Annotated in this window: 48 protein-coding genes and 1 pseudogene (2 of these 49 running past the window's edge); 22 read left to right on the top strand and 27 right to left on the bottom strand. The window is 50.8% G+C overall.

Going from position 1 to position 57,671, the window contains the following annotated elements:
• The 4 genes in view from tssL to tssB are tightly spaced (at most 31 nt apart) and all read right to left on the bottom strand, a layout consistent with a single transcriptional unit that may run on beyond the window.
• A protein-coding gene (gene tssL / locus RAHAQ2_RS24030) for a type VI secretion system protein TssL, short form (protein WP_014341984.1) crosses the window boundary here: on the bottom strand, positions 1–416 show its 5' portion. It extends 259 nt beyond the left edge of the window; 416 of the gene's 675 nt are visible here — the first part of the coding sequence; its start codon is at positions 414–416; its stop codon lies off the left edge, out of view.
• The gene (tssK, locus tag RAHAQ2_RS24025; protein WP_014341983.1) at positions 413–1,762 is read right to left on the bottom strand and encodes a type VI secretion system baseplate subunit TssK; all 1,350 of its coding nucleotides are present in this window, start codon (positions 1,760–1,762) and stop codon (positions 413–415) included. The genes tssL and tssK overlap by 4 nt, the downstream gene beginning before the upstream one ends.
• A 15-nt stretch (positions 1,763–1,777) precedes the next feature.
• Positions 1,778–3,325: a type VI secretion system contractile sheath large subunit gene (tssC, locus tag RAHAQ2_RS24020; RefSeq protein WP_037040958.1), complete on the bottom strand. Its 1,548-nt coding sequence runs from the start codon at positions 3,323–3,325 to the stop codon at positions 1,778–1,780.
• Positions 3,326–3,356: 31 nt separating this feature from the next.
• Complete coding sequence (tssB, locus tag RAHAQ2_RS24015; RefSeq protein WP_014341981.1) at positions 3,357–3,851, bottom strand: type VI secretion system contractile sheath small subunit; 495 nt, start codon at positions 3,849–3,851, stop codon at positions 3,357–3,359.
• An 849-nt stretch (positions 3,852–4,700) separates the two neighbouring features.
• Between tssB and RAHAQ2_RS24010 the strand changes: the two genes are divergently transcribed.
• The 3 genes from RAHAQ2_RS24010 (at position 4,701) to ovoA (ending at position 8,887) form a co-directional block, all read left to right on the top strand.
• Entirely contained in the window at positions 4,701–6,248 is a 1,548-nt protein-coding gene (locus RAHAQ2_RS24010; protein WP_014341980.1) for a methyl-accepting chemotaxis protein, read from the top strand.
• A 213-nt stretch (positions 6,249–6,461) separates the two neighbouring features.
• Positions 6,462–6,599, top strand: a complete 138-nt coding sequence (locus tag RAHAQ2_RS25380; RefSeq protein ID WP_014341979.1) for a hypothetical protein — start codon at positions 6,462–6,464, stop codon at positions 6,597–6,599.
• Between the two features lie 146 nt (positions 6,600–6,745).
• A complete protein-coding gene (gene ovoA, locus RAHAQ2_RS24005) occupies positions 6,746–8,887 on the top strand; it encodes a 5-histidylcysteine sulfoxide synthase (RefSeq protein WP_014341978.1) in 2,142 nt (713 codons plus the stop codon).
• A 294-nt stretch (positions 8,888–9,181) separates the two neighbouring features.
• Here ovoA and RAHAQ2_RS25375 read toward each other — a convergent pair whose 3' ends face one another.
• Positions 9,182–9,349, bottom strand: coding sequence for a YhfL family protein (locus RAHAQ2_RS25375; protein WP_013577820.1), 168 nt, complete (start codon positions 9,347–9,349; stop codon positions 9,182–9,184).
• Between the two features lie 334 nt (positions 9,350–9,683).
• Here RAHAQ2_RS25375 and RAHAQ2_RS23995 point away from each other — a divergent pair, with 334 nt between their 5' ends.
• The 3 genes from RAHAQ2_RS23995 (at position 9,684) to RAHAQ2_RS23985 (ending at position 13,034) form a co-directional block, all read left to right on the top strand.
• Positions 9,684–11,282: a tannase/feruloyl esterase family alpha/beta hydrolase gene (locus RAHAQ2_RS23995; RefSeq protein WP_037040955.1), complete on the top strand. Its 1,599-nt coding sequence runs from the start codon at positions 9,684–9,686 to the stop codon at positions 11,280–11,282.
• 169 nt (positions 11,283–11,451) lie between these two features.
• Positions 11,452–12,078, top strand: coding sequence for a TetR family transcriptional regulator (locus RAHAQ2_RS23990; RefSeq protein WP_014341975.1), 627 nt, complete (start codon positions 11,452–11,454; stop codon positions 12,076–12,078).
• A gap of 89 nt (positions 12,079–12,167) precedes the next feature.
• On the top strand, positions 12,168–13,034 hold the full coding sequence (locus RAHAQ2_RS23985; protein ID WP_014341974.1) for a helix-turn-helix domain-containing protein: 867 nt from the start codon (positions 12,168–12,170) through the stop codon (positions 13,032–13,034).
• 65 nt (positions 13,035–13,099) lie between these two features.
• Here RAHAQ2_RS23985 and RAHAQ2_RS23980 read toward each other — a convergent pair whose 3' ends face one another.
• On the bottom strand, positions 13,100–13,879 hold the full coding sequence (locus tag RAHAQ2_RS23980) for a (S)-acetoin forming diacetyl reductase (RefSeq protein WP_014341973.1): 780 nt from the start codon (positions 13,877–13,879) through the stop codon (positions 13,100–13,102).
• A gap of 230 nt (positions 13,880–14,109) precedes the next feature.
• Between RAHAQ2_RS23980 and RAHAQ2_RS23975 the strand changes: the two genes are divergently transcribed.
• From RAHAQ2_RS23975 to RAHAQ2_RS23960, 4 genes are all read left to right on the top strand, one after another.
• Positions 14,110–14,520, top strand: a complete 411-nt coding sequence (locus RAHAQ2_RS23975) for a hypothetical protein (RefSeq protein ID WP_037040952.1) — start codon at positions 14,110–14,112, stop codon at positions 14,518–14,520.
• 160 nt (positions 14,521–14,680) lie between these two features.
• Positions 14,681–14,869 carry a hypothetical protein gene (locus RAHAQ2_RS23970; protein WP_014341972.1) on the top strand — a complete coding sequence of 63 codons (189 nt, stop codon included), beginning with the start codon at positions 14,681–14,683 and terminating at the stop codon, positions 14,867–14,869.
• 611 nt (positions 14,870–15,480) lie between these two features.
• Positions 15,481–16,638 (top strand): porin OmpC, encoded by a 1,158-nt coding sequence (gene ompC / locus RAHAQ2_RS23965; RefSeq protein ID WP_014341971.1) that lies wholly within the window; start codon positions 15,481–15,483, stop codon positions 16,636–16,638.
• Positions 16,639–16,850: 212 nt separating this feature from the next.
• Complete coding sequence (locus tag RAHAQ2_RS23960; protein WP_014341970.1) at positions 16,851–17,336, top strand: RrF2 family transcriptional regulator; 486 nt, start codon at positions 16,851–16,853, stop codon at positions 17,334–17,336.
• A gap of 89 nt (positions 17,337–17,425) precedes the next feature.
• On the opposite strand, the gene RAHAQ2_RS23955 is transcribed toward RAHAQ2_RS23960, so the two are convergent.
• The gene (locus RAHAQ2_RS23955; RefSeq protein WP_014341969.1) at positions 17,426–20,578 is read right to left on the bottom strand and encodes an efflux RND transporter permease subunit; all 3,153 of its coding nucleotides are present in this window, start codon (positions 20,576–20,578) and stop codon (positions 17,426–17,428) included.
• A 16-nt stretch (positions 20,579–20,594) separates the two neighbouring features.
• Positions 20,595–21,731 carry an efflux RND transporter periplasmic adaptor subunit gene (locus tag RAHAQ2_RS23950; protein WP_231572451.1) on the bottom strand — a complete coding sequence of 379 codons (1,137 nt, stop codon included), beginning with the start codon at positions 21,729–21,731 and terminating at the stop codon, positions 20,595–20,597.
• Positions 21,732–22,175: 444 nt separating this feature from the next.
• Here RAHAQ2_RS23950 and RAHAQ2_RS23945 point away from each other — a divergent pair, with 444 nt between their 5' ends.
• The 3 genes from RAHAQ2_RS23945 (at position 22,176) to RAHAQ2_RS23935 (ending at position 24,394) form a co-directional block, all read left to right on the top strand.
• Positions 22,176–22,532 (top strand): helix-turn-helix domain-containing protein, encoded by a 357-nt coding sequence (locus RAHAQ2_RS23945; protein ID WP_013577757.1) that lies wholly within the window; start codon positions 22,176–22,178, stop codon positions 22,530–22,532.
• Between the two features lie 393 nt (positions 22,533–22,925).
• Positions 22,926–23,687, top strand: coding sequence for a 2-dehydro-3-deoxy-D-gluconate 5-dehydrogenase KduD (kduD, locus tag RAHAQ2_RS23940; protein ID WP_013577755.1), 762 nt, complete (start codon positions 22,926–22,928; stop codon positions 23,685–23,687).
• A 68-nt stretch (positions 23,688–23,755) separates the two neighbouring features.
• Positions 23,756–24,394, top strand: a complete 639-nt coding sequence (locus RAHAQ2_RS23935; protein ID WP_013577754.1) for an RpiB/LacA/LacB family sugar-phosphate isomerase — start codon at positions 23,756–23,758, stop codon at positions 24,392–24,394.
• Positions 24,395–24,463: 69 nt separating this feature from the next.
• Here the strand turns inward: RAHAQ2_RS23935 and RAHAQ2_RS23930 are convergent, their stop codons facing one another.
• Positions 24,464–24,784 (bottom strand): cupin domain-containing protein, encoded by a 321-nt coding sequence (locus RAHAQ2_RS23930; RefSeq protein ID WP_014341967.1) that lies wholly within the window; start codon positions 24,782–24,784, stop codon positions 24,464–24,466.
• Positions 24,785–24,787: 3 nt separating this feature from the next.
• A complete protein-coding gene (locus RAHAQ2_RS23925) occupies positions 24,788–25,969 on the bottom strand; it encodes an oligogalacturonate lyase family protein (protein ID WP_014341966.1) in 1,182 nt (393 codons plus the stop codon).
• Positions 25,970–26,261: 292 nt separating this feature from the next.
• Here RAHAQ2_RS23925 and proP point away from each other — a divergent pair, with 292 nt between their 5' ends.
• Both proP and amyA read left to right on the top strand, forming a co-directional pair.
• The gene (gene proP, locus RAHAQ2_RS23920; protein ID WP_014341965.1) at positions 26,262–27,764 is read left to right on the top strand and encodes a glycine betaine/L-proline transporter ProP; all 1,503 of its coding nucleotides are present in this window, start codon (positions 26,262–26,264) and stop codon (positions 27,762–27,764) included.
• Between the two features lie 123 nt (positions 27,765–27,887).
• A complete protein-coding gene (amyA, locus tag RAHAQ2_RS23915; RefSeq protein WP_014341964.1) occupies positions 27,888–29,369 on the top strand; it encodes an alpha-amylase in 1,482 nt (493 codons plus the stop codon).
• A gap of 32 nt (positions 29,370–29,401) precedes the next feature.
• Here the strand turns inward: amyA and RAHAQ2_RS23910 are convergent, their stop codons facing one another.
• From RAHAQ2_RS23910 to RAHAQ2_RS23900, 3 genes are read right to left on the bottom strand one after another with little or no spacing between them, the layout of a single operon-like run.
• Entirely contained in the window at positions 29,402–30,733 is a 1,332-nt protein-coding gene (locus RAHAQ2_RS23910) for a J domain-containing protein (RefSeq protein WP_014341963.1), read from the bottom strand.
• A gap of 40 nt (positions 30,734–30,773) precedes the next feature.
• Entirely contained in the window at positions 30,774–31,346 is a 573-nt protein-coding gene (locus RAHAQ2_RS23905; RefSeq protein ID WP_014341962.1) for a molecular chaperone DnaJ, read from the bottom strand.
• 4 nt (positions 31,347–31,350) lie between these two features.
• Positions 31,351–33,036 carry a molecular chaperone HscC gene (locus RAHAQ2_RS23900; RefSeq protein WP_014341961.1) on the bottom strand — a complete coding sequence of 562 codons (1,686 nt, stop codon included), beginning with the start codon at positions 33,034–33,036 and terminating at the stop codon, positions 31,351–31,353.
• Between the two features lie 102 nt (positions 33,037–33,138).
• Between RAHAQ2_RS23900 and RAHAQ2_RS25370 the strand changes: the two are divergent.
• Positions 33,139–33,294: pseudogene (locus tag RAHAQ2_RS25370) on the top strand (type 1 glutamine amidotransferase domain-containing protein); the annotation flags it as partial.
• Between the two features lie 64 nt (positions 33,295–33,358).
• Here RAHAQ2_RS25370 and fbaB read toward each other — a convergent pair.
• The 4 genes from fbaB to RAHAQ2_RS23880 form a co-directional block, all read right to left on the bottom strand.
• Positions 33,359–34,408 carry a class I fructose-bisphosphate aldolase gene (gene fbaB / locus RAHAQ2_RS23895; RefSeq protein WP_014341960.1) on the bottom strand — a complete coding sequence of 350 codons (1,050 nt, stop codon included), beginning with the start codon at positions 34,406–34,408 and terminating at the stop codon, positions 33,359–33,361.
• 187 nt (positions 34,409–34,595) lie between these two features.
• Complete coding sequence (locus RAHAQ2_RS23890) at positions 34,596–36,971, bottom strand: virulence factor SrfC family protein (protein ID WP_014341959.1); 2,376 nt, start codon at positions 36,969–36,971, stop codon at positions 34,596–34,598.
• Positions 36,968–39,940 (bottom strand): virulence factor SrfB, encoded by a 2,973-nt coding sequence (locus RAHAQ2_RS23885; protein ID WP_014341958.1) that lies wholly within the window; start codon positions 39,938–39,940, stop codon positions 36,968–36,970. Before RAHAQ2_RS23885 ends, RAHAQ2_RS23890 begins: the two co-directional genes overlap by 4 nt.
• Before the next feature lie 4 nt (positions 39,941–39,944).
• On the bottom strand, positions 39,945–41,297 hold the full coding sequence (locus RAHAQ2_RS23880) for an SrfA family protein (protein WP_014341957.1): 1,353 nt from the start codon (positions 41,295–41,297) through the stop codon (positions 39,945–39,947).
• 524 nt (positions 41,298–41,821) lie between these two features.
• Here RAHAQ2_RS23880 and RAHAQ2_RS23875 point away from each other — a divergent pair.
• The 4 genes from RAHAQ2_RS23875 (at position 41,822) to RAHAQ2_RS23860 (ending at position 47,164) form a co-directional block, all read left to right on the top strand.
• Entirely contained in the window at positions 41,822–42,544 is a 723-nt protein-coding gene (locus RAHAQ2_RS23875; RefSeq protein WP_014341956.1) for a fimbria/pilus periplasmic chaperone, read from the top strand.
• Between the two features lie 80 nt (positions 42,545–42,624).
• Complete coding sequence (locus RAHAQ2_RS23870; protein WP_014341955.1) at positions 42,625–43,155, top strand: fimbrial protein; 531 nt, start codon at positions 42,625–42,627, stop codon at positions 43,153–43,155.
• Positions 43,156–43,340: 185 nt separating this feature from the next.
• Positions 43,341–46,028, top strand: coding sequence for a TcfC E-set like domain-containing protein (locus RAHAQ2_RS23865; RefSeq protein ID WP_014341954.1), 2,688 nt, complete (start codon positions 43,341–43,343; stop codon positions 46,026–46,028).
• On the top strand, positions 46,028–47,164 hold the full coding sequence (locus RAHAQ2_RS23860) for a CfaE/CblD family pilus tip adhesin (protein ID WP_014341953.1): 1,137 nt from the start codon (positions 46,028–46,030) through the stop codon (positions 47,162–47,164). Before RAHAQ2_RS23865 ends, RAHAQ2_RS23860 begins: the two co-directional genes overlap by 1 nt.
• Before the next feature lie 124 nt (positions 47,165–47,288).
• Here the strand turns inward: RAHAQ2_RS23860 and RAHAQ2_RS23855 are convergent, their stop codons facing one another.
• The 4 genes from RAHAQ2_RS23855 to RAHAQ2_RS23840 all read right to left on the bottom strand — a co-directional run bounded on the left by RAHAQ2_RS23855 (position 47,289) and on the right by RAHAQ2_RS23840 (position 51,177).
• Positions 47,289–47,696 (bottom strand): hypothetical protein, encoded by a 408-nt coding sequence (locus tag RAHAQ2_RS23855; protein ID WP_014341952.1) that lies wholly within the window; start codon positions 47,694–47,696, stop codon positions 47,289–47,291.
• A 241-nt stretch (positions 47,697–47,937) separates the two neighbouring features.
• On the bottom strand, positions 47,938–48,828 hold the full coding sequence (locus RAHAQ2_RS23850) for a dihydrodipicolinate synthase family protein (RefSeq protein ID WP_014341951.1): 891 nt from the start codon (positions 48,826–48,828) through the stop codon (positions 47,938–47,940).
• Between the two features lie 50 nt (positions 48,829–48,878).
• The gene (locus RAHAQ2_RS23845) at positions 48,879–50,324 is read right to left on the bottom strand and encodes an MFS transporter (protein ID WP_014341950.1); all 1,446 of its coding nucleotides are present in this window, start codon (positions 50,322–50,324) and stop codon (positions 48,879–48,881) included.
• Between the two features lie 130 nt (positions 50,325–50,454).
• A complete protein-coding gene (locus RAHAQ2_RS23840; RefSeq protein ID WP_014341949.1) occupies positions 50,455–51,177 on the bottom strand; it encodes a 2-phosphosulfolactate phosphatase in 723 nt (240 codons plus the stop codon).
• 139 nt (positions 51,178–51,316) lie between these two features.
• Between RAHAQ2_RS23840 and RAHAQ2_RS23835 the strand changes: the two genes are divergently transcribed.
• A complete protein-coding gene (locus tag RAHAQ2_RS23835; protein ID WP_014341948.1) occupies positions 51,317–52,240 on the top strand; it encodes a DMT family transporter in 924 nt (307 codons plus the stop codon).
• Between the two features lie 20 nt (positions 52,241–52,260).
• On the opposite strand, the gene RAHAQ2_RS23830 is transcribed toward RAHAQ2_RS23835, so the two are convergent.
• Positions 52,261–53,508, bottom strand: coding sequence for an LVIVD repeat-containing protein (locus RAHAQ2_RS23830; RefSeq protein WP_037040919.1), 1,248 nt, complete (start codon positions 53,506–53,508; stop codon positions 52,261–52,263).
• Positions 53,509–53,517: 9 nt separating this feature from the next.
• A complete protein-coding gene (locus RAHAQ2_RS23825) occupies positions 53,518–54,585 on the bottom strand; it encodes a sugar ABC transporter substrate-binding protein (RefSeq protein ID WP_014341946.1) in 1,068 nt (355 codons plus the stop codon).
• A gap of 221 nt (positions 54,586–54,806) precedes the next feature.
• Between RAHAQ2_RS23825 and RAHAQ2_RS23820 the strand changes: the two genes are divergently transcribed.
• A complete protein-coding gene (locus RAHAQ2_RS23820) occupies positions 54,807–55,889 on the top strand; it encodes an oxidoreductase (protein ID WP_014341945.1) in 1,083 nt (360 codons plus the stop codon).
• Positions 55,890–56,065: 176 nt separating this feature from the next.
• On the opposite strand, the gene RAHAQ2_RS23815 is transcribed toward RAHAQ2_RS23820, so the two are convergent.
• The 4 genes from RAHAQ2_RS23815 to phoC form a co-directional block, all read right to left on the bottom strand.
• On the bottom strand, positions 56,066–56,368 hold the full coding sequence (locus tag RAHAQ2_RS23815) for a hypothetical protein (RefSeq protein ID WP_014341944.1): 303 nt from the start codon (positions 56,366–56,368) through the stop codon (positions 56,066–56,068).
• Positions 56,346–56,870, bottom strand: a complete 525-nt coding sequence (locus RAHAQ2_RS23810) for a DUF2778 domain-containing protein (RefSeq protein ID WP_014341943.1) — start codon at positions 56,868–56,870, stop codon at positions 56,346–56,348. The genes RAHAQ2_RS23815 and RAHAQ2_RS23810 overlap by 23 nt, the downstream gene beginning before the upstream one ends.
• Positions 56,871–56,882: 12 nt before the next feature.
• Positions 56,883–57,374 carry an Hcp family type VI secretion system effector gene (locus RAHAQ2_RS23805; RefSeq protein ID WP_014341942.1) on the bottom strand — a complete coding sequence of 164 codons (492 nt, stop codon included), beginning with the start codon at positions 57,372–57,374 and terminating at the stop codon, positions 56,883–56,885.
• A 168-nt stretch (positions 57,375–57,542) separates the two neighbouring features.
• A protein-coding gene (phoC, locus tag RAHAQ2_RS23800) for an acid phosphatase PhoC (RefSeq protein ID WP_014341941.1) crosses the window boundary here: on the bottom strand, positions 57,543–57,671 show its end. Its footprint extends 609 nt past the window's final position; 129 of the gene's 738 nt are visible here — the last part of the coding sequence; the start codon falls outside the window, past its right edge; it ends in the stop codon at positions 57,543–57,545.

Here is a 57,671-nt window from a genome sequence, read left to right as displayed (position 1 = left end):
TGAAAACCCAGTAATAAGACCCGATGAAAACAGGTCAGCACGGTGATATCGGGAGCCGGTTGACGCAGCACAGAGCGAATCCGCTCGTATAACGCTTCACCTGCCTGAAGAGAGCCAAAGAAACGCGCCTGCAACGGTGCCCGCTGCCAGGTAATATGTCCGTTATCAGGCGCCTTGTCCTCAGCCTGACGACCGAGTGCAGTTTCATCCAGCAATGCACATTGGGCATACGTGATATGTTCAATGCTTTCGCTATCGTAACCGGCCAGCTGTAGTTGGTCCTTAACTCGCTCTACCTGAGCGCGGCAGCGCTCGTATAAAGCCTCGCCTTCTTCTGCAACCACGCCGTTACGTAACTGCACAACTGACAGCCAGGTATCGGCCAGCAACTCATCAATATCTATTTCATTTCTCATGACCGAAGCACCGCATAGAGTTCCAGTTGCAGTTCACCGAGAAGTTCCGGTACATAGAACATGCACGTACCCGCATCCAGCATGGCCTGCGCAGATGGATGCTTGAGATCCATTGTGAAATACTGGTTTTCCAGACGAAGAGGAATAGCAGCAGGAACATGGCTTAAAGCGATCAGTGGTATGCCATTGAGTGCGATATTAACGATATTATTGACATCGTCCGGTGCCCCGACTTTGCATAAGGCAGGGAACTGGGAAATCAGCTGATAAGCAGGCAGTGTTGAGCGCACCGACAGGTAGAAGTCCGCATCTTCGCGCAGGCGGCTGTCATTAAGAGGCGCTTTCCACTGCTGGCCGTTGATCTTGTGCATTTCCAGCGAGATTACGCGCGAAGGAAGGCTGGCTTCCAGTAACTCCCCGATCAGGTCAAGTAAAGGCGGGAAAACGGTCTCTGGGGACGCGTGGTCGTAAGCCGGTATCGCCTCGATATCATGTTCAAGGGAAAACGTCAGCAGACTCCCCGCCAGTTTCGATAATTCAAACCAGACTTGTTCAGGGTGCCGCGCCGGATTTTTAACCAGTTCAGATAATGCTGAAACATGCGTATTGAGGGCATTAAGCAGCCAGAACAATGACACATCTGCGACGGCGAAATCGGCCATACGCTGATTGCTCTCACGACGCATCCCCATCAGGCGGCGGCGTTTAGCCTGCAATTGTGTGAGAATTTGCTCCATGTCCAGGACCAGCCCGTGATGAGCGGACATTGCCAGCAACGGAGGAATAAATGTACTGTCATTTCTCCAGCCGCCTTGACCGTCGCGAACCAGACGTAATACAGGACAGATCAGGTATTCCTCGTTTTGTTCTGTGTCAAAACGCAGAGACAAAGCGTAACGGGCCACAGCCATGGACTCTTCTTCCTGACCGAATGCATCCTGAACATTTACCCATTCCTGACGATAACGAAGTGGGCGATCTCCCGCGTTGTCAGTGAGTTGTACGTTACTGCTGTTTGCCTGCAATAACGGCATCGCCAGCATCACCGTAAGCTCATTGACTTGTGCCGGAATATCCTGAGATAAATCCCGGGCAGGGGGGAGAAGATCGCTGCTCCCGGTATCTATCAGAGAACCGTCAGGCAGACGCACGGTCAGTTGAAGTGCTTGCAGACGTCTGACACTCAGCAAGCCCTCATCAAATTCAGCTGTGGCTACACCCCAGGGATTAACAACCGACAGGTGAGCAACACATTGATTATTATGTGCTTCCCACAAAGCCTGCTGCTGGAACTGCTGAGGGGACAGCAATGCCCCCTCACTCCATAGTGGTCGATAAATTTTCATTACCACTCCGGCCTCTTACGCTTTCGCTTTAGGCATCTGAGAAACCAGTGACAGATTCACGTCCATGCCTTCAACCTGGAAGTGCGGTACGGCGTAAAGTTTCACGCGGAAGAAGCCCGGGTTGTCTTCGATGTCTTCTACAGTCACTTTGGCATCACGCAGCGGATGGGAAGCCTGCAGATCATCGCCCGGGTCGGTCATTTCTGTTACCAGCGTGCGGATCCAGGTATTCAGCTCCAGTTCCAGCAGGCGGCGGTCTTTGGTTGTGCCGATATTTTCGCGCTGAATCAACTTCAGGTAATGCGCGATTCGCGACAGCAGGAAAATGTACGGCAGACGTGCATTGATGCGGCTGTTTGCCGTGGCATCAGTGGTGTCATACAGCGCCGGTTTCTGTGCAGAGTTGGCAGAGAAAAAGCAGGAGTAATCGCGATTTTTGTAGTAAGACAGCGGGATAAAGCCCAGATTGGCAAACTCAAATTCGCGCGTTTCCGGGATCATCACTTCAGACGGGATTTTCACCTGATTGCCGGTGCCGAGATCGTAAAGGTGGATCGGCAGATCAGTTACTGCGCCGCCCGCCTGCGGGCCGCGGATTTGTACGCACCAGCCGTTTTTGATGAAACTTTTCACCATGTTGGCTGCAAACGCGAACGCGGCGTTAGTCCAGAGATATTTCTCATGATCCGGGCCTTTTACTTCTTCAACATAGTTAAAGCTGCGAACCGGTACGGTATCAGGGCCATATGGCAGACGAGCCAGCACGCGTGGCATGGTCAGTCCGATATAACGGGAATCATCAGAATCGCGGAAGGATTTCCATTTGATATATTCCGCACGGTCAAAGTAGTTGCCGATATCTTTAATTGCGGCCACTTCTTCCATGGAATCTTTCAGGAAGAATTTAGGGCCGACCGCACCGACGAATGGCATATGTGCAGCGGCAGATACTTTAGAAATGTTACGCAGCAATGCGACATCTTGCGCCGACGCGTCAAACTCGTAGTTGGAAATCACAGAACCGATTGGCTCGCCGCCCGGTGTGTCATATTCCTGAATGTAGGTATGACGGTACAGGCCGCTCTGGATGATCTCAGGACAATCTTCGAAATCCTGACGGAGGTCGTCTTTAGAGACGTCCAGTAGTTCAATCTTCACGTTCTGGCGGAAATCTGTACGGTCAACCAGGAACTTCAGACCACGCCAGCCGGATTCAATACGCTGAAATTCCGGGTGATGCATGACCACATCCAACTGACGGCTGATCTGGCTGTCGAGTTCGGCGATGTGATGATCGAGCAGGGTTTTATCCAGACGTTCAACAGTCTGACCGGACAGCTTAAGGCGTTCCAGAAAGACCTGTACTGCAGCAGTGACACGCTGATCGGCGGTAACATCGGCCAGCGCAGACGTGTCCTGAAAATCGTTCAGGTCACCCAGTGAGGACACCGGCGTCAGATTGATTTTATCAAACAGGGAAGCGTAAACCGTGCCAGCTTCAGGGCGATCCAGAACGGTCGTCTGGCTGGAAGAGGAATTTTCAGTGTTGACTGACATAAGCATTATCTCGCATTAATCCATTAAGTGGAGGCAATTACGCCTTTGGCGCCAGGGCATTCAGCTCACTACGCAGTTCATTGCTCAGCGCAGGATCTTTCAGAATAGTTTCGAGCTCTTTACGGAAGGTGGCGTTGTCGAGCAGATTGGATTTGAGGTCACGTAATAAGTTACGCATTGCCAGCATCGCACGTAGTTGGGGGATCTGACGGGCAACTTGTTCCGGTTCGAAATCTTTCATTTCATTGAAATTGAGGGAGATGTTTTCTTCGCTGCGGTCACCAGCCAGCGTATTTTCCACGGTCAGGTTCAGTGAAGGGCTGAATTCAGCCAATACGCTGTTAAAGTTATTCTTATTAATGTTAACTTTTTCGCGCTCAGATAACGGGCGGTTCTCTTTTCCGTTACTGTAATCACCCATTACCATCAATTTTAACGGTAATTCGACTTTCTTCTGTGCGCCACCAGTGTGTAGATCCAGTTTTATGTTAACGCGCGCTTTCGGAATTTCATTCTGGAAGCTATTAGACATGCTTATCCCTTACTTATAGAGTGATAAACGCTGCCAATGGTTCTTAAAATATGATATTGGCAACCCTGCCAAAACTGCATCCTTTTCCGCGGAATACGTCGGAATAATTCAGGGTCACTAGCGAATCAAGATATTTATGAGAAACATTTCGCAGTGTGTTTTGAATTTATCTAAAAAATTGAATTGCAGGTAGCTACCTGTGGGTGACATTTTAGGGAGATATTAAGCGGCATTGACATTTAAATGATGTAACCAAATGTTTCTATGAATGCGGCGTGACATAAGCATCCATGTCACTTGATATATGGGCCTTTTCTCGGTATTTGCAGGCAGGCCTTATAGGACGCGGGGTGCACTTAAGTGAAATTTTATGTGGGCTGTAGATTCAGGTGAAAAGTGACATAAAATAAATTAGCTAATCTTTTAAATAACTCCATTAAAATTATTCGTCTGAAGACAGTATGGTATTTAATTCATAATAATTTTCATCTAAAAACTTTAGTAATATTCACTCCGGCAATGTTTATGATGAATTCACCAAATCGTTTTATGAAATTTTTTTCATTTTTTATTGAGGTATTGATGCTGTTAATAACGATAAATACGAAGTAAGTATTGTTTCTGAAGTTTTATTCATATTTTTTATGTAAATGTGAAAAATCATTTTTGAGAAACGCCTAAGATTATCCTCAGGTTTCTTGGCGGCAGTAACCGACCTTAAAGCGTGTGCGGGAATTTCTCATACGATCGATCATCGTGCCGCAAATTGCAGATAGGACGCTGGAAATATTAAACATTTGAAGGGGAATGCCGATAAACAGACTCCTGCTTCGTTTTGAGAATCTCCCGATGTCGCTTAAAAAGTCGTCTTTGCTTGTTCTTGTTATTCTTTTCGCACTGTTTTTCACCAGCATGCTTTCAAATGTTTGGCTGCTCACCCGGAGTAATCATTCACTGGATGATGTGAACAAAGAGATCCGTGTGGTGCTTTCTATTATTGACCCTATTAACCACAGCCGTACTTCGCGAGTGCGGGTGATGGAATATATGAAAGAAATTGAAAACGGCGACGGCCAGCAGTCAAAACCTGCCCTGGACGGGGTCATTGAAGTCGTCGGTAAAGCCGATGCGGCGTTTCAGGCATATCTTGACGCACCGAAATTGCCCGGTGAAAGTGGACTTGCCGGCGAATACCGCAACACGTACCAGAAGTATCGCCAGAACGGTATTCAGCCGTTGATTGAGGCGGCGAAGGCCGGTGACCAGATTGCATTTAAAACGCAGATCCCGGAGGTGGTGAAACTCGATCGTCAGTATGAAATCGTGCTGGATAAAGTGTTGGCGCTGCACGAACAGTACGCCAAAAATCTTAACAGTGATGCACAAAGTCATTTCAAATTTGGTATCGGCCTGACAGTCGGTTTTGGTTTGTTATTCCTGATCATCATTATCAGTGTGCTGATGTTAATGAAGCGTTTTGTTCTGACGCCGCTGCTGAGTTCTCGCGATCATTGCCGTCAGATTGCTGAAGGTTATCTCGATACGCCAGTACCAGTGAAAGCACAATCCCGCAGTGAAATTGAAGAGCTGATGCAGTCGATAGAACATATGCGTCAGTCGCTGACCCGGATTATAGGACAGGTACGTGATACCAGCCATACCGTGGCACATGCATCGCAGGAAATCTCTGCAGGTAATATTGATCTGGCCTCCCGTACTGAACAGCAGGCCGCTGCGCTGACACAAACCGCCGCCAGCATGGAAGAACTGGGTGCGACGGTAAAACAAAATACCGAAAATGTATCCCGTGCAAGCAGTCTGACACGTGAAGCCGTTCAAAATGCGCGCGCAGGGGAGAAAGTCGCTCAGGACGTGATTGGTACGATGGGGCGTATTAACAGCAGTTCGAAAAAAATAGAAGATATTACAGGTGTGATCAACAGTATCGCTTTCCAGACCAATATTCTGGCCCTCAATGCCGCGGTTGAAGCGGCACGCGCGGGTGAGCAGGGGCGCGGATTTGCCGTGGTTGCCAGCGAAGTGCGCAGTCTGGCGCAGCGTAGCGCTGTGGCAGCAAAAGAAATCGAAAGTCTGATTTCTGAATCAGTGGCGAATATACGCGAAGGGTCGGATCAGGTCTCGCGCACTGGCGATTCCATCTCGGCGATCATTTCCTCTGTTAGTCAGATTAATGTATTAATGGAACATATCTCCATAGCCTCTGATGAACAAAGCCGTGGGATTAGCCAGATTGAACAGGCGGTGACAGAAATTGATGGCGTGACGCAACAAAACGCAGCACTGGTTCAGGAGTCAGCGGCCGCAGCGGCCTCTCTGGAGGAACAGGTTCTTCATCTGACCCGCTCAGTATCTGCATTCAGGTTGGCAACGGTATAATCGTATCGTTAATTATTGAAATAAAGGGCGGTGATTAGCCGCCCGTATCTTCCTGAATAACTCAGCATAATCCCTTTCTTAAGCGCTTTATTTTTCTTCATTCATCACCTCTGTGACTCCAGACTTAATAGGTTTGCAGTCACAAACCTTTTGCCTAAGCTCCTTCAGCTCGTTATAACACCGGCCTGTGATTTTTCAGGTGGCATTGGGCAGATGAAACAGGCACTGGAAGCATTTTCTGACAATATTCAGGGCATCATTGACGCACCAGATTATTACAATGTGCGTCGTCAATTTGAGGGGGAATCTCTGCATGTTCGTGAAAATTCCCTGCTGTTTATGGAGAGATAGCGGGTATCGGTATGATTTTAAGGTTATGTTAATGTCTGACGTTTGGGAATATAAAACCGGTAAGTACCAGACCGGGAATAAGCCAAAGATGTGACCTGCTACAATTGTGTATTGATTTGGCAACGCCAGAAGACAGAGGACTAAAAATGCTTTCAAAACAAAACAAGGCTATCGGGCTGCCAGAACCGACTCAGACCATTTTGCTGAGCACCGGTACAGCGGAAGAGAAACGTCAGGAAATTCGCGATTATTTTATTCAAACCTGGGAGCTGTATGAAAGCCTGTTTGATTGCCTCGCTGATGAACGCGCGTATTACAATAAGGCCATTTCGCTTCGCCATCCGCTGATTTTTTATTTCGGTCATACCGCCACTTTCTATATCAATAAACTGATAGCTGCGGGGCTGATTCCTCAACGTATTGATTCCCATATCGAAGCTATGCTGGCGATCGGTGTGGATGAAATGAGCTGGGATGATCTCGACGATCAAAACTATAACTGGCCGTCCGTTGTCAATTTGCGTCAATATCGCGACAAAGTACGGGAAGAAGTGCTGGGTATTATTGACACCATGACGCTGAGTTTACCCATCGGGTGGGACAGTCCTGCGTGGGTGATTCTGATGGGTATCGAACATGAACGTATTCATCTGGAAACGTCCAGTGTATTGATCCGTCAGTTGCCGGTGGAATGGGTTAAGCCACAATCTCACTGGCCTGCGTGTGAGATCGCCCGTCATGACCGCAACAGCGTACCTGAAAACTCTGTGCTGGCAGTCAAAGGTGACATTGTCACGTTAGGTAAGCATGATGACACTTACGGATGGGATAACGAATACGGGACGTCTGTACAGAAAATTCAGGCATTTAGCGCCAGTAAGATGCTGGTCAGTAACGCTGAATTTTATACCTTTGTACAGGCTGGTGGCTATCACGAGACCCGGTGGTGGGACGAAGAAGGGGCAGGCTGGCGGGATTTTGCGCGGGCTGAAATGCCTACTTTCTGGGTGGGTTCACCCGGTGAACCAGAACGGTTGAAACTCCGTCTGATGACGGAAGAAGTGCCGATGCCTTGGGACTGGCCCGCTGAAGTCAATCAACTGGAAGCGGCGGCATTCTGTCGCTGGAAAGCAGCCCAGACCGGTGAATCAGTTCAGTTGCCGACCGAAGCCGAATGGATGATTCTGCGGGATCAGGTGCCGGGAGATCAGCCAGACTGGAAAACAGCACCGGGAAATATCAACCTCGCGTGGTGGGCATCATCCTGTCCGGTAGATCATTTTGCGCAGGGTGATTTTTACGATGTCGTGGGGAATGTCTGGCAATGGGCGTCAACACCAATCAGTGGTTTTGATGGTTTCCGTGTTCATCCTTTATATGATGATTTTTCGACGCCAACATTTGATGGTAAACATTCGATGATCAAAGGCGGAAGCTGGATTTCAACAGGCAATGAAGCGCTGAAGTCTTCGCGTTATGCTTTCCGCCGGCACTTTTTCCAGCATGCCGGTTTCCGTTATGTAATTTCCAGCCATCAGGAATTGGTAACGGTGAATCCGTATGAAACTGACGGCCTGGTGGCGCAATATCTTGATTTTCAATATGGACCGCGTCATTTTGATGTAATGAACTATGCAGCACAACTTGCTGATATTGCAGTTGAAAATACGATTCACCGTGGCAGGGCTCTGGATATCGGGTGTGCTACTGGGCGGGCCAGTTTCGAACTTGCACGTCATTTTGATTCTGTGGTCGGAATGGATTATTCCGCGCGCTTTATTGATGTCGCTCTGGCTCTGGCACGCGGTGAAGCCTGTCGGTATGTGATCCCGGAGGAGGGCGAACTGGTGGATTATTGTCAGGCTTCGCTGGCCGATGTGAATATATCAGCAGAGCAGACAGCGCGGGTGACTTTTGTCCAGGGCGATGCCTGTAACCTGAAGCCGCAGGCTGAATTATACGATCTGGTTCTGGCGGCTAATTTGCTGGACCGGCTGCGTGAACCGGCGCGTTTTCTGGCAGATATCACGCCTATGATCCGTTCTGGTGGTTTACTCATGCTTTCTTCACCTTATACCTGGCTCGAAGAATTCACTCCAAAAGAGCACTGGCTGGGCGGGTTCCGCGAAAATGGTGAAGCTGTTACGACACATCAGGCGCTGAAACGTTTGCTGGCGAGTGAATTTGAAGAGGTCAGGAAACCGACCGATGTTCCGTTTGTGATCCGTGAAACGGCGAGGAAATTCCAGCATACCGTAGCGGAACTTACACTGTGGCGTAAGCGGTAAAATGTGTATTTCTGAAAGAGACTAATGGTCGCACAGGCGGCCATTTTTTTATCATATTCCTATGCAGGCAGGTCAACATATTCAGGATGCTTCTATGCTGTAGCAATAAACCAGACACGTTTGGTTAAGTTTTCGATGTTGTTGATGTTGATAAACTTATTGCATGTTGTAACTAAAAATGTTTTTGCCTGATATTCGTGAATGAAAAATGGGGATCTTGTAAAAATGACGAATGTGGGAATTGCAGAATCACAAATGCCGGACATAAAGGTCCGGCATGACAAAACTGGCTACTTATTTCTCCGCCGGGCCACAACCGCCGATCATTTTAGAAATGGAAATTGCAGGGTGTAGTAAATAAGTATAGTCGCAATTCTTTTCTTTGTTAAAAACGCTACCTGTACAGCCGGAAAGCGTGGTGACTACAGCGGCCAGTAGAGCCAGTTTAAATAAGTTTTTCATATAAATTCCTTTTTAAAATAGATAATTATGTGTATTAGCCGTCATTTTAAATCAGGCAGGCGCGAATATACGCTTAACAATCACAACAGGCAAATAAATACCGCTGATATTGCCAGGTTAATATTTAATTCTCCGGTATATTTTTAAATATTGATTATTAATATGTTTCTAGATTTAATGATACAGATGATTTCCCGAATTTTAATATTCATGGCATATATAATTAATGCATATTAGGCGTGTTTTTTTAAACGCTCAACCGCCAAAAGACTTTTTTCACTGGCCATTTAATGACAAACTGCCGCTTCTTAGCCGCCGGAATGAACGTTGTCTGATGAAAGCTTCTCTTTATCTTTGCCCGCTTGTGCTGTTCACCGCTACTGTTGTGGCTGCTCCGGAAAAAGGCCTCACCGAAGCGCAGTGCGTCGCTTTAAAAAATACGCATATCAATGCAGCTGCAATCGGGCTACCGACAAGGGGCGCGCGGGTCATCACAGTGGCGATGGCAGGCCATCCGGGCAATCAACATTGCAAGATTGAAGGACAGATCAAGCCCGTCGCTCTCAATGCGCCAGACATTAATTTTGAGCTTTATCTGCCGCTTAACTGGAATGGTAAAGCCCTGCAATTGGGCGGCAGTGGTTTCGACGGCGCGATTAAAGACGCCGACACGGCACGTCTCGCGCCGGCAGCGACACCCGGCGCGATAAAGCAAGGTTATGCCACGTTTGGCAGTGACTCCGGACATCAGGGCGGCGTCTCTGATGCTTCCTTTACCCTTAACGAGGAAGCCTGGGATAACTTTGCGGGTGCGCAAATCAAAAAAACACACGATGTGGCCATTGCCTTGATCCAACAGGCTTATGGTCGAAAACCTGCTCATATGTATTTCCAGGGTAATTCGCAAGGCGGACACGAAGCTCTTGCCGCGATCCAGCGCTTCCCGCTCGACTACGACGGCGCGATTGCCATTCATCCGGTGTACAACGTCGTTGAACTGCACATAGCCGGGATCAGTATCGGGAAGGCAATTTACAACACGCCCGGCGCGTGGATTTCGCCCGCAAAAGCCGCGCTGATTGCCAATGCCGTTACCGGTGCCTGCGACAAACTCGATGGTCTGGCTGATGGCGTAGTCGCTAATCCGGATGCCTGCAGTACCACATTTAAACTGTCCCATCTGCGCTGTCCGGAAGGGAAAGATGCGGGCGCACATTGTCTTTCAGATACGCAAATCGCACTGGTACAGATGCTCAATAAACCGGTGCCGCTGGGTGTCAGCCTGCTAACTGGCGATCATTTTGCCCCATGGCCAATCTTACGTGGTGCAGATGCTTCTGCGCTGGTCAGTGTTTTTGGTTCCGGTGCAGACAGGCCAAAACCAGAAGCCAGTAATATTATTATTTCCTTTCCTTATATGATGGGCGATCAGGCTGTCCGCTACGAGGTGATGCGCGATGCAAATTACGACTCTCTCCGGTTTAATCCCGCAGCTCACGAGGCACGACTGAAGGTACTGGCGGAACAGGTCGATAATAATAATGCCGACATCCGCACTTTTGTGCAGCACGGAGGCAAACTATTACTGATGCATGGAACAGCGGACATGGCTGTTCCGCCGGGAAATACCGTGGCGTATTACGAGAAACTGAAAGCTGAATTTGGTGATCAGGAACTTCATCAGTTTGCCCGTTTCTACCTGGCACCGGGTTTCACACATAGCAGCGGTACTTATCGGGCGAGTTGGGATTCATTAGGGGCTCTGGATAAATGGGTCGTTCATGGGATTGACCCCGGTCAGCAAGTCATGATTGATACAAACAAAGTCACTGCCGGACGCGAAATGCCTTTATGCGATTATCCTTTATTCCCCCGATACAACGGACAGGGTAACCCGAAAGTGGCCTCCAGTTTTACCTGTGCCGCCAAATAACATTTCTCACTTTACCTTTTCTGTCTGCTTCGGCTGGTAGACTTTTGCATGAGATTGCAAGCCATTTACCTATATAAATTCACAGGTGAATGAACGTTCTCAAATAACTTGAACATCCGTTCAAGTCTTGGCATTATCCTCTGCTGTCTACTTTGCTTCGGTTATTCCTGTGGCTTATCTGTGTAAAGAAGCACGCCGAACTACCATTCTGGAAGCGGCTGCACGCGTCGCCCGCCGTGAAGGCTTAGCGGCGACCACCGTTCGCCGTGTGGCTCTTGAAGCGGGGGCGGCAACAGGTCAGGTTCATCATCATTTTTCCAGCGCTGCCGAATTGCGTGCGCAAGCTTATACGCAAGTGATGAAAGTGCTGAAAGATCAACTGCTGGAACAGTGTCAGACCCTGACGGCACGCGAGCGCTTAAATCTTTTCCTGATTGACTCAAAGGATGAGCATTCTCTGATGGCAATCCCACTCTGGCACGAGGCCATGTTGCTGACAGAGCAGGAACCGCTGATGAAAGCGGCATTTGCGTTGTCAGTCACTGACTGGCACGAAATGGTTTCCGACGCCATCACGCTCGGTCGGCAAAAAGGGGAGTTTGTCGAAGGAGAGTCTCCGGCGCATATTTCCTGGCGACTGATTGGCCTGAGCAGCAGCATGGATGCTATGGCGCGTCTGGAATCCCTCGGGCTGACCGCGGACTGTGCCGAATACCATTTGCACCGCGCCATCGAAAATGAGCTGTATAACCGAGAACCCGATCTTAAGGAAGCGTCTGTGTTTAAAATACGTTAGCCATAGCGCGGATGTCCCCGTAATGAATGTGATTTCAAAATCTGTCGCGCTTTAATCACGCGACTTTATAGCAGCACAGGGAGTTCATTTTGCAGAGCGAACAAAAACCTGATTTTCATGATGACTTGATCAAAGAGCTACTCTACTGGATCGAAGTCAACTTAAGTGATCGTCTGACCATGGAAAAGGCCTCGAAAAAAACCGGCTATTCACCATGGTATCTTCAGCGCTTGTTTAAAAGTAAAACAGGTTACGCACTGGGTAAATACATTCGCGACCGCCGTCTGACGATGGCCGCTATCGCATTGCGTCTGACCAATATGCCCATCCTCGATATTTCGTTGTATTACTCCTACGATTCGCAGCAAACGTTCACCCGGTCATTCAAAAAGAACTTTGCCGAAACGCCCGGTACGTATCGCCGCAATGCATCCTGGACCATGAACGGGATCACCGCACCACTGACCGTCGATGAGTTTCCACAACCGGAATATGAAATTGTCGAACTGCCGGAGATGGCGTTTGAAGGGAATACCGTCTCGCATTCTTACCCGATTGAAGCCTTATTCAACAGTAAGAATCATGTTCACCGTGCAGAGTTGCTGCGTTATCTGGAAACACCGGCATCGCTGCAGGCTCCGGTCTGGGGTTTATCGGACTGCCGTCCCGATACAAATGATGAAGTGGCAAATGCGTTGCAGATGGATTACACCGTGGCGCATCAGGTGCAAACCAGTGACAGCCACAATATCCTTGTCCCGGCCAGTCGCTACCTGAAGATCAACTATCCGTATGATCTTAGCCGGTTGAATGATTTTATCCTGTATCTGTATTCCGTGTTTTTGCCGACGCTGGGTCTGGAATTTATTATGCAACCGGACCTGGAGAAATACTCGCGGGAGTCTGCCCTCAAAGGCGTGACGTGCGAATACTATATTCCGCTGGCCAGGCAGTGATCAGGTAGAACAGAGAAACAGGAAAGCCTCTCATAATTGAGAGGCCTGACGGGCGGGCACAGGGATCAGTTGAACACCATACCGCCGTCAATCAACAGCGCCTGACCGGTCATATAGTCAGAATCCGGCCCGGCAAGATACGAAACGCAAGCGGCGACATCTTCCGGCTCAGAAAGACGTTTCAGCGTGATATTCTTGGCAAATTCCTGGGTACCATAACCCACCGGTTTTCCGGCTGCTTCAGACACCTGACGGTCTATTTCTTCCCACATCGGCGTTTTCACAATCCCGGGGCAATAAGCATTGACGGTAATCCCAAGCAAGGCCAGGTCACGCGCAGCCGTTTGTGTCAGCCCGCGCACCGCAAATTTACTCGAACTGTAGATGGCCAGTTCAGGGTTACCCACATGTCCGGCCTGTGATGAGGCATTAATAATTTTGCCGCCATGTCCTTGTGACTTGAACGCTTTAACTGCAGCCTGAATACCCCAGATCACACCTTTTACGTTGATGTTATACACTTTATCGACAATTTCCGGCGTGATGTCTTCAATCAGTGTCGTCGGCGCAATACCGGCGTTATTCACAATGACGTCAAAACCACCAAGTTGTTTGGTGGCCGCTTCTACGGCAGCAAAAACCTGTTCCCGGTCAGAAACGTCCGCCAGCTGTGCAATGGCTTTCCCCCCGGCGTGATTAATTTCTTCGGCGACTTTTTTCGCAGTTTCCGCGTTGAAATCCACCACGGCCACAGCAAAACCATCCTTTGCCAGACGCAGTGCAATCGCGCGGCCGATCCCCTGACCGCCACCTGTCACTAAAGCCACTTTTCCATTTTTAGACATACAACTATCCTCTATGTATTAGGTATCTTCTTCAGGTGCTGCGCGCAAGGCACGGTCTACCCCGACCCGGTGCCGTTACGTGAGCTATCCACTGGTTTACGCCTGGGGCTCCCAATGTGCAATTGTTAGCCACGGTTATTAACTTTTTCCGATTCGACCAAACTCATGTGGATGCTCCTGCCAGCAAGTTGGTTAGAATGGGGGATGTATAAGAAAGTAAGGATGCAGAAATGACCGGCAATGACATTGATTTATTCCGCGAACGCCTGACAGTTCTGGTGCGTTCATTACAGATTGCACCTGACGTCGCCGAAAATCAGGTACTGGATCGGGTGGCGCTCAGTTTTCGCAAATTACTGAATTTTCTCGCCGAAAACACCGAACTGACGCAACAAATATTTTTGCTGCCGCCTCTGGCGAAAGAAACCCAGCGCTTACTGGCCAGCCTGATGTCAGAAAATCTCACGCACAACCAGCAGTGCAAACTTTTCCGCAGTGATATTCCCGCTTTCGCGCTGGCGCAGTGTTTTACCGGCATGCTCGTACAACTGGCGCAAGATCCTGCTGATCCGGAGGTACGCCATCAGAACAGTCAGGCGTGTGCAAAACTGTTCTGTGAAGGTGTGTGGCTGCGGGAGTGATAGTTCAAAACTTCATATAGAAAGCAAAAATGGTTGGTTCAGTTTGCAGTTCATAAAAGGTTAACTACGTTCATTCCCGCGGCAGATAACGTTTGCCACGTTTTTGAAACCAGCGTTAAAGAAGCTTTGATTTGGAAGCTGCGATTAACCGGAGGCCTGTATGTCAACGACTGTACACATTGCTGAGCGCCGTTCGCTGTGGCAACGCATCACGCACCCTAAGTTCAATAATCCACAAGCGGAAAGGGCGCAGGACACATCCCGCCTGCTGGAAAGCTTTCTCGCCACAGGTTGTCTTTACGGTATTGATGTGGGGAACAGTGATCCGGCCTGGTTTCGCCGCTCCTGATCGCTATATCCGTTTATTGCGGTTCAGCTACTGGAATGAGCTGTGCAATGAGAGAAACCCTCTCCTGAAATTACGTGCTGTATCCTGAATAGCCGGTGTTTCTGTTGCGGATAATGCAACCGTGACATCTGTTATGCAGGTTGTTGTGGAAAATCTCTCTGACCTCGTCGTAGAAATTTTAGTTCTCTCTCATTTGTTGAGCCCATAACTTTCGCCGGTTATGGGTTTTTTTATGCAAAAAAACCCCGCAGTCAGGCGGGGTAAAATCATAACGCCGTTAACAGGGTCAAACGGCAACTTAAAAATGAATATAAGTAAAACCAAGGAAGGGTAAATAAAGTTGCAGTGATGAATCCACAACTCCGAAAAAATAAAGTACCACAAAAAACAAGATGTTTATAAATATAAATTTAATATGTTTTAAAATATATTATTCACACCACATATTAATTACCCAATCAGAAATAACTAGTAATAAATAATAAAATTAAAACTGATAATTTATCTACTGAACCACGGAACTCTGTAGGTAATATTAATACGAGTCTGACTCATTGAAAATATATATATAATAAATTCAAATATCCAATTAAATGATAAAGGAATGCATCATGAAATTAAAAGCACTGGCACTTATTATCCCGGCATTACTGGTTGCAGGCGCAGCGCATTCAGCAGAAGTTTATAATAAAGAGGGCAATAAACTGGATTTGTATGGCAAAGTTGATGCGCGTCACCAATTTTCAGATGATGCAGGTCAGGATGGCGACGAAACGTATGTGCGTGTCGGCTTCAAAGGCGAAACTCAAATTACTGATCAACTGACCGGCTTCGGCCAGTGGGAATACAACGTTCAGGCCAATAATTCTGAAAGCTCTGGTACCGCAGGCAACGCTACCCGTCTGGGCTTTGCAGGTCTGAAATTCGGGGACTTCGGTTCGTTCGATTATGGCCGTAACTACGGTGTGGTATATGATATTGAAGCATGGACCGATATGCTGCCAGTATTTGGTGGCGATACCTACACCACGACTGATAACTTCATGGTTGGCCGTACGAATGGCGTGGCGACTTACCGTAATACAGACTTCTTTGGTGAAGTAAAAGGCTGGAACTTTGCACTGCAATACCAGGGTGCGAATGATGGCGATAATAACAGTGAAGACGTTAACTATAACGCGGCAGGTGAAGGCACGAATAATGGCCGCGACGTGCGTCATCAAAATGGTGATGGCTATGCTCTTTCTACCACTTATGATTTCGGTATGGGTATCACTGCAGGTGCCGCGTATGCGTCATCTGACCGTACAAACGATCAGACGGCTTCTGCAGGTGAGAATTTTGCAGGAGGGGATAAAGCTGATGTCTGGACTGTGGGGGCAAAATATGACGCAAACAATGTCTATCTCGCTACGATGTATTCCGAGACGCGTAATATGACGATGTTTGGCGATAGTGGTGTTGCAAATAAAACGCAGAACTTCGAAGTAACAGCACAATATCAGTTTGATTTTGGATTACGTCCTGAAGTGTCTTACCTGCAATCTAAAGGTAAGGATTTGACGGCAGACGGCAGTAATACTTCTGATAACAACGATAAAGATCTGGTTAAATATGTTTCTGTTGGCGCAAACTATTACTTCAACAAGAACATGTCCACTTACGTTGATTACAAAATCAACCTGCTGGACAGTGATGATGAATTCTACACAAATCAAGGTATCTCTACCGATGATGTTGTTGGCGTAGGTTTACAATATCAGTTCTAACCTCTGAAACTTCTTATTTGAAGAATCTGAATATGAAAACCCATCTGCGGATGGGTTTTTTTGTGCCCTGCATCGTGGCTTTATGTGCGTTTAAGAGGTGTCTGCCTTCAATAATGCAACAGTGTTTGTTATATTATTGACCAGATCACGTATAGGGGATTTCCTTTGTGATACGGTGCTTTACCTAAGACTTGGTTTCTCAGGACAATGACATGTTAGATTATCGCTTTCCGACAGCTATGCAGATGGTGTTTTGTATCGCTCAGTCCCAAAAGGCTGGCCAGCGCTGCACCAGTGCGATTTTAGCAACGGGTCTGGAAGCCAACTCCAGTTTTATCCGCAAACTGATGGTGCCGCTGACTCAGCATGGCATTATCGTCTCCACACTCGGCCGCACTGGCTCGATTACGCTTGGCCGCCCGGCGGAAGAAATCACACTTCGTGATATTTATTGCGCGGTGATTGAAGATAAACGTCTGTGGGCAGCTCGCCCGGATGTGCCCGCCCGCTGTGTGGTCAGCGCCAATGCCTGCACCTATTTCAAAAACATTGTCAGCGAAGCGGAAGAGGCGTCGTTTCAGGTGTTAGCCCGTCATACAGTCGCGGATGCCCTGGCTGAGTTTGAACGCGGTGGCAAATACAAATGTACCAAAGATTTAGCGGCGCAAAACGCAGAAGATTCGCTCTGTTCGAAATAGAGCGCGGATAGGTAAGTCACCGCTCTTAAAAAGCTTATTAAAAAGCCGGGATATTCTCCCGGCTTTTTGCATTCTACTTATTTAAAGAATTATGCCGTTTGCGTTTCCAGCACCGCTTTCTTACGCGTCACCAGTTTACGCAGTGCCACATAGAAAACAGGCGTCAGGAACAACCCGAACAACGTCACACCCAGCATGCCCGAGAATACGGTGATACCGGTAACGCCGCGCACTTCCGCACCCGCGCCATGCCCCAGGATCAGCGGGATAGTCCCGGCGATAAACGCAATCGAGGTCATGACGATAGGGCGCAGACGCAGACGACATGCCTCAAGCGCGGATTCGATAATCCCTTTCCCCTGCAATTCAAGCTCACGGGCGAACTCAACAATCAGAATCGCGTTCTTACACGCCAGCCCCATCAGCACCACCAGTCCGACCTGTACAAACACGTTATTGTCGCCACCGGTCAGCCACACGCCAAACAAGGCCGATAACATCGTCATTGGCACAATCAGGATCACCGCCAGCGGCAGCGTCCAGCTTTCATACAGGGCGGCCAGCACCAGGAATGCCAGTAATACGGACATCGGGAATACAATCAGTGCCGCATTACCTTGGGTCGACTGCTGATAGCTCAGGTCGGTCCATTCGATATTCATGCCGTTCGGTAACAGGTTTTTCGACATTGCGATCAGCTCCGTCATTGCCTGTGTCGAAGAAAGCACGCGCGGATCTGCGTCACCGATTAAATCTGCTGCCGGATAGCCATTATAGCGGATCACCGGATCAGGTCCGTAAGTCGTGGTGATATTCAACATACTGCCGATTGGCACCATTTCACCCTTATCGTTACGGGTACGCAGATTGGCAATGTCTTCTACGGTGTCACGGAACTGGCCATCGGCCTGTGCCATCACTTTCCAGGTACGTCCGAACCGGTTGAAATCATTGATATAGGCCGAGCCGAGATACACCTGCAACGTACTGAACAGTTCATCCAGTGATACGCCCTGTGCCTTGGCTTTATCACGGTCAATATGTGCGTCGAGCTGCGGCACGTTAGCCTGATATGAGGAAATCGGATACCCCATTCCCGGCGTCTGCATGATAGCGCCGGACATGGTGTTAATCGCGGTTTGCAAGGCACCGTAACCCAGCCCGGCACGATCCTGCACATACAGGGAATAACCTGAACCCTGACCCAATCCGAGGATCGGCGGCGGCATAATAGAGAACGCGAACCCTTCCTGGATCTGCGAAATCTTGGCGTTGATCTCCGCATTAATTTCCGCCGCCGTACGGGTACGTTCGCTCAGCGGTTTCAACGCGAAGAACACCGTGCCGGTATTCGGCGTATTGGTGAACTGCAACGCGTTCAGGCCGGGGAAGGCCACCGCATCAATGACGCCATCGGTGCTCAGACCCATTGCGCTGATTTTACGGATCACCGCATCAGTGCGGGATAATGACGCGCCTTCCGGCATTTTCACGCCCGCGATCAGATACAGTTTATCCTGCGTCGGGATAAAGCCCCCCGGCACGGCTTTGAACATAAAGGCCGCCGCACACAACAGCAGAATATAAACCGCAAATACCGCGCCGCGACGCCCAAGCGTTTTCGACACGGCATTCTGATAACGATGTGAACTGGCATTAAAGAACCGGTTGAACGGTCGGAAAATCCAGCCGAAAAGGCGGTCGATAAGCCGCGACGGCATGTCTTTCGGTGCACCATGCGATTTCAGCAGCAATGCCGCAAGAGCAGGGGACAACGTCAGCGAGTTGATGGCCGAGATCACCGTTGAAATGGCAATAGTCACCGCAAACTGCTTGTAGAACTGACCGGTCACGCCCGACAAAAACGCCATCGGCACAAACACTGCACACAGCACCAGTGCGATAGCCACAATCGGTCCGGACACTTCCCGCATCGCCTGGTGCGCAGCGTCCCTTGGCGCGAGACCTTCCTCGATGTTTCGCTCGACGTTTTCCACCACCACAATGGCGTCATCGACGACTATCCCTATCGCCAGCACCAGCCCGAACAGACTGAGCGTATTAAGCGAAAATCCGAGCAAATACAGAATGCTGAATGTCCCTATTACAGAGATCGGTACCGCCAGCAAAGGAATGATCGACGCACGCCAGGTTTGCAGAAACAGAATAACAACCAGCACGACCAGCACGACGGCTTCCAGCAATGTGTGCACCACCGCACTGATGGAATCACGAACAAACACCGTCGGGTCGTACGGCGCACGCCAGGTCATGCCTTCCGGGAAACGGGTTGCCAGTTCATCCATTTTGGCTCGCACCGCGTCTGATAAATCGATCGCATTCGCGCCCGGCGACTGGAAGATACCAATCCCGACCGCGTCTTTATTATTGAGCTGCGCCCGCAGGGCATAACTACCGGATCCCATTTCAATACGCGCCACATCACGAAGACGGACAATCTCGCCATTATCACCGCTTTTCAGGATGATTTTGCCGAACTCATCTTCATCTTTCAGACGCCCCTGCGCATTGATAGAAAGCAGATAATCACTGTCTTTCGGCATCGGTTCTGCACCCAACTGACCGGCAGATACCTGCACGTTCTGCTCCTGCATTGCCTTCACAATGTCAGAAGCCGTCAGACCACGGGCCGCGACTTTGTTCGGATCCAGCCACACGCGCATGGCATATTCGCCTGCACCGAAAATCTGAATCTGCCCGACACCCGGCAAGCGCGCAAGTTCGTCTTTCACCTTCAGCGTGGCGTAGTTACTCAGATACAGCGAATCATATTTGCCGGAAGGCGACACCAGATGCACTACCAGCGTTAACGTTGGCGACTGCTTCTGCGTGGTCACGCCCTGACGGCGGACATCTTCCGGCAGACGCGCTTCGGCCTGGGCAACACGGTTTTGCACCTGAACTTGTGCCTGATCCGGATCAGTCCCCGGACGGAAAGTGACAGTGGTCACCAGCACGCCGTCAGAACCAGCCACGGATTTCATGTACACCATATTTTCGACGCCGTTAATTGCTTCTTCCAGCGGCGTCGCTACGGTTTCTGCAATCACTTTCGGGTTCGCCCCAGGATATTCAGCGCGAACCTGCACGCTTGGCGGTACCACGTTCGGGTATTCGCTGACCGGCAGCAGGGGAATGGCAATTGCCCCGGTGACTAAAATCAGAATCGACAAGACAGCCGCAAAAATCGGCCTGTCGATGAAAAAGCGGGAAAAGTCCATGAGTCAGGATTCTCTTTTATTGAACGGCAGGGGCGGCCGGGGTGACAGTATTAGCCGCCATGCTGACGGTTTTGGCGTTGACCGGCATGCCCGGCATAAACACTTTCTGTACGCCGTCGATGATCACGCGGTCGCCTGCTTCGAGGCCTTTCTGCACGATGCGTAATCCTCCGAACATGCGGCCAATTTCCACATCACGTCGCTGCGCCTTGCCTTCTTTATCAACCACATAAACGAATTTACGATCCTGATCGGTAAGGATGGCTTTATCGTCCACCAGCAGGGCGTTGAACTGAGCGCTGCCCGGCATCTGAACGCGGGCAAATAATCCCGGCGTAAACGTGCGGTCGCGGTTATCCAGCAGAGCACGCATGCGGATAGTACCTGTGCCGGCGTTCAGCTGATTGTCAGTAAAATCGACCACGCCCTGATGTGGATAGCCGTTTTCACCCACCAGCCCGACATGAACCGGTAAGCGACTTTGCGGGCTGTCATTGAGTTTTCCTTCGCGGGCCAGCGCCTGATAACGCAGGAAAGTCCCTTCATCTACATCGAAATACACATAGACCGTATCGAGTGACACCACAGTGGTCAGCACACTGGCACTGTCGCCCGCGGTGACCAGATTGCCGGTCGTGATCATCGCACGGCTGGCGCGACCATCAATCGGGGAGATGACGCGGGTGAAATCAAGATTCAGCTGCGCCATATCCAGCTGTGCCTGAGCGGCCAGCACATCGGACTGCGCCTGCGAAGCTGCCGAACGACGTTGCTCCGCCACTTCTTTCGACACAGCCAGCGTACCGATCAGCGCTTCCGTTCGTGCTGATTCACTCCTCGCCAGACTGGCCTGATTGCGCGCGCGCACCAGTTCAGCCTTTGCCTGTTCCTGTGCAGCCCGGTAAGTGCGGTCATCGATGGTAAACAGTACCTGCCCCTTTTTCACTTCCTGGCCTTCCTGATAATTCACTTTATCGATGTAGCCGGATACGCGCGGCCGCAACTGGACACTTTGCACCGCTTCCACGCGTCCGTTAAAAGCGTCCCACTGACTGATTGGTTTAATTAACACATCTGCCGCGCTGACCTGCGGAGCAGGCGGTGCAGCATTTTGCGCCACGCTGTTATCACACCCGGCAAGCAGGGCAACCATCAGCGCAACCCCTGAAAGGCGCAATGTTAAAGGCGTGCCACCGGAGCGGCCGCGTACAACAACCTGTGATTTTTGCAGGTTCATCATTATTTTTATTTCCAGTGTGTAAGTGCTGTCAGGCAATACACCGGCCTGTCCGCCGGGTAACGTCCTTTGCCTGATCCGACTTTTTTGGGACTTGTGCTGTTCATCAGCACAATAATGTATCAAATACTGATACAATTGATTCGAGGGGATTGTAGAGATGCGCTTACTAAAGTGCAAGAATTACTGTTACACTTTATGTGCTATTTTACAGAACGTTTACCTTGGGTGATGAGACTATCCGGTAACCGCCAATTAAATGCAATAGTAAAACTTGCATTTAATCAAAAACTGGGTCAACGTATAAAAAGACGAGTCGCCCTCGGGGGGCGCAAACGAAAAAGAAGCAGGAGACTTGCCATGAGAACCGAGGATTTCATTCACGACCTGATCGAGTGGATCGATCACAATCTGGAAGAACGACTGGATATTAAAACGGTCGCCAAGCGGGCAGGTTATTCCCGCTGGTATCTGCAGCGTATGTTTAAAGAGCACACCGGCTTGCCGATGGGGGAATACATTCGTGAGAAAAAACTGAAGAAATCTGCCGATATGCTGGCCAGCAGCGGCGAACCTATCGTCAGCGTTGCGATTTCGCTGGGCTTCGACTCACAACAGTCTTTCACCCGCAGTTTCAAACGACAGTTTGGTCAGACTCCGGGCGACTGGCGTCGCGGGCTGAATCTGGCAACTGAATGCCAGGGCTGCCTGCACTAACTCTTATCTCTGCTTACGCTGCGTTTATCTCGTGAGCGTGTACCGCTGGCCCGGCATCCCCGCCGGGCAGTGAATTTTTCTCTCCCTCATAAACTTCCATTTCCTCTCCAGAATTCCTCCCGATGATTAATTTCACCAGGCGCTTTGCTGTGCGTCTCGCCATTTTCTGCACTCTGTTTTTGGCATTGGCCTGACACTCCGCGTCAGGACGTGATCCACCCAACAAAAAACGACATCAAAGTTCACATAAATTGAAATGACGTTTCAATTTCTTGAGTTGCGGGAATTTTATCGCTAAACTCCTTTTATCATTTCAGCGCCGGGCACAGCCCGGCAACCAATAGTCCTGCGGAAAAGCGTATTCGCCTCCGTTTTATGCATAAAGGAACCATCATGATTCTGGATAATTTCTCGCTTCAGGGAAAAGTCGCGGTAGTGACCGGATGCGACACCGGTTTGGGTCAGGGTATGGCAATCGGCCTCGCCGAAGCCGGCTGTGACATTGTTGGGATCAACATTGTCGAACCCACTGAAACTATCGAGCGCGTCGGCGCAACAGGTCGCCGTTTCCTGAGCCTGACCGCCGATCTGAGCGACACAAAAGTTATTCCGGCGTTGCTGGAACGTGCTGTCGCAGAGATGGGGCATCTGGATATTCTGGTCAATAACGCCGGGATCATTCGCCGTGAAGACGCCATCGAGTTCAGCGAAAAGAACTGGGATGATGTGATGAACCTGAACATCAAATCCGTGTTCTTCATGTCACAGGCTGTCGCCAAACAATTTATCGCTCAGGGTACCGGCGGCAAAATCATTAATATCGCCTCGATGCTTTCCTATCAGGGCGGCATCCGTGTGCCTTCTTATACCGCATCGAAAAGCGCCGTCATGGGTGTCACCCGTCTGCTGGCCAACGAATGGGCGAAGCACAACATCAACGTGAATGCGATTGCGCCGGGCTATATGGCGACCAACAACACCCAGCAACTTCGTGCCGATGAAGCACGCAGCGAAGAGATTCTGGGGCGTATACCTGCCGGCCGCTGGGGCCTGCCTTCTGATCTGATGGGGCCGGTTGTGTTCCTGTCTTCACCGGCTTCCGACTATATCAATGGCTACACCATTGCCGTTGACGGCGGCTGGCTGGCGCGTTAAGCACGCTAATTATTGATAAACATTCACCGACAGCAGCGGGTTACCCCGCTGCCCAAAGAGGAAATCTCATGAAAATTGCATTGATGATGGAAAACAGTCAGGCCGCTAAAAACGCGATCATCCTGAAAGAACTCAACGCCGTGGCATCGGAAAAAGAGTATCCGGTCTACAACGTGGGCATGTCTGACGAACAGGATCACCACCTGACATACATCCATCTGGGCATCATGGCCAGTATTCTGCTCAATTCCAAAGCGGTGGATTTTGTCGTTGCAGGCTGCGGCACCGGCCAGGGCGCACTGATGTCTCTGAACATTCATCCGGGCGTTAACTGCGGTTATTGTATTGATCCGGCGGATGCATTCCTGTTTGCGCAAATCAACAACGGCAATGCATTATCACTGCCATTCGCTAAAGGCTTCGGCTGGGGCGCAGAACTGAACGTGCGTTTCATCTTCGAAAAGGCCTTTACCGGCGTGAAAGGAGAAGGCTATCCGGCTGACCGCAAAGAACCTCAGGTGCGCAACGCCGGTATTCTGAATCAGGTGAAAGCCGCAGTGGTAAAAGAAAACTATCTGGATACCCTGCGTGCCATCGATCCGGAACTGGTGAAAACTGCCGTCACCGGCGAACGTTTCCAGAAATGTTTCTTTGAAAACTGCCAGAACAAAGAGATCGAAACCTTCGTGCGTGAAATCCTCGCGTAAGATTTCGTGTTTTGTGGTGTCAAAAAAACCGGTGCTCATGTAGCACCGGTTTTATTATGCGGGTAACAATTACAAGAAATCCTGTCGTTGCGGCGTAAAGGTATCGAGCAACACCCCTTTCTCCAGACACACGCAGCCGTGCATGATGTACGGTTTTTTATACAGCGTATCGCCTGCGCTCACTTCATGCGTTTCCTCACCGATAGTGAATTTAAACCGGCCGGACAACACGTAGGTCAGCTGTTCATGCACATGGTTATGCATCGGACCGACGGCGCCTTCTTCAAAGTATACTTCAACGGCCATCATGGTGCCGTCATGCGCCAGAACACGACGGCTCACACCGTCCCCCAGATCCTGTAAAGGAATATCTTTTTTAAAGGTAAACATCGGTTAATCCTTGCGTAATGAACTGAGCAGGGCATCCGGGATTTCCGCCAGATACAGCGCCGGTAAGCCTTCGTAATCGGTGGTGAAAAGTACGTGACGATCGTCAGGCGAGAAAGAAGGGTGCGGATGCGTCACCTGACGGTCACCATCAAGCACCTGCCATGAACTGTTATGCGCAGCCAGCGGGGCATGACGACGGGTTCTGGCGTCGAAAATATACAGCCACGGATCGTTTTCAATGGTATGGCTGGCGGTGTCTTTTACATCAACCGGCGTACCGGAACCATCACCGACCAGCAGCGTGCCATTCTCGTTACTCATCAGATGCGAACAGGCCGGCATAGTCATCAGACAGATATCTTCGCCAGTTTGCGGATCAAAGCGGCGGATATGGCGATCATGCTGACCTTTCAGATAAGACACATACATCAGTGCGGAGCCGTCCGGCACCCAGAATTCGTGTGTACAGCTTTCACCCGGTGCATGTTCTTTCACTTTGCGTACATCGCTGCCGTCTTCATTCACCAGCCACATCCGTGCATCAACCAGATCGTGAGGGCCTTCATGGCAGAAAGCGACGGTGCTGTCGTCAAACGGGCGATAAATCGGGTGTCCGAGCCATTCGTTTTTCTCGTGGATCACCCGGGATTTCCCGCTGAGTAAATCGACACGCAACAGACGGCAATGCGGATTGCTGTGATAGAACTCCTGGAAGATTTTCCAGTCTGACAGCGGCGTCCAGTCCTCACGACTGATTTCGATACCGACCAGACTGGTGCATTCACTATTGGCCACCCAGGTGCCGTAGCCAACCCATTCTTCCGGCACCTGATACACAGTATGTTCGCTAAAATCAGCCAGTGTTACCCGCTGCAGGCTGCGTTCGTTTTTGACGTAGTAAAGAAACTGATCATCCGGCGAGAGGAAACCGCCAAAGGTGTTATCGCCTTTGCCTTCCGTCAGCTGAACCGCTTTCTGTGTGCCAAGATCCAGCAAGTAATAGTTGCGGTTGCCGTCAAACTCACCGGCAAACAACAGTTTATTGCCATCGCGTGTAAAGCATTTCTGATAGAAATAGTTGCGATGACACAACACATCAGGCGGCGTTAAACGGGTCACGCGGACACCCGTCTGAGGATCCTGAACGGTGTGGAAACTAAATTGAATCTGAGAACCTTTTGCCATGATTCACCCCATAAGTCATGTGAAATGAGCCGCTGTTCCGGCATCCTTTTCATTAATTAAAATGCAGTTTCATTAATTTGAAAACACATTACCACTTAGTGAGGTGAAACGACGGCGGGTGAAAACAAAAGTGCAAAGCTGATCACAAAACGGTTGGCTTTTGCCACAGCGTGAAACCATCCTATAATGATATAGCTTGTTCAAATACTATTTATGCTCTGGATGATTAAAGAGTACGAACAAAATATCTCACGCTTACACGGTGGAGTATTTTAGAAAAGGGATGTAAAAGATGAGATTAAGAAAAAAACGTGTTAAACCTATGCAAATCAATGACATTACTATCATTGACGACACCAAACTGAAAAAAGCCATTACCGCCGCCGCGCTGGGTAATGCAATGGAATGGTTTGATTTCGGTGTGTATGGCTTTGTGGCCTTTGCATTAGGGCAGGTGTTTTTCCCGGGGGCAGATCCGGGTATTCAGATGATTGCCGCACTGGCAACCTTCTCCGTTCCGTTCCTCGTCAGGCCGCTCGGTGGCCTGTTCTTCGGTGCGCTTGGCGACAAATTTGGCCGCCAGAAAGTCCTTTCCGTCACCATCATTATCATGTCCGTAAGTACCTTCTGTATCGGGCTGATACCGGGTTATGCCTCCATCGGTATCTGGGCACCTATTTTGCTGTTACTGGCAAAATTAGCGCAGGGTTTCTCGGTCGGTGGCGAATACACCGGTGCAGCAATTTTCGTGGCGGAATATTCTCCTGACCGGAAACGTGGCTTCCTCGGCAGTTGGCTGGACTTCGGCTCCATCGCCGGTTTTATTCTCGGTGCAGGCGTCGTGGTACTGATTTCCAGCATTGTGGGCGAGGCGAACTTCCTCGAATGGGGCTGGCGTATTCCGTTCTTCATCGCCGCTCCGCTGGGCCTGATCGGTATTTACCTGCGTCACGCGCTGGAAGAAACCCCGACATTCCAGCAGCATGTGGATAAAATCGACAGCGATGCGCGCAAAGACATTGCAGAACCGCCAAGAGTCTCGTTCCGTGAAATCCTGACCAAGCAATGGCGTCCGCTGATTATCTGCGTGGGCATGGTGATTGCCACCAACGTCACCTACTACATGCTGCTGACGTATATGCCGAGCTACCTGTCGCACAGCCTGCATTACTCTGAAGATCACGGCGTGCTGATCATCATCGCCATCATGGTCGGTATGCTGTTCGTACAGCCTTTTATGGGGATGCTCAGTGACCGATTTGGCCGAAAGCCTTTCGTGATTATCGGCAGTATCGGCCTGTTTATTCTGGCGATCCCGTGCTTCATTCTGATTAACAGTGATGTCATAGGCCTGATTTTCTTAGGTCTGCTGATCCTCGCGGTACTGCTGAACTGCTTCATCGGTGTGATGGCCTCAACATTACCGGCTATGTTCCCGACGCATATCCGCTACAGCGCGCTGGCGATTGCTTTCAACGTGTCGGTACTGATTGCGGGCCTGACGCCAACGATCGCTGCGTGGCTGGTGGAAACAACCAATAACCTGTACATGCCGGCGTATTACCTGATGGTTGTCGCCATGATTGGCCTTGTGACCGGTATTTTCATGAAAGAAACGGCCAACCGTCCGCTGAAAGGCGCAACACCGGCGGCTTCAGACCGTGCAGAGGCGCGTGAAATTCTTCAGGAGCATCACGATAACATTGAGCAGAAAATTGAAGATATTGATGCGCAGATTATTGAACTTGAAGCCAAAAGAAAGAATCTGATTGCCCAGCACCCTGATATCAACTGATCCCGTTCTCAGGCATGCTCCAGGCCGGTCACTCTGCTGACCGGCTTTTTTTTGCCTTTTGCCGCATTTTTTACATTCCTGCTCCATACTTCATTTCCTTGATCATCTGAATGGAAAGTCTGTATGCAGAATCCTACGTTGTTTCAGTTCTTTCACTGGTATTACCCGGATGGTGGGAAGCTGTGGCCGGAAGTGGCCGAAAAAGCCGCCTGGCTGGCAGAAATTGGCATTACCGCTGCCTGGCTCCCGCCTGCCTGTAAAGGTGAATCGGGAGGATATTCGGTTGGCTATGATACTTATGATTTGTTTGATCTGGGCGAGTTTGAACAGAAAGGCTCCCGGGCCACCAAATATGGCGACAAAGAGGGGTTACTCGCCGCCATCGGCGCGCTGAAACAGCATAACCTGGGCGTTATACTTGACGTGGTGCTCAATCATAAAATGGGAGCGGATGAGAAAGAACGCGTGCAGGTTAACCGCGTTAACATGGATAACCGCGAAGAAATCAGTGATGACATTATTGAAGCTGAAGCGTGGACCCGTTTCATTTTTGCCGCCCGTAACGGCAAGTATTCGAAATTCATCTGGGATTTTCACTGCTTCAGCGGTGTTGACCACATCGAAAATCCGGACGAACAGGGCATTTTCAAAATCGTTAACGATTACACCGGCGGCGGCTGGAACGATCAGGTCGATGATGAGTTCGGTAATTATGATTATCTGATGGGGGCCAACGTCGATTTTCGTAATAACGCGGTCAGCGAGGAGCTCAAATACTGGGGCCGCTGGATCATGGAACAAACCCACTGTACGGGTTTCCGTCTTGACGCGGTGAAACATATTCCGGCCTGGTTCTATAAAGAATGGATTGACCATATACAGGCGGAAGCCGAACAACCGATGTATGTGGTCGCGGAATACTGGTCATTCGACGTCCAGACACTGCAAAATTATATCCATCAGGTGGAAGGCAAAACCATGCTGTTCGATGCGCCGTTACAGCTGAATTTCCACCACGCCTCAAAGCAGGGTGCGGATTTCGACCTGACGACCATTTTTGATAACACGCTGGTTGCCGCCGATGCTTCGCATGCCGTGACGCTGGTCGCCAATCATGACACCCAGCCGTTACAGTCTCTTGAAGCACCGGTTGAGCCATGGTTCAAACCGCTGGCCTACGCGTTAATCCTGTTGCGGGAACAGGGCGTGCCGATCGTGTTTTATCCGGATTTATTCGGCGCAAGTTATGAAGATCAAGGGGAGGACGGTAATACTTACACGATTAATCTGCCCGCAGTTACCCACCTGGAAACGCTGATCAAAGCCCGCCAGAACTATGCATGGGGCGCACAAACCGATTATTTCGATCACCCGAACTGCATTGCGTTTTCACGCAGCGGCACCGCAGAACATCCGGGCTGCGTGGTGGTGATGTCCAACGGCGAGGCAGGCGAGAAAACGATTGAACTGGGCGACAACTTCGCCGGTAAAAAATGGCGGGACATACTGGAGAACCGTGGCGATGTCATCGAAACCGACGAGAACGGCAGCGCACAATTTTATTGCGAAGCAGGCAGTGTCAGTGTCTGGATCATGACGGAGTAAAACAGGCGCGGGCGGGATTAACCGCCCGTACCTTAACGAAATCCGAAAGCAATCAGCAGGGAATACACCCCCAGTAATGCGATAAACGCTACAACGCTGACCATTCCGGCACTTTTTCTCATCAACTGCCACGGCAACATCGCCAAAACGATCATCGCGTTTAACGGCACGCCGTACCATTTCCAATGTTTTGGCGACATCATCCAGAGCACGCAAAAACTGCTGGCGCTGAGTACACCATAATGGGTCGCTGCCATAACCAGATTTCCTGCGTCAGGCTTAAACATCGTGAAAAAGCCCAGCATTATCTTCACCATAATGGCGGTCGAGAGCACCGACAACACACATTCAGTCACGCATAACATACGCGGGCGATAACGCAACTTTCGCTCCAGATAACTGTAACCGTGAATATATAACCCGATGATCGCGATAAGTAGGATGCGTGAGCGCCACGGCTCAGAATGCTCACGTGTCGTCAGCATGATCAGCAAAAGCCAGAAACCGTTCAGGAAAACAGCTCCCCAACTCAGCGCTACGCGGGTTTCAGACAGTGTTTTCAGCAGCACAGAATTTAAATACGGTAATAACGCAGGATGATACATCCTGATCTCTCTGAGTTTATTGCTCAGTGATGTCATAAAATCGGGCACAAGCTTTGCCCACCAGGGAACGGTGGCACCTTCCACAGTCAGTAACCGCAAACGCAACCGATTTAATGCACAATCCTGATATTCACGTACCATCACCGACCAGTAACGTTTCGCATCGGTCATCTCAACCTGACGTTGAAGGGCCGCCAGCCGGTAAGCAGAAATGCCTTCGGGCTGATAGTGGTCGATATCCCAGCCCATGATACCGGAGACGTTAATCAGCAGCGCAGAATATAACCCGTCACGATCACTTAATTGTTCTGCGAGTTCCTGACTGAATAATTCGTGCAACTCAATGTTTTGCAACACATTACTCTTGATAAAAGCGTCCAGATGCTCCAGACCGGCCGTTTCATTCTCCATCATTTCATCAGTAATTTTAGCGGCCTGCGAAATGACTTTTCGCCGTAAAGCAGTATCGCGATAGGTTTCCTGGCTGATTTCATTAACAGGTTCAAACGGAGCGGGTCGGGGTAAAAAGGGCGGTGCCGGAACCTCAGCGGGAGGCATCTCATCTGTGACAACGTCACTTAAAACCGTATTATTGCCCTGATGTTTTGCCGCATCAAAGGCTTCGCGCAGCCGCTGATATCCTTCAGGATCCTGGTCCGGACGGGTATTTTTCAGCTGTCGGGCATAAGCCCGTTTAATCACGCTGAGATCCTGGGTGGGCTCAATGCCTAAAACTGACCAAATTCCCTGGCTGCTCATTCCGCCGACCACCTCATAAATCCTGAATTGAAAAGAAACATCAGCCTTCACCCCATGGCGCGCCGGAATCATCCCGGTAACGCCCCCCGGCGGTGTTTTCTATCTGCTGATGCAGCGCATCAAGCTGATAAATCGAAATCCCGGCGGGCTGATAATGGTCAATTTCCCATTCCATCAGCACGGCAACCTTCGCCAGTACCGAGGCGGTCAGTCCTTCACGCTCCGCCAGATCCCACGCCAGCTGCTGGCTGAATATTTCGCGCAACTGAAGATTTTGCAGCAATTCTTCCGACAAACAGACTTTCAGCAGATCCAGGCCAGCCTGCTCATTTTCCAGCAACAGGCTGACGGTATCGGAGACCAGAAAGTGAACCTGCGTCTGGCGGATTACCGCGTCATCAGTAAGCGATGGGAGAGGAAATGAATAAGTGACAGCGTCACTGATATTCCAAAAATGATCGCCACGCCGGGCTGATTCAAACGCTTCCCGCAGGTGCTGATACGCTTCGGGATCCTGATCGGGTCGCGTACTTTTGAGTTGCCGCGCATAGGCCCGCTTGATGGCGGTGATGTCCTGCGTGGGTTCTATCCCGAGCACTGACCAGATCCCCATCAAGTTATTCCCACTCACTGCGCAAATGCATCAGCAGTGACTCAAATTCCCTGCGCGCTGTCGTGATCTGCCGGGCATCCTGCGTGTCGAGCACATGCTCAAAACGATACAACTGATCGGCGATAAACTGCCGCTGGTCGCCAAGACTTTGTTCATAATACGCGTTGGCTTCGGCTACCAGCTGGCGGTTGACCAGTTGCTCACGCGGATGCTGTTTGATGTTTTCCAGTTTTAGCAGGCTTGCGGTAATTTGCGCGGGTGTCAGGCTGCCCGGTGCTTTCTCGATCACCAGTTTTTCCACCAGTCCGGTGCTGGTGATTTTACACTCCACTTCCAGAATGCCGTCGAGCGTATAAGTGAAACGCACATCGGCAGCCATTTCGCCTGCCGGGCGCGGAGGCACATCGACAGTCAGCGATCCGAGCAGAATATTGTCGGCTACCCGTCGCGCTTCGCCCTGATAAATGGACAGATTCAGGTACTTTTGCTGATCGGAAATGGTGACGATTTTTTCCACCCGACTCACCGGAACAAAGCTGTTTCGCTCAATCAGCGGCAGAAAATGACCGTCTTCATAACCGTCACCTTTCGGCCGGGAAATCCCGATGCCAAGCGTAAACGGCATCACATCGGTCAGCACGATGTCATCAAGTGCCTGATCCTGCAAGACCAGTCCGGCCTGTATACCGGCACCGAGCGCCACGGCTTCGTCCGGTTGCAGCTCACTGCGCGGGAAGCGCCCGAACAGGCGAGCCACTGCCTGACGTACCAGCGGCATTCGCGTTGCGCCGCCCACCAGCACGACGTGATCCACTTCATCAGCGGAGAACCTGGCATCGCGCAGCGCCTGAATCACCGGTTTTTTCATCCGCTCCAGCGTGCTTTCACAGCATTGCGCCAGAATTTCAGTGGTCAGCGTCCAGTTCAGCGAACTGTCTTTCCAGGTGTATCTGAGCGTCGTACTGTCTTGCGTGGTCAGCTGGTGCTTAGCTTTTTCCGCCAGCGTAATTAACTGACCGAAAAGAGCGCTGTCGTCTTTATCCAGCTGCGGATACTGCGCCAGCATCCAGACGGCAAGGCTGCGGGTGAAATCATCACCACCGAGGAAAACATCCCCGCTGCTGGCACGCACTTCAATCACGCCTTCGAACATATCGATGATGGAAACGTCAAACGTGCCGCCACCCAGATCGAACACCAGAAATTTCTGTTCCTGCTGATTCACCAGCCCGTAGGCCAGTGACGCCGCTGTCGGTTCATTGAGCAGACGCTCGACCTGCAGTCCCGCCAGTTCACCGGCGGCCTTCACGGCCTTGCGCTGAATATCATTAAAATAAGCGGGGACGGTGATAATGGCGCGCGTCACCTCACGGCCACAATGTTGCTCAACATCGGCTTTCAGGCTGCGCAGCAGAAGGGCAGAAAGCTCTTCCGCACGAAAGTGTTGGTGACCAAGCCGGAACTGATGCTCCGTGCCCATAAAGCGTTTAAAACTGGAAAGGGTGAGATCAGGGTGAGTAAATAACCGCGCCTGTGCCGGTGCGCCGACCAGAATGTGGCCATTGTCATCGAGACCGATCACTGAGGGTGTCAGATTTTTTCCATAGACGTTAGGAACCAGAACGGACTGACCGTCTTGCCAGATGGCAACTGCGCAGTTTGAAGTGCCTAAATCTATTCCTATCAACATCCGTATCACCCCAGAAACTAAAAACGAAAACAACAGAAAGAATTATCATCGGCCGAATTTACAGAAAGTTGAGGAGATTTTGTAGATGAGGAGATTTAAATACTGACGAAAATTGAACTGAAAGCGCTGGGTGGCGTGTATTCGAAAGGCGCTGACTGGGGATCTTACGTGGTGCAGGACGGTCTGCTGATCACCGGGCAGAATCCGGGCTCTTCCGCAGAAGCGGCAGAACTGTTGGTTCAGCAACTGAGCAAATAATTGAATGAAGTGATACGGGCCGGAAGAGTTATCTTCCGGCCATTTTTATTGTGCAAACTCAGGCTCAGGCAATGGTGACTTTCTGGTCTAAGTACACATCCTGAACGGCATTAATCAAGCCCACGCCTTCTTTCATCGATTTCTTAAAGGCTTTACGTCCCAGAATCAGTCCCATCCCGCCAGCACGTTTATTGATAACCGCCGTGCGTACGGATTCCTGAATATCATTCTCGCCCGCGGCCCCACCGGAGTTAATCAATCCGGCACGCCCCATATAACAGTTCGCCAGCTGATAACGCACCAGATCAATCGGGTGATCAGTCGTGAGTGTTGAATAAACACGTTCATCGGTATAGCCGAATTTAACCGCTTTGTAGCCGCCGTTATTTTCCGCCATTTTCTGTTTCACGATATCTGCGCCGATGGTCGCTGCAAGATGGTTTGCCTGGCCGGTTAAATCAGCGCTCGAATGGTAATCCTTACCGTCTTTCACAAATGCCGGATTACGCAGATATGCCCACAACACCGTCACCATGCCCAGTTCATGTGCCCGCTCGAAAGCGGCTGAAATTTCTTCTATCTGGCGACGTGACTCTTCTGAGCCAAAATAAATGGTCGCACCCACAGCCTGCGCACCCAGATTAAACGCCTGTTCCACACTGGCATACAACGTCTGGTCATATTGCGTCGGATAACTCAGGGTTTCGTTATGATTGAGTTTGACCAGGAACGGAATTTTATGCGCATAGCGGCGCGAAACCGAGGCCAGCACGCCATAAGTTGACGCCACGCAGTTACAACCGGCCTCAATCGCCAGCTCAACAATATTTTTAGGATCGAAATACAGCGGATTGGCGGCAAACGAGGCGCCCGCAGAGTGTTCAACGCCCTGATCAACCGGCAGAATCGACAGATAACCGGTGCCGGCTAACCGTCCGGTATTATACAGATTTTGCATTGCGGCCAGTACGCGCGGCGAACGGTTGTTGTCGATCATCACGCGGTCAACAAAATCGGCACCCGGCAGGCAGAGCTGGTCTGAGGTAATAGTGGAACATTGATGCTGAAGAAGTGAATCGGCTTCTTTGCCTAACAACTTAGTGATATCAGTCATAATGGACTCCGTTTCTGCTCTGTGTGGGGCACAAAGCGGTGAATGATATTTTCTTACCCCACTAGGTATAGACGGATTACGATCGGTTTGTGTAACTCATGTTGCGGTTCTGTGTTTGTTTCGGCTCGCAATGTGGTGCAATCCGGGCAAAAAAAGGAGCCACTTTTTGTGACTCCGTTTGTTTAACTTAGTTTTCTGCTTTCAGCATTCTTAACAAGCTGGCCAGACTTTCACGCTGCTGCGCCGGGATCTCTCCGCCTGCGGCGTAACCGGCGTTGCGCATGATGCTTTCCTGCAAACCGACCAGCCAGTCGTAGATGTAAAAGGCCGTGGAATTGGTCGGCGTGGCCGAAAGTTTTGTCAGGCGCCGGGATGACTTCCAGCTGGCAACGCTTTGCTTCGGCTTGGCAAAAATTTTATTGCCCTTATTGATACGGCTTTCCGGGCGTTCGGCTTCCGCTTGTTTCTCAAAACCCAGCCAGGCAACAAAATCACCGAGCACCGTCAGTGCGCGGGAAACCTGACGATCCGCGTGATGCTCATGTTCACGCGCCCCCGCAGATAACGCGCCGCCGAGTGAACGAACCAGCGCATCGCCCATTTTCAGCCGGAAACTGATGGTGATCAGCTCTTCCATCAGTAACTCGACTGTCGGTTTAGCCACGCCAAGCAGGGCGATCAACGGTTCGTTTTCCGGCAGGCTGCGCAGATGGTTAATCCAGTAACGCTGAACCTGACGCGCAAACGCCGTGCCGTCGTCAGGTTTTTCCTGCCAGACCGGCACGTCCTGCTGCTCAGCGAATAAATCGATATCAATACCGATACCAAAACTTTCTGCGCCGCCTTCATCCTGCTCGCCTGTTTCGGCTGGCAGACCGGCATGCTCATGATAAATACGGTGCAGTTCGTCGCGGCCAGGCAGCAGTTTTTCCAGCAGCTCGCCGTGAACGCCCGTGCGGGTTTGCAGCGCTTTAATGACGGTCTGAACCGTGCGTTGTTTTTGCGCCGGATCAGCCGCGTCACCGGCCTGATACCAGCGTCCGAGCAGGTTATCCGCCAGTTCACGGCGCAGTTCGTCACGCAGTTCGTTCAGGCGGTTCAGGCGGATTTCCGGGCGAATTTCTGCCACCAGATAATCAGCCATACGTTGCAGACCACGATCATCCATGGCCAGCAGCGCCCCCCAGGCATCGCCAGGATTGCCCACATGACGCTGAACGGCCTCGTCGAAATGCGCTGAGCCGTTCACGCGCCGATCAAACGGCGTTAATACCCACACCAGCCCCGGTTTACGGCGGCCACGCACCTGCGTATTTTCGCCGTGCATTTCCTTCACCCAGTATTCCAGCGTGCGGCCTACGGCCACCACGTCATCACGCACGTCAGCCGCCGTACAAACCATCAGCATGTTCATTTCGTGACGATCGGTATAGCGCTCCGGCAGATAAGAAATTTTTGCGCGGAACAGGGCGGAATTCTCATCATCACCACTTTCATCAGGCAGCGCGCCATAGCCCGGCAGATCCAGCAGATCGATCTGTTCGAACAGCACTTCGCGCGGGGGCGAAAGCAGGGGAATTTGCACTTCGGAGGCAAGCATAGTCAGCTCAGTCAGTGACAACGTCACAGGAGGTGCACTTTCATCGCCGAACTGCGGGCAGACCGGGATCTGCATATCCCAGCCCGGCGACTGGCTGAAAATACCGTCTGCCGGTTGCATGGCCTCATCAACCAGAATGCTCAGCGGGGCCAGCAGGCTTTCTGCGCCGCTCAGATGTTGCAGCGTGTGCGCGTAATGGCGGTAAGCCGCCGTCAGCGCCGGTTCATTGCCCCATAACAGGGAAAACAGACGTGCGCGATCGTCGATATTCAGATAAGGCGCGAGCTTCACCGCCACCGGCCAGTAATGCGCATTCAGATGGCGGAAACGACGGGGGTCGAGGCGAATCATGGAATCCCATAATCCCATCATCTGTTCGCAGGTAAAGCCGTCTACCGGCTCCGGCTGGCGGTGCATCATCAGTTTACTGAGGTGCTCGGTGATATGCTGCGTGTCCGCCACGGGAGAATGGCTGTCCGGCTGGAAAGCGCGGATCACGATGCGGGCAAGATCGGCTTCATTGAGCAGCAGCACGCGTACCGGAAATGCGCGATCCCTGACGTCTGCCTGCCGGGTAAAACGGGTGGCGAAACGCGCCACGCGGTTACCAGGGTTAATCTGGGTCAGATAATCGAGCGTGACACCGCCGAGACGGGTTTCCAGCCGCCCGTAGTTTCCGGACGCCAGCGAGCAAATCAGATATGACTTTCCGGCCTGAGAATGCCCGTAAAAACCCAATGCTGGCGGCAGTTCACAGGCCAGCGCCAGACGCTGTGCTTTCTCGCGGCAACGTATTAACTGCAAATTCAGCCGGTCGGCTTCCAGATCCAGACGCGGAGCGTCGGCGCGTGTGGTCTCGACCCAATCCAGCGCCCCGCCGATAGTGTCAGAGACCGCCGTAAACTGACGCTGCAACACATTGGTGGTCAGACCGGCGTTTGTTTCTGTCGTGCTTGTTGTCATGAGACGAATACGCTCCCACTGTCGATCCAGTAATGGCTCTCGCCCAGTGTATTTAGCCGCAGGCGCAGGTGATGAGCAGGCACTTTGGTGCCGTTATCCAGCACCGCGCTGGCAATATCAAAAAATTCCGGCGTCGGGTGATCTTCCCCTTTTTTTACCGCCAGTTTCACCCGCAGCACACTGTCACCCGCCACTTTGCGCGCCAGTTCAGGCTCCGCAATGGACAGCGTATACAGCGGCGAGGCAGGCCAGCGGTCATTTTCCAGCTGGCGGAAACCCAGACAAATGGCACCGCGAATACGGAAACTGGCCGCGCTGTCGAGCTTGTAATCGTGAGCATCAAGATCGATATCACCGTAACAGACGTTATCTTCAGAGAGCACCTGATTGCCGTCGAGCATACCGAGATAGCGCACCGTCGAATACGGCTGGAAATCTCCGGCTTTGAAATAGAACCCCGGCAGACGCAAATCCAGCGCCAGCAGGCACAGCATCGCGCCGACGGCTGCGGTGGATTTCGGGTTGTCGATGCGCCCGAGTTTATTAAACGGATACCAGCCGCTGGTGTGATAACCATCAAGCGAGAGCATGCGGTTGATCGGCAACGGTTGCAGATGGCGGAACAGCGCCTGAATGCCGGGGAAACGCGAAGGGCGGCCGGTCAGCAGCAACACATCACAGTCATGCAACGACACCACCTCACACAGCGAACGCAGGTTCTGCGTAATGCTCATGCGGTTGGATAAAAACTCGCTGTGCAGCTTGCTGAGTTTCAGGACCAGCGGCACCTGAAGAATATCAAATACCGCCGAACCGGCAGGCAGAACGCGCTGGATTTCGGTATGCAGGTAATCCAGCACTTTCTGCGTCGGTGTCTGTTCCAGCAATTCACCGAATGGCGCATCGATTTCTGCATGGGTATCCAGCGGATCAAAACGTTCGTAAACCTCCAGCACGGAGCGCGCCAGCGGAATAAATATTTGCAGCGTACTTTGCTGACGCAAGGTGGCGTGGCCATCCATGCGGCCCTCGCTGCCAAACAGGCGCGTCATCAGACTGTCCGGATTGGCCAGACCGGCTTTCTTCAGCGCCGCCTGTAACGCAGGCAATACATAGAGCTGAATAACATCCAGCAGAATGTCGTCGCCCGCAACTTTAAAGCCCTCACGGAACAGCAGACGCGGCGTGATTTTGACATTATTGCCCATACCGTCGTCGAGCCAGTATTGCGTGATGGCCAGATCCGTCGTGCCGCCGCCGATATCAATCGAGGCGATACGCAGGGTTTTACCCACCGGCTCATCATCCGCCAGTTCGCGGTCAGGACGCGCCATGCTGGCAAAAAATTCGCCGGTATGGCCGCCGAAATTCACCTGCGTTTCGTTGTAGAGATAGACCATTTGCCCGCAGGTCGCTTCGTCCCATTCCATCTGCACGTCCGGCACCGGCACGCTGCTTTTGGCTTTGTCCGCCTGGTTTTTAAACGCGTCGTCCGACGGATGCCAGCCCATGGACTTCCACACCAGCCCGATGGCTTCCTGCATACGGCGGCGGAATATTTCACGCTCCGGTTTCGGCATTGCCGAAGGCAGGGTCAGAATAATATTGCGTAACTGACGCGGTGCGAAAGAGCGCAACATGCGGGTACGCTGGGCAGGGCTGTTGATTTGCATCAGCGCCTGCGCCAGCAGTTCAGACAGCATCAGCGTCATCACCGAACTGCGGCTGTAATGGGCGGAGAACACCGGCAAACGGTCTTCCGCAGGCAAATCAGACAGTGGCTGACCGTCGTCATTGATCAGGAATGTCAGCGGCATGGCTGCAGCAACCGGCTCGGTCACCGCACCGTGACCACCCTGGCTGAAACGCCAGCCCGGCGTATAACTGTCTTCATCCCACAAATAACGGCGCGGGCTGGAAATCCCGGTCGATCCTTCCGTGCCTTCGCGCAGCAGCGCCAGACGGCTGGCTTCCCGACCGGCACGTAAAATGGATGGCCAGATAAAGGCATCGTCGCGGCCACTTTCGACGGAGAAGTTCGGTTTACCAAAGCGTGCCTGGGCGAATTCCACCCGGCTTTCAAACAGTTCGTTATAAAGAAAATGCGGCTGAGAAAGGTCGCGCAGTTGCAGTTCGCTGGTTTGCTTCAGGCCATCAGTTTCACCCACATGGTCTTCCACCAGAATGCCGCAGGTGTGCGAGTTACCCACATCCAGAATCAGATCCACGTTGATCGCCGGTTCCTGCAGCGTCGCGCCGTTGATCTTCAGCTCAGGAATGCCGAGCTGGCTGCCGAGCATTTCCAGCAGATTCAGGTAATGCGCCTGATATTCAAACTCACGCAGGGCGACTTTAATATTGCGCGCTTCCCGCTCCTCGCGGATTGCGGACTGCTCGGTGAACACTTCACGTAACCAGCCGTCCACCCAGGTCTGATCGAGGAAATCGGGCAGTTCTTCGTTATGCCACGCCAGCGCAAAACTGATGCCGTTTTTCACATCATCCTGCGTCGGTGCCAGTTGGGTTTGTTCGCCATCGCCTTCCACCACGCGGGTATCAAAGGCAATCACCACACGGTGTGTACTGCCATCGGCTTCAGGCGTGTCAAGTTGACGGATTTGCACCCGCGCCCAGTTGTCCGGACCCGCCATAAAGGTGCGCGGCGGATTAAAGCGCAAAAACGGTAACGGCAGCCAGATCTGATCGAGCAGTTTCAGCGACTGTTCCAGCGGGAAGCTAAATTCAGGTCGCACCACTTCCGGCGCACCGCCCTCCAGCCCCGGTAAAAAGTGACGACCATTTTGCGGATTATAGTCGAGGCGCAATAGCGGACCGTTGGCGCTCTTGCGCACAAATTTGGCAGGTAATCCGTCATCCCACACCGGCTTCAGCGCGAAGTCGAGGAACTGGATGCCGCTGTCCCGGATCAGGGTAATCTTTTGCTTAAAATCTGTAAGGGTTGCCAGCATGCTGTTATTTACCTTCGCGCTTAATGGTCATTGGGTAAACCGTGTCGCCGGTATAACGGCCCTGACACACGGCAGCGCCAGTCGCGCCCTGAGTACAACTGATTTCCGGCATCTGATAACGGGAGCCGTCGCTGCATTTCGCCCGGTAACGGCTGTTGATGACCAGATTCCCCGATTGCATCAGCCCGGCATTCGCCGCCGCGCGGCAGGTCACGCCCGCGCCATAGGTGATTTTCACCGTGCCCTGACCTTGTTTGAACTGATAACGCAGCACCGGCGGCTTACCGGTAACCGGATCTTTGATATCCAACACCACTTGCCAGTTACCGTTGAGGAATTTCGTCGAGCCGATTTTTACCGCGTCAGGCGGCATCACTAAGGCATTTTTGCTGACCGGCGCAGCAGCAGGCTCAGTGACTATCGGCGTTTTTTCCACTTCTGCGACGGGTTGCGCAGAAGGCACCACCACAGCGGCCGGGGCAACCGGTAACGGTGCCGGTTCAGGCGCTTTCACTTCAGGGGCTTTCACTTGTTCAGCCACTGCCGGCGGAGCGATCACCACCGGTTCTGCTGCCGGAGCAGGTTTAGGCGCTTCGGTCTTCGCGGTTTCAACTTTTGGCGCAGGTACGCGGGAATATAACCAGCCAGCCGCAGAACCGGCGACGACCAGTGCAGCGACCGGCAACGCCCAGATCAGCGGAGATTTTTTCCGGCGCGGAGCCACAACCGGTTCCGGCACGGCAATTTCCTGTTCAGCCGCACGGGCTTCAATGGTTTTAATCACACGAACCGGTTCAGGTTGTTCAACGACCGGTTCCGGCGCTTTAATTTTTTCTGCTGCCAGTGAAAGCGCTGGCAGGGGTTCACCGGCGGTCAGCGTATTGCGCAGCGCCGCAAAAGGATCAGGTTGACTGACGCTGTCGAGACTCAGGAAGCCCCAGAAGGTCAGTACAGGCTGCCCTCCGACCAGATACACGTGGTTTTGATCCGGAAAACGGAAGGCTTTTTCCAGTAAAGAACCAAAAAACTGCGTGGCGGGTTTTTCAGAAGATTTTGCCGCTTTGCTGATCTGCGACACGGTGTCGAGACAGTTCTCGAGCTGGCGCAAAGCCGATGCGCGCGCGGTATCTGTGGCAGCGGCCCAGGAAACGACTTTGCCTTCACGGGGTGAATACCAGTCGAGGCGGTCACCGGCCTCATTAAGTTGCGGGATCGCCAGACAGTCGGCAATTGCAGGTTGTTTACGCAGACGTAAAGTTTCGCGTAATTGCAGGGCTGATGCGTAAACCGGTTGCCCGTTTTCGCCCAGCGCAAGGATGTCATTGAGACTGCCACTGCGTAAAAATGATTTTGCCACGCCTGAATAGCCTTTATGTGTTTTGCTCCGCGCCAGCGCGCAGGCAGAAAAGGTTCATGATGCTGCCACTTTAGGCGATTTAAGCGAAATCAAACGGGTGAATAAGCGATAAAAAAGGTGGCTGTTTGTGGCGTGGCGGAATCTGTCATGATGACCGGGAGGTCATCAACGATGCAACATATATCAATAGCCTCATCCTCTCTTTTGAACAGTGGGTTCTGGAAAAACAATACCAGTGCTGGAGCACGAGGCATTTATATTAACAATAATAATTTTGCGATATATATAATAACATTATTCATCAATGCCATATAAAACCCCACAACCAGTTAGCCACAGTGTAAAATATAAAGCCGCTGACTAACGATTCACTATTAACATTTCATCTAAATAAACACTTCATCATTAAGATAAGTTACTTGCGAATTAAGAAATCACCATTGGATTTATAAGCATCATACACATACCATCATTAGCAAGCTATGTACAACGCCATTTTATCAATAGGGTTCAAAGGTCTTTTTATGTATTTATTACGTATAAATAAATGGTTTTTTATGTTGGCTTTTTTCAGCTTTATGACAAGCGCCAATATGACCATTTATCCGATGGCAGTCGGACTTGATACTCAAGGTGAAGGCAGCGTACGTTTATTATCCAAGACTAATGATGTTCAGTTTGTTAAGACAAAAACGCTAAAAATAACCAACCCAGGCACACCTGAAGAAAAAGAAGTTGATGTTAATTCTTATTCTGGCAACGAACTGGTTGTCATGCCGCCTAAATTTGCCATCCCTGGTGGGAGCAGCAAACTTGTTCGTTTTGTTGCGATGAATGTTCCAGAAAAAGAGGAAATATATCGGGTCATGTTTCAGGCGGTCCCTTCTCTTGATGACGATCATGTATCTGAAAACGGTAAGGCTATAGATACCGAAGTCAGTGTAAATTTAGTTTGGGGGATATTGGTTTCAATCCCGCCATTACACCCCCGCATTGATGTGGCTTTAAGCCCTGATCATCATTTTTTGCATAATAATGGTACTCAGAGAATAAAAATAATAAATATTGGTTTGTGTAAGCACGGGGGGAAAGACAAGGAATGCGTCTGGAAAGAAGATAATCACAATCTGTTTCCGGACAAGGAATACAATTTGCCTGATACAGCAGGTTATGAAAAATTAGTGATCAAATATAAAGATTGGATCAGGAAAACAAATAATGAAAGATTGGAGTTCAGTCTGAAGTGAACCCCTGAAGTAATCATTGAAGCACAGAAATGTGATCATGATATATATGGTAATTAAGTCTAACCCAAGGAAAGAAAAACGTGAAAAAATCAATGGTAAAACCACTGGTAATTGCAGCTTTGTTAGTTTCATTTACTGGCACGACTTCTGCTGTTCAGAAAGACATTACTGTAACCGCGAATGTTGATGCTTCTATTGATATGACATTATCTGATGGCAGTGCATTACCAAAGTCTGTTGAAATGCAATATATTCCAGGGAATGGTCTCTCTCCTGTTTCAATGATGACTAAAATCTGGTCCAACGCAACCACTTCTGATGCTGGTGATGTTCATTTGCAATTGATTACAGACCCTCAGCTAATTAATAATACCGGTCCAGAAGCAAATCCAATTCCACTGAATGTCAGTTGGGGCGGGGACGCACTCAGCGTTGCTACCCCTATCGATTTAACAACTGCAGTTCTGTTCCCTAATGGTGCCGACGCAGCAAATACCGGTTCTGTAGCAAAAGAATTGCAAATCTCTCAGGCGACTAAAGGTACTGTTGAAACAGGTATGTATAAGGGTGTTGTAAGTATTTATCTCTTCCAGGATGCAACTACTATTTAATTCATAAACCTTAAGGCCTCAATCAGATGAGTCTGTTGAGGCCTTCATTTCATACTTGCTGAATAAACCATTAAGTTAAAATACAATACTGTTTTGCTTTCTAATAACTTTAATCTCAAATGGGCTCATAGTTGGATGAGCATTTTTATATTTATTTACTATAAAAAATGCAGTGATCTCACCTCATGAAAAAAAACTTAATAATTTTATTCGCATTTTTCACATTTCCTGTGGATGCATCCACTCTGAAGATCCCTGCAGGATTCGAAATTCTATCTCAGGGAATGCAGGAACGCGTCGATGTGATCGTTGCAGGAAAACACATCGGTTCTTATGATGCAATTGTGAGTCTGGATGGTATCAAATTTATTAACCCAGAAAGCGTACTTACTGCTTTACAACTTTCCGTAAAACCGGACGACAAAGATTATAAAGTTATACGTCAGTTGCTGAATAATACCTTTCCACGCAATGATATTCTCGCCTGTACAAATGCGCAGCAAAGCAAAGGCTGTGGATTTATAGCAAGCAAAAGCATTGATGTAATATATGACAGCAGTGAAGGGAGCGTGACCTTATTTATACGAAAAGAGTGGCTTGCGGATGCAGAAAGAAATGATTTGTATATAAAACCCACTACCAATAATGTCGTCAATGCCTTCATACATCAACAAGATATGAATGTAATTGTGCAGGATGATTACAGCAACTTTTTTATTCAGGGTGCGGGCGCACTGGGTATCAGCGATAACAGTTACATTGGGGGTGACTGGTCATTTTCTGCAGCTCAGAATGAAGATGAGAGCAATAACGAGGCTGATTTAAATGACCTTTATTATCGGTACGACATCAGCCAACGTTATTACTCTCAGCTTGGTCGTATGGATAACCGGATGTTATTTAATAGCCAGGGCGGAAGTTTTAATTTTTCCTTCTTACCCTTGGGTGCCATTGATGGTGTCAGGATCGGCACGACGCTCAGCTACCTGAACCGCGAAGTTGCCAGTCAGGGGACGCCATTGAATGTTTTATTAACCCGAAACTCACGGGTAGATGCGTACCGCAACGATCAGTTGCTAGGTACATTTTATCTTTCTCCCGGTAACCAGAGCATTGATACCTCATTATTTCCCTCTGGCAGTTATAGCGTGCAACTTCGCATATATGAGAGTAATCAGCTGGTCCGCACTGAAAATTCTCCTTTCAGTAAAACAGGTTCGCTGGATGATGGCAGCATCCACTGGTTTGCACAGGGAGGTAAAATTACGGATTCAGACACAAACGAAAATACGGCATTTCAGGCGGGCCTGCGGGTCCCCTTCACGCCTGCGCTATCTTTTACTGTTGGTAGTGCGGCCGTCCAGAGCAATACTTATGCAGAGACAGGTTTTGATTATTCCCCAGATTTAGGTCTGGCTGGCACGCCAAATTTTAACGGCAGGGTATTTCGTAGTTCTGATGGCAACAAAGGTGACAGCGAACAGCTTAGCTGGTCAGTTGGTGACTGGCCATCACTCAGCGTCTATCGCTATTCTTCTTCAGGTGATGATTGTTCAGACTCAGGCCAAAATGACAATAATGATTATACGAGTCAGAGCTGTTATGAAAGCATTAACACAACGCTCACCAGCAATGTTCTGTCCTGGAACCTGATGTTCGGGTATATCCAGACGCAAAACCATGCCAGCGACGACATGTCCTGGCAACGGGATAAATCTTTTGAGGATAATATCCTTGAGCAAACCACCGAAGAATCTACGTCCAGAACCCTTCAGTTCAGTGCATCCCGGGCGTTTACTCAGGCCGACTGGGTTTACAACGGTACCTTTGGATTATTTCGTCGTGATGATGATGGCTACGATGGCATTGATAACGGTGTTTATCTTTCTCTCACACTAAGTCAGGCACCACGGCAAGACAACTTAGGGAAAAGTCAGTCAACACGCTTAAGTACAGATTATCGCGACAGTCAGGATCAGTCCTCGCAATTGTCATACAACGTCTCACATTCGTGGTACCGCGACCAAAATCAGCATAAAGAACTGACTCTGGAAGCTGGAGGGATTAATACTGACACTCTTGATACTGGCTTAAGTGGCCGAATGGAAGGGCAGTACGGCAATGTAAGTGCTGTTCTATCAGACAGTTATGATAATGAATATAACAAACACACCTCCGCCTTTAGTGGTTCATGGAGCTCAAGCTTTGCTGCGAGTACTAAGGGAGTCCACTGGGGAAGCGCCGGAATCAGTGAACCTGCGTCAGCAGTGCTGGTTAATATTGATGACCTGAGTGATGAAGACGACGGAATCGCCATTGATGCACAAGTATCAGGTAACCGTACGGCTCATATATCCCGAGGCGGATCCGCATTATTTCCGACAACAGGATTTGAACCGACGACAGTTGCTGTTAGCGATAGCAGCGCCCCCCTGAATACGGACAGCTCAACCAATATTCTCAACGGGGCAGGTGAGCGGAATATTATGTTATTACCTGGAAAAATGCGCTTACGTAGCGTTGTTGTTGAACACCGCTACGGTTATATAGGTCAGCTTATTTTACCTCAGTCAGCCAGCAATAATATTATTATCGGGCTGAACAGCAAAATGTTAATGCTCAGCGATGATGGTGGCTTTACTGCAGAAATGGCGACCAAAGCCCCGGCACTGTATCTCTTATCCGGTGACGTTATTTACCAGTGCCCTTTGCAAATAAAGAAGCAAAGGGGGACCGTGCGCTATGTCGGAGAGTCTTCGTGTCAGTTGATCAAACGTGACAGCTTACCTGCAGAAGTGAATGAACAATTACTGGTGAAGCTAAAATCCCGGCGCGATATTGAAACGGCATCAAATAAAGAAGGTGATGAATAATGAACCGTGTAATTACAGCCTTATTTTTGTGGTCAGTGGCTTTTATATTACATGCAGCCATCAGGCCTCCCGCGCCGAGTACAGTGAGTATAGAACGTACTTTTGATCGAATGTCACCGCCTTCCGGAAATATTTCCATATGGTCAAATGAATCTGGTGGATATGATTCTGACGATCCGGGTAAGTGGGGAAAAAATGGCTGGATATGCGGGAGCAGTTCCGATCCAAAATATGGAGAATGTCAGGATTCACAACTCTGGGGTCACTCGGGAGAAACGACCATTCCTCTACTGTTCATTGAAAAACGCAGTGGAATGCGCATTACTCTCAATCTATCGGGCTATCGTGTAGTTAAGTATCACATCGATGGGGGTTCTTGTTACGATGAAGGGAAGTTGGAAATTTACTCAGGGGTGGACTCAACCTGCCAGGGATATGGCGGCGCAAAATCGTCAGAAGCAACATTAACGGTGTATATCCCTGCAGCAGAACTGTCAAAACTGCCTGTGGGTGGTTTGTGGCAGGCTGATTTACATCTCAAATTAATGCAATGGCAAAACCAGTTTCTGGCAGATTTTAATGCGCATATTAATTTAAATGTGACTGACCCCAGCCATATTGATATTTATTTCCCCGCATTCAGCAGTGCGACGCCGTTAGTCGAACTCGATTTACGACCGCATGGTGCCCCCGATGAAAGCCCTTTTGCCCAGGATAGCACAACGTTAGATATGTGCCTGTACGATGGTTACAACGCCAACAGTACACGTTATGAGGTACGGCTAAAAGACGAAGGCGATCTTCCCCCCGGACGTGCTGCGTCAGATTTTTCAATTTTCAGAGACGGGGGAGAAAGAGGCCCGGAAAGGGACCGTATCGATTACCATGTCTTGCTACGAGACCCGGAAACCAGAGGTATGCGTAAGGTAAATAATAATGAAACTATCGTCTGGACGCAGATAAATCAAAATCTGATCAGACCCGTCAGATTGCCGTCCATCACTTATCCGGTTTTGTGTGTCCCAACGCCACTGGTTTTCAGTGTCGATAAGTTTTATATAAAAGATAAAAACGCGGGTCATTATCGTGGGGTGCTTACTGTTATTTTCACGCCAACAACACCTACCGTGGATTGATAGAGAGAGAAGGATTAAACCGGGAAGGTTATTTGTGCGCATAGCGCGAAAAAGGAAAGAGTGTACGGTTAAGTTGCGGGGGCAACCCGGCGTTATCTGCCCCCGTTTTTTTGCGATTTGAAAATTACAGGTGGAAGTTATCGTACAGATGACGTTCTATAGCGATCAATTTATTACGGTCATAGTGTCCGAAAAATAAAGGGCCACCAATCGCATTGATCGCGACGCCACTTGCGGTGATCGCCGCCGATGTAAAATCACCTGCTTTTATCGCCCCTACCGTATCACGTGCAAATACCCGTGCTTCTGAAAGTGAAGCCGATGTTTCGTAAAGGCGTCCATTTGTCACCGCAGTAATATTGCGTGAGATACTCTGATATGCCTGTTCCGAAATACCGACATTGGCCTCGCGCAGCATTCTGTTAACGCAATACACCGCTTGCGCATAAATCGAGAATTTCGTGGTTCTGATTATTTGTTGCTCAAGTTGCCCTCTGCGAAAGAGTCCCTGACCATTATCACCGTATGGCATTATCATTCCTTTTGACTTTCAGTTAAAAACAAACCTCTCCGCGCGGCTGAAAATATCCTTACAGCCGCGACGAATAATAATAGAAAGCGATTTATTCCGACCCATTAAAATCAAAAAAAAGTGATATCACGCAAGGATAAAACGAAAGGGTAACTCTCAGTAAGATAATGACATTCACGCTGTGAATGTCATTAATTTTATAAAGAAGCTTAATTAATAATCCCCGCTTTCAGACAGTGCTTCAGTTCTGAAATAAGGTCTCCAGAACTGAGATGAGATGCTGACGCGCATCGCCCGACAACGACTGAAGCGGTAACGGTAAACAAGGCGCAGAAACAATACCGAGAATTTCCGCTGCCGCGGCGACAACCCGCAGGCTACCATGCTGGCGGAATAATGCCCAAAGCGGTTCCAGACGTGCCGACAGCGCCAGCGCAGTCTGGGCATCGCCATTTTGCGCCGCGCGGGTGATCGCCAGCGGAATTTCAGGGAACAATCCGGCAATCACCGAATACCAGACATCGCCGCCTTGCGTCAGCACCGTTGCCGCCGCCAGATCACCCGCTGCCCCCAGTGTCACATGGGAAGGCACAAGCAGACGGAGTTCATCCAGCCGATTGCGGGTAGTAACCGGATCAGCAGACAAACCGGGGATTTTGATACTGGCAACATGGGGCAATTGCGCGATACGCACATAAAGCTCGTCGGTGAAATCGAAATTCGTCGTCCCCGGATTATCATAAACACACAGTGGCACCGAAAGATGGCGGGTGACCGTTTCGTACAGCGTAAATACTTCATCACTGGTGAGTTTCTGATACGACACCGGCGCCAGTAATACCGCGCTGACGCCCGCCCGCTGGGCATCTTCTGCCAGATGCAGCACATCAGAGGTGCGCACTGACCCGATACTGACCATCACAGGAATACCCCCGGCGTGTTCCACCGCCAGCCGCGCAACACGGTCACGCTCACTGTGCTTCAGATAGGCATAACTGCCCGTCGAGCCGAGCGCACCGATGGAATCCACACCGGCGGCAACCAGGCGTTCCATCAGCCTGACAAAGGATTTCTCATCAATACCTTTTTCAGTCAGCGGTGTAAGAGGAAAAGCACTTAATCCTGTGAACATTGAGTTCTCCCAAAGAGGTTAATTATCAAGACCTGTCATAGAGCAGCGATTCATTTTTTGCCTGAAACGGATGCACCCGCATCCGGTTGGAGCCGCAGCATATCCAGCCAGCCGATCAGCGTCAGCACGGCAATGACCACAAAGGAAATTTTAAAACTCATGCCCGGAATATCGCTCCAGTGCAGGAGGTCAGTCAGCTGCTCACCCAGACGTGTGCCCAGCGCGCCGACGGTGATCCCAAGCCCGACAGACAGTTGCAGCACCGTGCTGAACAACGTGTTGGCATCAGCCATTTGTTTCGCAGGCACGTCGGAAAACGCCAGCGTACTGATGCCGGTGAACTGCATCGAACGGCTCAGGCCGCCGAGAAACAACAATAACATCACCAGCCAGTCAGGCGTACCCGGCGTCAGGAACGCGCAGAAGAGCAGGGAGAAAACACTCAGCAAACCATTCACTATCAGCACCGGACGGAAGCCGAAACGGCGGATCAGCGGCGTGGTCGCCGGTTTCATCGCCAGATTACCGGCAAATACCGCCAGCACCAGCAAACCGGCATGAAAGGGATCCATGCCAAACCCGACCTGCAACATCAGCGGCAACAGGAACGGCACGGCGCTGATTGTCACGCGAAACAGCGAACCGCCTCCCATGCAGATACGAAACGTCGGAATGACTATCGTCCCGAGGTGCACCATCGGCGCGGGGGCGCGATAAAGATGCCGGATAGCCAGAACCGAAAGCGCCGCACCTGCCGCCAGCAACAGTATGGCAACAGTCCATAAAATGTGGTCCTGACTGATCAGCTCCAGGCCAGTCACCAGCGAAAGCATCGCCAGCCCGGTGAGAACAAAGCCCGGTTTGTCGAAATGCTTCGGCTCAGCGGAAGGTGCCTGCGGGAACAGACGCCACGCCAGCATCATCGCGATAATCCCGAGCGGCACATTGATATAGAAAATCCAGTGCCACGAGGCATAATGCGTGATAAATCCGCCGAGCGGCGGCCCGAGGATCGGTGCCACCAGCGCAGGCCAGGTCAGGGTAGCGATAGCTTTAATAAGCTGCGGTTTCGGCGTCGTTTTCAGCACCGTAAGACGCCCGACCGGCACCATCAGCGCGCCGCCGATCCCCTGAATAATACGCAAAATGATGAATTCACGGACGCCGGACGCCATCGCACAAAACAGCGAGGCCAGCGTAAAGACGGCGAGGGCAAAGGTGAAGACGTTGCGGGCCCCAAAACGTTCCGCCGCCCAGCCGCTGGCAGGGATCAGTACTGCCAGCGTGAGCATATAGGCGCTCATTCCGGCGTTAAGATCAACAGCAGACACCCCGAAAGAAATCGCCATTTGCGGCAATGCGGTGGCAATCACCGTACCGTCAATAAACTCCATGAAGAAAGCAGCGGCAACCAATAAAGCAATAACGGAGATCCCGGAATTAACGGCGGACTCTTCCTGCGGATGTTCTGACGCATCCGGTTTACTGTGGCTCATTGTGTTCTGTCCCGGAAAAAAACCACTCGCTGCAAGGCACAGCAAAAGATAGATGATAAGTATTAAACCTATCACACACCTTCAGCCGGGTTATAGATCAACTGAGGATCAAAAAGAGCGATTTTTACACTTAGCTGACCGCGGTGAAAAACTCCCCCTGTAACTGACAGGCGAAATCACTGACATCTTCCTGCAGACACAACGTGACATCGGCTGAAAAACCTCGTCGGGTGAGTTCACGTGCGGAGCCGCAATCAGCAAGTTTTTCCAGCGTGAGGTTTTGATAAACCGCCTTTGCCGCGCGGGCTTCTGCTGACAACTGGCGATTTTGTAAACGTGAAATTAATCCCCCTGCAGCGACCAGATCTTCAAGCGCCGGACGAAGACTGTTGTCCGGCCATTTTTCACCGGCGGGGATCACCAGAATGCGCTGATACTTTTTGCATGCACACGCCGTCGCAGTGAGATTGCGCAGGCAGGCGGTGAAAATCGCCGCATTGTGTATTTTGGCTTTAAACGTCAGCGCCGATCCGTTCGGCGAGGGTAATACCAGCCGCGTTCCGGTAGCCATCTCCTGAAGTGAGCAGGGCGAAAGGGTAAAACCCGGCCCCTGAAAACGCCGGTCAAACTGCGCACACTGTGCATTTCGCTCAACAGCATATTGCTGCGCGCTGGCGTCCTTCCATGGATAGGGGAATATCACACCACCGCGTTCATTCGCTACACTCACGCAGGTGGAAAACGACATGACATCAATAATCACAATGCAGTCGACCTCTGCCGCCAGATGATCCACCGCCTGCGCGCCCCATTCCAGACGCACGTCAAAATCAGCTTGTGAGAAATCAGTCATTACAGGCCTTCATCAGAATAACAAAGCAAGAAAAAGAGGGTTTTTCGGGCGAAACATTCACTACACTGATTAACACGTTTTAGTTGTTCGCCTGCATCAATAAAACAAGACATCAGACAATATTCAATAGGGGATGTGAATGAAAAGTGGGGATTATTGCCGACTGCTACTGCTGGCGGCGATCTGGGGCGGCAGTTTTCTGTTTATGCGCGTGGCGGCCCCGGCGTTCGGCGCCATCAACACGGCGTTTCTGCGGGTACTGTTCGGGTTTGTCGGGCTGGTAGTGATCCTGGCGGTAATGAGAACGCCGCGTGATTATCAGCATAAATTTGGCCGCTCGCTGCTGCTCGGGGTGATCAACTCCGGTCTGCCTTTTCTGATGTATTGTCTGGCAGCACGTTGGTTACCCGCAGGGTATTCCGCCATTCTCAACGCCACCACGCCGCTGATGGGTGTCGTGCTCGGCGGTTTATTCTTTCATGAAACCGTAACGCTGAAAAAAGCGCTCGGTGTACTCACCGGCCTGTTCGGCATTACCTTGCTGACCACCACCGGCAGCGCGGAATCGGTGCCGCAATTACTGGCGGGCGTCATCGCCTGCCTGGTGGCGACCGGCTGTTATGCGGTAGCCGGTTTCCTGACACGCCGCTGGATCACCGAACGCGGCGGGCTGGATCCCAAACTGGTGGCGACCGGTAGCCAGCTCGGCGCAACACTATTCCTGTTGCCTTTTTTCCTCTATACCTCAGCAACCGAAGCGCCGGTCAGCTGGGCACAGCCACTGGTCTGGCTCTGTGTGCTGGCGGTCGGGTTTATCTGTACGGCATGGGCGTACATTCTGTATTTCCGCCTGATAGCCGATATCGGCCCGCTGCGCAGCATGACGGTGACGTTTCTGATCCCGCCGTTCGGTATTCTGTGGGGTTATCTGCTGCTTAATGAAAAGCTATCGGAAGGTTTTTTCGCGGGCGGCATTCTGATTTGTGTGGCGGTGTGGCTGGTCCTCAGCCCCGGAAAGTCAGTGACGGGAAAAACAAAAACGCCCGCGCCTGAAACCCGATAAGTTCCGGCGCGGGCAGGGGATCAACCGAGGTATTCGATAATGGATAATCCGCCGTTATAGTCGGTGCTATAGATAATCCCCTGCGTATCGACAAACACGTCGCAGGACTGAATCACCTGGGGCCTGCCAGGCCGTTTATCCATCATGGTGGCGGGGGCTGCGGGCACCAGCGCACCGGTTTCTTTCGGCTGATACGGATTGCTGATGTCGTACGCGCGTACACCCGCATTCTGGTAGGTCGCGAAAATCAGCGTTGAACTGATAAAGCTGCCCGGCCGGTTTTCATGCAGATTATGCGGTCCGAAATGCGCGCCTTTGCTGATGTAATCCCGTTCCCCGGGCTGCGGGAAGGTCGAAATACTCACCGGATTCGACGGCTCGCGCACGTCAAACAGCCAGATCAGCTTTTCGCCATCTTCCTGATTATCCAGCACCGCTTCGTCGAGTACGACCAGCAAATCCCGGTCCGGCAACGGCAGCGCAGTATGCGTGCCGCCGCCAAATGGCGGGCTCCAGTTGCGATGTGAAATCAGCTGCGGCGCGCTGCGGTCTTTGATATCCAGCAACGTCAGGCCACCGTCGCGCCAGCTGGCGTAGGCCGTATCTCCGCTGATAATGGCATGGTGCAGCGCATAACGTTTACCTTCCGGCCAGTCCGGCTTTTCACCACCGGCGGTATGCATGCCCGGCAACCACCAGCGTCCGGCGACCTGCGGATGGCGCGGGTCAGCCAGATCGATAGTCAGGAAAATATAATCGCTGTAGCCATCAATCAGGGCTGAAACATACGCCCAGCGCCCGCCGACATACCAGATGCGATGCACGCCGATGCCTTCCAGCCCCAGGAAGCTGATTTCTTTAGGCTGATCGGGCACCGAAATATCAAAGATACGTACCCCGGCGCTCCAGCCGCGCTGCTGCGTCCCCTGAACCGTCTCGCTGACGGAACGGGTGTAATAAACCTTTTCATCGGCAAAGCGGACATCCGCGAACAAATCGCGGGCATTGATCACCAGCAGCAAATCGTCATGCGCCTGCAAATGCACATTCCAGGTGCCCGGCGGCGCCGGGATAAAACCGGCAGGGCGCGGATTTTTCGGGTCCCGCACATCCACAATGGAGAAACCCTGCGAGACCATGTGACCGATATACGCGTAGCCCCGGTGGACCATTACCTGTACGCCGTCAGGTTTTCCACCCTGATCGCTGTGGCCGATCAGCCGCATATTACGACTGTATTCCGGCGTCGGGAGAGTTTGCATTGTCATCGTCCGGCCTTATTTTTTGTGCTGCGCTTCAAGGGTGGCGAACCACGGCGCGATGAAGTCATCAGATTTGCCCCAGCCTGGGATCACTTTCGCCAGCGATGCCACGTTTACGGCATCAGGGTTGCTTGTCAGCAATGCCTGCGGGATAGCCGCCGCTTTGAATTCATAAGTCGCAGGCGTTTTCTCACCGGCAATTTTGCTGGCGACCAGACGCAGGTTTATCGCGCCGATCAGTTTCGGATCCACCGCCACGCTCAGTTTCCACGGGCTGTTGGCCGCGCGCATCAGGCCAATATCCTGATTGGAAATATCGATGCTGTAGAGTTTGATTTCAGTGCGGCCATTCTCCTGTAAGGCTTTATATGCCCCCTGACTAAAGGCATCCCAGGTTCCCCAGATCGCATCGATTTTCCCTTTCGGGTATTTCGCCAGCAGCGCGCCGATTTTATTGGCGGTATCGCCCTGAACATCCGACGACACAGCACCGACAGATTCCAGCTCATGAATGCCAGGGTGGGCGGCTAATACTTTTTTATAGGCATCCTGACGACGTTCCATTGGCGGGAAACCGGCCACCCACAGTTTGACGATATTGGCTTTGCCGTTGAAATCTTTCACCAGTTGCCCGACAGAAAGATCGGTGAGCGAGGCATCATCCTGTTGGGTGACGGTCACACCGGGAATATTACCGTTCACGGCGGTATCAAACACGGATACCGCGATGCCGCTGGCCGTAATGCGTTTCAGCAAATCGGTGGAATACGGGTCGCGCCCCTGTGACAAAATAATGCCGTCATATTTCTGGCTGATGGCCTGATTCACAAAGTCCTGGAATTTTGCGTCGTCGCCGTTACTGAGGAAAGTGCTGACCTGAAAGCCCAGTTTGCGGCCTTCCTGAATAACACCGGACAAAAACTGCGTAGTGTTATCGTCAGACCCTAAATTGCGGATCACGGCAATGCGTACCGGCCCCTGGTGGTCGGCGATAGCTTTCGGTACCGGCGCGGTACCGGCTGCGAAAGACGGTAAAACGGAGAACAGACTTAACGCCAGTAACGAGGCGGAGAACAGTTTCATGGTTATTACCCTGTGTGGTTAATCATCATTTAAACGGGAGGACAATTCATGACAGCCCTTGTTCAGGCTCTTATAGTGAGTTAATGAATTGATTGCCCGAGTTTTGATGAGCCGTGAATGAATGGCAACGAACGAAAAGGCATAAGTTAATGCCAAAGATTATTAGCCATCCGGATGTCCGGGCGTAGGATGTTAACAGCTTCTAAATTAAGGATTTCCCCATGAGTGATACTGACATCCGCGTGGTTACCGGCCCCGCCAACTACTTTTCGTTCCCCGGTGCCATAGACCGGCTGACGCAGTTTTATTCGCCGGAACAGCTGGACAAAGCGTTGTGGATTTACGGTGAGCGCGCCTTAACCGCCGCTCAGGATTTTCTGCCGGAAGCGTTTACCGCCTCACAGGCGAAGCGCGTGTTGTTTGCGGCGCATTGCAGCGAAACCGAAGTACAGCGCATTGCGGATATCGGCGGCCCTGACCGTCAGGTGGTGATCGGCATCGGCGGCGGTGCGGTGCTCGATACCGCCAAAGTGGTGGCGCGCCGTCTCGGCTTGCCGGTGGTGGCGATCCCGACCATTGCCGCCACCTGCGCGGCCTGGACACCGCTGTCTGTGTGGTATAACGACGAAGGGCAGGCACTGCGTTACGAAATCTTCAACGACGCTAACCATCTGGTGCTGGTCGAGCCGCGCATAATTTTGCATGCGCCGAAGGAATATCTGCTGGCCGGGATCGGCGATACGCTGGCGAAATGGTACGAAGCCGTGGTGCTCAGCCCGCAGCCGGAGAAACTGCCGTTAACGGTACAGTTGGGTCTGAATACTGCGCTGACTCTTCGCGACGTATTGCTTAATGAAAGCGAAGCGGCATTACAGGCGCAGGACGATAACCGGCTGACACAGCCGTTTCTCAATGTGCTCGACGCCATTATCGCGGGCGGTGGATTAGTGGGTGGACTGGGTGACCGGTATACGCGCATTGCAGCGGCGCATTCGGTGCATAACGGCCTGACCGCGCTGCCACAAACAGACGCTTTCCTGCACGGCACCAAAGTCGCTTACGGCATTCTGGTGCAAAGCGCGCTGCTCAATCAACCGGAAGTGGTGCAGCAGTTAACCGCGCTGTACAAAGTGCTGGATCTGCCGGTCAGTCTGGCGCAATTGCAGGTGGATATTCATGATGAGAAACAGCTTTCCCGCCTGATTGAACGCACGCTCCAGCCCGGAGAATCTATTCATCTGCTGCCGGGAAACCCCAACGCCGAACAACTGCGTCTGGCGTTTGAGTTTGTTGAGAATAAATAAGACTTTTGAGGTTTTTACTTTCGCTGTTCAAGAAACCCGGCCTGCAGCCGGGTTTAATTCGTTTACCTGTCCTTAATCACTTTCATCAGTTGTTCAAAATAATCCGCGAGAGCCATTGATTTGATATATTCGAAGTCAATCAGCCAGCCGCGCCGCTATCTTAAAGAGTAAGCCATTCATATCCCCCGTAGCACCCGCATCAGCTTTTTAAAAAGCGCTTCAATAACAGCGATAGAGCACACAGCGATAATTGATGTTGCAGTCACCGCAAAGATCAGAAAAGTAAGTTCTTCCATATCCCAACGGTCACCCGAATCAACCCCTAAAGTAGAATGATAAAACTCCACAACCGGATCAGTTATCAGATAAAGGTAATGTGTGAATGACTCGTTTAAAGGTGTTAAAAACAGGGTAATTGCAACAAACAGTATCAACCGCCAAACAATTTTTAACGTGCTAAAAATGTATACATGGCGCATTGATATCTCCAAAAACTTCAACTTCCCCATAAGCTTTTTTGCCTAGAACAGGAATTATCATTGTATGAGCCCGAAGAAGTCGATCCCGTAAAACCTTAAAATCAGCATGATTGTAAAAGGTAATACATCCATCAGAAACGCCCGTCCCGTCGGATCTGAGAGGATGAAGCCGAAAATTCCCGCGTTCCCTGGCGCCTATATTTGTCCAATCATCGATAAGAGAATCCTGTCTATAAAGCGCAAACCATGAATCGTAATCGTTACCCGTTTTCCACTCCTTTCTCATTTGTACAATCCACGAATTCAAACCGCCGGCAGGGCGATCAACAATCCAGTACTTTCCTGGCGGAATGGCACCATTTTTTAAATCTGAACATCCCTGCCTGTTGAGCAGTGAACCAAGTCCTGAAAATACAGGGAAGATCCCCACACCAGCACAATAAAGTTTTGCAATTTTTCCGCCCTCATAAAGACGATTAAAATCCACTCTGCATGAAATCATCCCTGTCTCCGTTTATGCGTAAATGCTGGAGTTCCACTGATCGGTAAAACTGATATGTCCGTCGAGGTACAACCATGTGATTTTCTGATACCCAAGGCCAATGGATTCCGTGGGCATACTGGCCTGTCCGTCAGCGTGTTTGAAATTGTGCATATGAGGATTGATGTTAAGTATGCGCACCCCTTCCATTGTCATATTCAAAAACTCTTCCTCCATACCAGCCGCATTAATGCGATACCATTTAATCACCGCCTTTTGCAGCTTTTCGCTGGTGGCGACGGCACGGTAGAGGTAGGGAGTAGATTTATCGAACTCTTTTACCAGTCCCATGGTTTGATGAACACGGGTAGATGTCAGCCGACCGGTATTACCATCGAAGGGTACGGAAAGACCATGCGTGAAGCTTTGGATCTCGATCGCGCCTTCACGGCTTAAAACCTCAGAACCGCCATAAAGTAGTGCGCCATTGGCATCGTATAGCCAGAGATATGCGGGGCTAGCCATAATGAAACTCCTTTTTAAAATGAGGAATGACGTTATGCCTGTGAAGGGGAGTTAACAATTAGTGACCGTTGCAAAAAAGCAATTTTCAGAAATTTAGTATCAATGAGAGATGTGGCATTACAGACTCCCCAACTTTTACGAAGACCAGGTCGGGGAGGCCAGCAATATTTACGGATGCTGTTTAGCAAATTCTTCTTTGGCTTTTTGCAGTTGTTGCTGGAAAGCAGGGTTAGTGTGCAGGGTAGCCACTACGGCGGAACCGACGATGCGCGCGGCATCGACATCACTTTGCCAGTG

Origin of the sequence: Rahnella aquatilis CIP 78.65 = ATCC 33071 (assembly GCF_000241955.1) — a bacterium.
Lineage (GTDB): Bacteria > Pseudomonadota > Gammaproteobacteria > Enterobacterales > Enterobacteriaceae > Rahnella > Rahnella aquatilis.
The sequence above is the reverse complement of the archived record's forward strand: the minus strand, read 5'-3'. Positions and strand labels throughout refer to the sequence as shown.

Bases quoted from the DNA above. Each gene is read 5' to 3' on its own strand.
- RAHAQ2_RS23875 (WP_014341956.1), top strand. From the start codon at position 41,822: ATGTATTTATTACGTATAAATAAATGGTTTTTTATGTTGGCTTTTTTC.
- tssC (WP_037040958.1), bottom strand. From the start codon at position 3,325: ATGCTTATGTCAGTCAACACTGAAAATTCCTCTTCCAGCCAGACGACC.
- RAHAQ2_RS23815 (WP_014341944.1), bottom strand. From the start codon at position 56,368: ATGCGCCATGTATACATTTTTAGCACGTTAAAAATTGTTTGGCGGTTG.
- fbaB (WP_014341960.1), bottom strand. From the start codon at position 34,408: ATGACTGATATCACTAAGTTGTTAGGCAAAGAAGCCGATTCACTTCTT.
- RAHAQ2_RS23805 (WP_014341942.1), bottom strand. From the start codon at position 57,374: ATGGCTAGCCCCGCATATCTCTGGCTATACGATGCCAATGGCGCACTA.
- RAHAQ2_RS23855 (WP_014341952.1), bottom strand. From the start codon at position 47,696: ATGCCATACGGTGATAATGGTCAGGGACTCTTTCGCAGAGGGCAACTT.
- RAHAQ2_RS23890 (WP_014341959.1), bottom strand. From the start codon at position 36,971: ATGACAACAAGCACGACAGAAACAAACGCCGGTCTGACCACCAATGTG.
- RAHAQ2_RS23975 (WP_037040952.1), top strand. From the start codon at position 14,110: ATGACCGGCAATGACATTGATTTATTCCGCGAACGCCTGACAGTTCTG.
- RAHAQ2_RS23840 (WP_014341949.1), bottom strand. From the start codon at position 51,177: ATGACTGATTTCTCACAAGCTGATTTTGACGTGCGTCTGGAATGGGGC.
- RAHAQ2_RS23950 (WP_231572451.1), bottom strand. From the start codon at position 21,731: ATGGTTGCCCTGCTTGCCGGGTGTGATAACAGCGTGGCGCAAAATGCT.
- RAHAQ2_RS23930 (WP_014341967.1), bottom strand. From the start codon at position 24,784: ATGTTTACCTTTAAAAAAGATATTCCTTTACAGGATCTGGGGGACGGT.
- RAHAQ2_RS23830 (WP_037040919.1), bottom strand. From the start codon at position 53,508: ATGACAATGCAAACTCTCCCGACGCCGGAATACAGTCGTAATATGCGG.
- RAHAQ2_RS23970 (WP_014341972.1), top strand. From the start codon at position 14,681: ATGTCAACGACTGTACACATTGCTGAGCGCCGTTCGCTGTGGCAACGC.
- RAHAQ2_RS23835 (WP_014341948.1), top strand. From the start codon at position 51,317: ATGAAAAGTGGGGATTATTGCCGACTGCTACTGCTGGCGGCGATCTGG.
- RAHAQ2_RS23960 (WP_014341970.1), top strand. From the start codon at position 16,851: ATGTTAGATTATCGCTTTCCGACAGCTATGCAGATGGTGTTTTGTATC.
- RAHAQ2_RS23995 (WP_037040955.1), top strand. From the start codon at position 9,684: ATGAAAGCTTCTCTTTATCTTTGCCCGCTTGTGCTGTTCACCGCTACT.
- RAHAQ2_RS23955 (WP_014341969.1), bottom strand. From the start codon at position 20,578: ATGGACTTTTCCCGCTTTTTCATCGACAGGCCGATTTTTGCGGCTGTC.
- RAHAQ2_RS23910 (WP_014341963.1), bottom strand. From the start codon at position 30,733: ATGAGCAGCCAGGGAATTTGGTCAGTTTTAGGCATTGAGCCCACCCAG.
- RAHAQ2_RS23810 (WP_014341943.1), bottom strand. From the start codon at position 56,870: ATGATTTCATGCAGAGTGGATTTTAATCGTCTTTATGAGGGCGGAAAA.
- proP (WP_014341965.1), top strand. From the start codon at position 26,262: ATGAGATTAAGAAAAAAACGTGTTAAACCTATGCAAATCAATGACATT.
- kduD (WP_013577755.1), top strand. From the start codon at position 22,926: ATGATTCTGGATAATTTCTCGCTTCAGGGAAAAGTCGCGGTAGTGACC.
- RAHAQ2_RS23905 (WP_014341962.1), bottom strand. From the start codon at position 31,346: ATGGGGATCTGGTCAGTGCTCGGGATAGAACCCACGCAGGACATCACC.
- RAHAQ2_RS23925 (WP_014341966.1), bottom strand. From the start codon at position 25,969: ATGGCAAAAGGTTCTCAGATTCAATTTAGTTTCCACACCGTTCAGGAT.
- RAHAQ2_RS25380 (WP_014341979.1), top strand. From the start codon at position 6,462: ATGAAACAGGCACTGGAAGCATTTTCTGACAATATTCAGGGCATCATT.
- RAHAQ2_RS25375 (WP_013577820.1), bottom strand. From the start codon at position 9,349: ATGAAAAACTTATTTAAACTGGCTCTACTGGCCGCTGTAGTCACCACG.
- RAHAQ2_RS24010 (WP_014341980.1), top strand. From the start codon at position 4,701: ATGTCGCTTAAAAAGTCGTCTTTGCTTGTTCTTGTTATTCTTTTCGCA.
- RAHAQ2_RS23900 (WP_014341961.1), bottom strand. From the start codon at position 33,036: ATGTTGATAGGAATAGATTTAGGCACTTCAAACTGCGCAGTTGCCATC.
- tssK (WP_014341983.1), bottom strand. From the start codon at position 1,762: ATGAAAATTTATCGACCACTATGGAGTGAGGGGGCATTGCTGTCCCCT.
- RAHAQ2_RS23850 (WP_014341951.1), bottom strand. From the start codon at position 48,828: ATGTTCACAGGATTAAGTGCTTTTCCTCTTACACCGCTGACTGAAAAA.
- ompC (WP_014341971.1), top strand. From the start codon at position 15,481: ATGAAATTAAAAGCACTGGCACTTATTATCCCGGCATTACTGGTTGCA.
- RAHAQ2_RS23865 (WP_014341954.1), top strand. From the start codon at position 43,341: ATGAAAAAAAACTTAATAATTTTATTCGCATTTTTCACATTTCCTGTG.
- RAHAQ2_RS23885 (WP_014341958.1), bottom strand. From the start codon at position 39,940: ATGCTGGCAACCCTTACAGATTTTAAGCAAAAGATTACCCTGATCCGG.
- RAHAQ2_RS23860 (WP_014341953.1), top strand. From the start codon at position 46,028: ATGAACCGTGTAATTACAGCCTTATTTTTGTGGTCAGTGGCTTTTATA.
- RAHAQ2_RS23980 (WP_014341973.1), bottom strand. From the start codon at position 13,879: ATGTCTAAAAATGGAAAAGTGGCTTTAGTGACAGGTGGCGGTCAGGGG.
- RAHAQ2_RS23945 (WP_013577757.1), top strand. From the start codon at position 22,176: ATGAGAACCGAGGATTTCATTCACGACCTGATCGAGTGGATCGATCAC.
- amyA (WP_014341964.1), top strand. From the start codon at position 27,888: ATGCAGAATCCTACGTTGTTTCAGTTCTTTCACTGGTATTACCCGGAT.
- RAHAQ2_RS23820 (WP_014341945.1), top strand. From the start codon at position 54,807: ATGAGTGATACTGACATCCGCGTGGTTACCGGCCCCGCCAACTACTTT.
- RAHAQ2_RS23825 (WP_014341946.1), bottom strand. From the start codon at position 54,585: ATGAAACTGTTCTCCGCCTCGTTACTGGCGTTAAGTCTGTTCTCCGTT.
- RAHAQ2_RS23935 (WP_013577754.1), top strand. From the start codon at position 23,756: ATGAAAATTGCATTGATGATGGAAAACAGTCAGGCCGCTAAAAACGCG.
- ovoA (WP_014341978.1), top strand. From the start codon at position 6,746: ATGCTTTCAAAACAAAACAAGGCTATCGGGCTGCCAGAACCGACTCAG.
- RAHAQ2_RS23845 (WP_014341950.1), bottom strand. From the start codon at position 50,324: ATGAGCCACAGTAAACCGGATGCGTCAGAACATCCGCAGGAAGAGTCC.
- tssB (WP_014341981.1), bottom strand. From the start codon at position 3,851: ATGTCTAATAGCTTCCAGAATGAAATTCCGAAAGCGCGCGTTAACATA.